The sequence below is a fragment of the Paenibacillus tianmuensis genome, assembly GCF_900100345.1.
Taxonomy (GTDB): domain Bacteria; phylum Bacillota; class Bacilli; order Paenibacillales; family NBRC-103111; genus Paenibacillus_G; species Paenibacillus_G tianmuensis.
The window spans coordinates 1-57,671 of record NZ_FMTT01000034.1 but is presented as its reverse complement, the minus strand read 5'-3'; the positions used below and the strand labels follow the sequence as shown (position 1 = coordinate 57,671).

Below are 57,671 nucleotides of genomic sequence, written 5' to 3'. Positions count from 1 at the left end.
TGATATAATGGATGCATTCCTTCTACAGATGTTTATATATAAATGAAGGAATTTTTCAATCGCTTGTCAAATATTTAAGATAGGAAGACGGATAACATTCCTTTGGCAAAGGAGGCTGGATGCATGAAGTTGGTTATCGCCGTTGTGCAGGATAAGGACAGCAACCGTTTGTCGAACGCACTGATCAAAGAGGGCTTTCGCGCAACCAAGCTGGCAAGCACGGGAGGATTCCTACGCGCCGGGAACACGACCTTTATGATCGGTACGGAAGATGAGCGTGTCAACGAAGCGCTGCAAGTCATTAAAGCGAACTGCAAAATCAGAGAGCAAATGGTCACCCCGGTATCCCCGATGGGGGGAACGACGGATTCGTATATTCCTTTCCCTGTCGAAGTTCAGGTTGGGGGGGCGGCGGTATTCGTGCTTCCGGTCGAGCGGTTCGAACATTTCTAGAAACGAGGTCGAGCCGAGTGAAAATCAACCCGGGTTGGCGCCCTTTCGGTAATGAGGTCGTCCGCAGCGAGAATACGTCATCCCAGCAGCTTCAAAAAATGTCGTTCTCCGATACGATGCAGCACCAGGAAGAAAGAGCAACCCGGGAGCAGCTTCAGCGCATTCTGCAGCAAATTGACCTGCAAGGTCAACGGCTGGCCAAGTCGATGACGGTACGCGAGCTTCGGCAGTATAAGCTGCTTGTGAAGCAGTTTCTGGAGGAGACGGCACGGCGGGGAGTTCAGCTTCGCGATACGCGAGGTTGGGACCGTAGAGGCCGCACGAAGCGGTACAAGCTGCTGGAGGAAATCGATGCCGAGCTGCTCGGCCTGGCGGACGAGCTGGTGGAAAGCGAACAGGGACGCATTGAGCTGCTGCAAAAAATCGGTGAAATTCGCGGAATGCTGATTAATTTATTTTTTTAGCGAAGCAGCCGATCTGGAAAGGAAATGCAGACCGTCATGTCTTTTCAATCGATTACAGGGCAGGAGCGAGTCAAACGAATGCTGCAAAACAGCCTTCGGACCGACAAAGTTTCGCACGCGTATATATTTACGGGGGCGCCCGGGACCGGGCGGAGAGCAATGGCCCGGGCGTTCGCCCAAGCTATCTATTGCAAGGTGCTGCCCGACGATGCTTGCGGGGAGTGCCTGGATTGCCGCAAGGTAGAGCATGGAAATCATCCTGATCTGCATTGGATCGTACCGGACGGCGCCTCCATCAAAATCGACCAGATTCGCGAGCTGCAAAAGCAGTTTGCTTATCGGGCTTCCGCCTCTAACATTAAAATGTATATCTTGGAGGATGCCGATAAGCTGACCGTTCAGGCGGCGAACAGTCTACTGAAATTTTTGGAGGAACCGACCTCGCAGGTTGTGGCCGTTCTGATTACGGATAACGGACAAGCCCTTCTGCCGACCATTCGGTCGCGATCCCAGTGGATTCCTTTTCTGCCAATGGGGCGAAGCGGTATGAAGGAGCTGCTTTTGCAGGAAGGACATCCGCTCGTACTGGTTCAAGCGGCGGTGAATTTGGCCGCAGGACCGGAGGCGGCGCGTGAGTTGATTCAAGGAAATGGGTTTGCAGAACTCCGAAATTTGGTGATACAATTAGCAAGAGAGAGTTTGTCCCGATTGCCGTCTGCAATGCTGACCGCTCAGCAGAAGCTGGCAAAGGGCGAATTTTCCGAACAATTGCCGCGCTTTATGGATATGCTGATTTTGTGGCTCAAGGATATGGTGCAGCTCAAGCTCGGCAGCCGCGAAGAATTGGTCTACACGGATCAACTGGACTGGATGTCGCAGCAAGCGTTGTCTTATTCGATGGAGCACTGGATCGCCTGCCTCGAGCAGGCGGTGGAGACGCAAAAACGTTTGCGGTCCCATGCCAATCCCCAGCTCGCGCTGGAACATATATTAATGCGGCTTAAGGGGGTGTAAGATTGTTCTCCGTAGTAGGTGTCCGCTTCAAGAAGGCGGGCAAAGTGTATTACTTCGATCCGAGCGATCTATCGATTGATCAAGATAGTGCCGTCATTGTCGAAACGGCGCGCGGAGTCGAGTACGGCCGGGTAGTTATTGGCCGAAGGACGGTAGGCGAATCGGATGTTGTGCTTCCGCTGAAAAAGGTCATCCGCATCGCGGACCAGCAGGATGCACAGCTTGTTGAGGATAACAAGCAAGCGGCCAAAAATGCGTTTGCTATTTGTCAGGATAAGATTAAGGATCACCAGCTGCGCATGAAGCTGGTCGACGTTGAGTATACATTTGACCGGAACAAAATCATTTTTTACTTTACGGCCGAAGGCCGGGTCGATTTCCGGGAATTAGTCAAGGATCTGGCCAGCATTTTCCGGACACGGATCGAGCTCCGTCAAATCGGCGTACGGGACGAAGCCAAGATGCTTGGGGGCATCGGGCCTTGCGGACGTATCCTGTGCTGCTCTTCCTTTCTGGGGGATTTCGAGCCGGTTTCGATCAAGATGGCCAAGGACCAGAACCTGTCGCTCAATCCGACGAAAATTTCCGGATTGTGCGGACGATTAATGTGCTGCCTCAAATATGAGCATGATAATTACGAAAGCGCCAAGGACGATCTTCCCCGTGCAGGTAGCGAGGTCGTTACGCCGTTTGGCAACGGGCGTGTGGTGTCGCTGAATGTTGGGGAACGTACGGCGAAGGTGCAAATTTTCGATTTGAAAAAAGTGATGGATCTTCCTTTGGATGATGTAGTGGAGCAGCATTAAAGGCCAGTCGCTGCTTCTGCAGCTTGAGGTGAGAGAGAAGCGTGGATAAAAGAGATATATTCGTACAAATCGATCAAATGGAAGAACAGATGGGCGCGCTGTATGCCGAGCTTGGCGAAATCAAACAGCAGATTATCGAGCTGCTGGAGGAGAACAAGCGGCTGGGCATCGAGAATCAGCAGCTGCGCAAGCTGCTGAAGAAAGATGCCGAACCGATGCTGCCTTTGCTTCAAGCAGCCGGGGCGAGCGTTCCTGTTTCGATGAAAGAAACGACCGGTGAAGGCTACGACAATTTGGCACGCATCTATCACGAAGGCTTTCACATTTGCAACGTATATTATGGACATTTGCGTACGGAAGGCGACTGCTTGTTCTGTATGTCATTTTTGAATAAATAACGATGCGCCGTAGAGGAGAATGACTCTTCTACGGTTTTTTTTGAAGAGCAAAGAAAGTTTTAACTTACTTTAGACGATGAAGTACATAATAACCGGCAGAAAGAGGTATACGCTTGGAACGAGTTCCGATCTATGAGCGGGAGCGAATCGACGATTTGCTTACGCACGATTTAAAAATCATTCAAAGCGACGAAGTGTTCAGCTTTTCGATGGATGCGGTGCTGATTGCGCGCTTTTGCTCGGTGCCGCCGAGAGGGCGCATTGTCGATCTGTGTTCCGGTAACGGCGTCATTCCGCTGCTGCTGACCACCCGGACAAAAGCGCACATCACGGGTGTAGAAATTCAAGCCAGATTGGCGGATATGGCCCAGCGGAACGTGCAATTGAATGGACTGGAGGAACGAATTGACATTCAGCACGGCGATTTGCGTCAATCGCCCGCCGAACTGGGGAACGGCGCCTTTGATTTGGTGACGGTCAATCCTCCGTATTTGCCTGTTCCGAATGGGGAACAGAACGTGAATGAGCACGTAGCTGCCGCCCGTCACGAGCTGTTCTGCACGTTGGAGGATGTGGTTCGGGTGAGCAGCCGGCTGGTGCGCAGCGGCGGCAAAGTCGCCATGGTGCACCGGCCGAGCCGCTTGGTCGATATTTGCTGCACGATGCGGCAGTACCGGCTGGAGCCGAAACGCATCCGGTTCGTTCATCCCCGGGCCGATGCCGAAGCGAATATGGTGCTCATCGAAGCGCTTCGCGACGGAAAACCGGAGGTTCGCATGCTTCCACCGCTGATTGTTTATAAGAATGAGACGGAATACACAGATGAGTTGATGGAGGTCTATTACGGCCGCCGCGCTGCGCTCGCCGATCCGTCCAATACTTCACTATAGAAGGAATCGATGTCCGTGAACGTTCAAAAAAGCTACGCCAACGACAGCCGCCGTCAAGGAAGCCTTTATCTGGTAGGAACTCCGATTGGCAACCTGGAGGACATGACCTACCGTGCCGTTCGGGTGCTGGGCGAAGTACAGTGGATTGCCGCCGAGGATACCCGGCAAACGCGCAAGCTGCTCACGCATTTCGACATTTCGACCCGGCTCGTCAGTTACCACGAACACAACAAGCAAGCCAGCGGCCCCGAGCTGATCCGGCTTATGCAGGAAGGCGATTCCATCGCGCTCGTCAGCGACGCCGGGCTGCCTGCAATCTGCGATCCGGGTGCGGATCTGGTCCGCCTCGCCATCGAAGCGGATATCCCTGTGATCCCCATTCCCGGGGCGAACGCCGCGCTGTCCGGGCTGATCATGTCCGGGCTACCTACCGAGCGGTTTACCTTCGTTGGCTTCCTACCGCGCGACAAAAAGCCCCTCGAACGGGAGCTTGCCACCTTGAAGCGGGAGCCCGGCACGGTAATTTGCTACGAATCCCCGCATCGCTTAGTGAAGACCCTGACGGCGATGGCCGAAACGATCGGAGAGAACCGGGAAATCTGTCTGGTCCGCGAGCTGACCAAAAAATACGAGGAAGCCGTCCGCGGCACGATCCGCGAATGCTTGGACCATCTGAACGAGCACCCGCCTCAAGGCGAGTATGTGCTCATTCTCCGCGGCGTGAGCCCAGAGGAAGCCGAGGCATCCGGCGAAGCCCTGTGGTGGGCGTCCTTATCCCCTGCGGAGCATGTCGCCCGCTACGAGGCCGACGGCCTCGAACATAAAGAGGCACTGCGTCGCGCCGCTCAAGACCGCAGCGTCCCGAAGCGGGAGCTGTATAACCTGTTGCATCAGGGAAGCTGACAGAAAATGGTTTACAACGATCGCACCTGCTATATAATAGAAAAAGACAAGATGTTAGACCCAAGGCCCAATCGGGTAATAAGGCTTATATGTGTTGCGCGAATCGAAGGTTATGGTAATGGCGTCGGTGATCCTTCAAGTATCCAGCGCCTTTGGACGATGCTGCTTTAGCAGCGAGCTCTCCGACGCACGAGCTGTCGAGTGCGTCCCGGCCCTGCTCGAACAAAAGCTGTCGAGGCTTGCCTCGATGCGGGCCATAGCGGGGCGTTCCAACACCAAACGCCGCCGTAGGCGCATGCACCGCTTCGTAAGAGCGCCGTCGTGAAGCGTGTCTTCATGCCGGACCCGAAGGGTTCGCATGGAGACAGACGCGCTCCCTGCACCCAAGCTGCGTCGAAGCGTCTGCGGGGTCCAGGGGCCGCGGCCCCTGGGGTCCCCCTTAGGAAGGGGGATTTAGGGGGATGGCCCCCCTCTGCATAAAAAAAATCCCCGATTCGGACAACAACGAATCAGGGATATAGAGGAGATATGAAAAAGGTTAGAATTACCAAAGTTAAATGTGCTATCTCTATTATAACCTATTTTTTTTATTTTGTCACAGGTATTGGCATTTCAGATAAACATTCATGGCAAACAATTTTTCCTTTGAAGTAGGAAACGTTCTCGGCGTTGCCGCAGAAGATACAGGCAGGCTCATATTTCTTCAGCATGATGCGCTCGCCATCAACATAAATCTCCAAAGCGTCTTTTTCACCAATGCCTAAAGTACGGCGCAATTCGATCGGAATAACGACACGACCTAATTCATCTACTTTCCTAACAATACCGGTGGATTTCATCATAAAAAATTCCCCTCTCTAAGAAGTTACATAATGATAAGTTAGTGTCTCAAAAGATTAATCGTCATGTTTCGACATTTCTTTACACATATGATACCAACCATTCCCAAAATAGTCAACCAAAAAATATGATTTTTCTTTGTTATTTTATGGCATACGAGGGGTGTTATGCAAAATTCAGTAAAAACAAACGTTCAAAAGCGAGAAAATCGTTGTTTTTTATAAGACCCACCTCACTAAGAAAGGGTTTGTCACCAGATCATTGAAGTATAGATAAAAAAAGAAAAAGTAATAATGGAAGTTTATATTCGACAAACTTCGACAAAATCCTTCTTGTTTTTAAGAAAGTATTGTCGAAAAAATAGCCGGAGCCGATAGGAGGATGTTCATGACCACTCCCCTTCAAGAAGAGAAAGTATTTAAGGATCCCGTGCACAAATACATCTACGTCCAAGACCAAACGATCTGGGACCTGATCAACACCAAGGAGTTTCAACGCCTCAGACGAATTCGCCAGCTCGGCACCTGCTTTTTGACGTTCCACGGCGCGGAGCACAGCCGCTTTTCGCATTCGCTCGGCGTTTACGAGGTTACCCGCAAAATCATTTCGCAGTTCGAACGCAACAAGTACGAGGACTGGCCGCGGGAGGAGCGGCTTCTGTGCCTCTGCGCCTCGCTGCTGCATGATGTTGGGCACGGGCCGTTCTCCCACTCGATTGAAAAAACGTTCGGGACGCACCACGAGGAATGGTCATGCCGCATCGTTCTCGGAGATACGGAAGTGAACCGCATCCTGCGGCGCGTATCGCCTACGTTCCCACAGCAGGTGGCCGGCGTGATCGCTAAGACGTACCATCAGGAAATTGTCGTCAGCCTCGTCTCCAGTCAGCTTGACGCCGATCGGATGGATTACCTGCTGCGGGATGCCTATTTCACTGGCGTAAATTACGGCACATTCGATTTGGAACGCATCCTGCGCGTCATGCGACCGTATCAGGGCCATATCGTTGTAAAGGAAAGCGGTATGCATGCGGTGGAGGATTACTTGATGTCCCGGTACCAAATGTATTGGCAGGTCTACTTTCATCCGGTGACCCGCAGCGCCGATGTATTGCTTCACAACATTTTTCAAAGAGCGAAGCACCTTCATGAGGAAGGCTTTGCCTTCCGCTTCTTATTACATCCGCTACCGAACCTGTTCCGGCAAAAAATGACGGTACACGACCATTTTTTAATGGACGAGGCGTTCATGCAGATGGTGCTGATGCAATGGTCCTTTGAAGAGGACCTGGTGCTTTCCGACTTATGCACCCGGTTCCTGCAGCGGCAGCTGCTCAAATATGTGACGCTCGAGAAAATCGACGCCTGGCAGATCGAGCGGCTGCGGGATCAAATGCGAAGCTTCGGCATCGATCCGGACTACTACCTTGACATCGATTTTCCTTCCGATCTATCGTATGATGTGTACAGGCCCGGCGAACAGGATGAGAAGCTGCCTATTCTGTTGCTTGACTCGCAGGATACCCTGACGGAAATATCGCGGAAATCGGAAATTGTCCGATCCATCAGCGGCATTCATATGGGGAAATACCATTTGTATTACCCGCGGGAACTGCTTTTGAATCATGCCGACAAGTTGGATAAAAACCTTCGAAAACTGCTCGACCTTTAACTGTCATGACCTGCTCTTGCAACCAGATCACTATAAAAGGAGAACACGATGATAATCGATACACATGCACACTTGAACGCGCCGCAGTTCGATGAAGATCGACAGGAGGTCATCGAGCGCGCACGCGCAAGCGGAATAAGTCGAATCGTTAATGTCGGATTTAACCGGGAGACGATTCCAAGCTCCATCGCTTTGACGGAACAGTACGATTTTATTTATTCGACCGTAGGCTGGCATCCGACCGATGCGAAGGACATGACGCCGGAGGATCTCGAATGGATCGAGTCGCTGTGCGGACACGAGAAAGTTGTCGCCATCGGGGAAATCGGCCTGGATTATTATTGGGATACGTCTCCCAAAGACGTGCAGGACCGCGTATTTCGCCAGCAAATTCGGCTTGCGAGGAAGGTTGGCCTGCCAATCGTTATCCATAACCGCGACGCGCATCATGATGTCATGCAAGCGCTTCGCGAAGAGAAAGCGGCGGAGGTCGGAGGGGTCATGCATTGCTACTCCGGCAGCTGGGAGACGGCAAAAATGTGCCTGGACATGAACTTCTATATTTCGTTCGGCGGTCCCGTCACGTTCAAGAATGCAAAACAGCCGAAGGAAGTGCTCGAGAAGGTGCCGCTCGACCGTTTATTGATCGAAACCGATGCGCCTTATCTGGCTCCTCACCCGTATCGGGGCAAGCGAAACGAGTCTTCCTATGTGCGCTTGGTCGCCGAGACAGCTGCCGAAATTAAATGGATATCGTTGGAAGAATTGAGTGAAATCACCACGGCAAACGCCGTCCGACTTTTCAAGTTAACGTGAATAAATACACGGATTCGGACAAGCTTATTTTCTTTCGAATCGAGATAATCCAAGAAAAATATATAAAAACATACGACTTACGAAGAGAAAGATGGTTCTTGTGGGAGATTTAGCTTGAATCGGCTGGAATTGATCCAAAACCATCCTTTTTTTCGAAGTTTGTATACTTTACAACTTTGGTCCTCCCATCGTAAACTCAATAATAACTTCATAACGATTACCAAAATCCAACATCGCTGAGTTTCCGAAAGGGAAACGGGGGAACCGCATCGCGGCAGTTAAGGCACAACTTTGACCGCTGTGGTGTTTTTTTAGGGGTGAATCCTCATCGTGCATGGGTAACATGCACTGGGGTAGGGCGACTCTCAAGTCCGAATCCGTCAGCTAACCTCGTAAGCGTCTAGAGAGAGGTAACGATTGTCGTGAGCTTTTATTTCATTTTGGCCAAAATGAAAAAGTCACGGGAAGGTTCCTCTTCTCCGCTGACTTTTTTTGTGTTCTCCCGTTCATTTGGGATAGTAACCGGAGCCGGTTTAACCAACACAAGTTGAAGGAGGTGGCCGCCGCAGGCAAGTAAGTTCTGATGGCAGCAGATACGATTGTTGGAATGGCAATCAAACCATTTTACCATAGTCGCGTCAGATTAAATCATGCATAACACTCGGATGGCGGGGCTTTAAGGAGGACCGAACAAGTGGGCGCTGTGAACCATGAACAACCCCATGTAAGACGATCATCCAGCATGTCCTTCGCATTGCGATGGAAGCATGAAAACTTGCGTATGATATCGATTATTGCCCTCATTTCATTCGCTATGACTTTCATGTTCTTACTGATGTATCACGGTACGGCCACCAAGCGCGTATCAGTCGTTGTAGACGGACAGGAACGTACGTTCCAGACCCGGCAAGGAGTTCTACAGCGCATACTGGATGAGCAAGGCATCGCTGTAGGAGAATACGACCGGGTGTCGCATTCCCTTCAAGCTTCGGTAAAGTCTGGAGATCGTATTATGATCGACAAGGCACAGCCGTTGCAGTTAACAGCAGATGGAGAGACGAAGACCGTTTATACGACAGGGAAGACGGTGGAGACCGCACTGGCGGATTTGAAAATCACGCTCGGCGAGCTCGATAAGGTAACCCCCGCTTTGACGACGGAAGTCGCGGACAACGCGCCGATCAAAGTGGTTCGTGTGAAGAAAGAAACGGAAGAAGTAAAAGAACCGATCCCGTTCGAGACGGTGAAGAAGAACGAGCCACAGCTGCTCAAAGGCAAGGAACAGGTTGTTCAAGAAGGGCAAGAGGGCACTCTGCTCAAGAAAAAGGAAAAGCTGTTCGAGGACGGGGCGCTCGTCGCCGAGAATGTCGTCGATCAACAGGTGCAAACGCAAAGCATTAAGAAAATCGTAGCCGTCGGAACAAAAAATCCGGTCGTCATTTTATCCTCTTCTTCTCCGAACGTCGAGGAATTGACCAAAAACGGGGTTAAGTTCGGATACAAGCAAGTGATTAACAATGTGAAGCTTACAGCGTACTCGGCCGATGCCGACTCGACAGGAAAGAGCAGCGGGCATCCGCAGTACGGGGTAACTTCTTCAGGCACGAAAGTAACGGAAGGTCGCACAATTGCCGTAGACCCCAAAGTAATCCCGATGGGCTGGTGGGTGTATATCGAAGGAATCGGCTTCCGCCGAGCGGAAGATACCGGCAGCGCGGTAAAAGGGAATGTGATCGACGTGTATTTCGACAGCAGCGACTACGCCAATCGTTTCGGTTCGAAGAAGGGCCACACGGTGTATGTCATTGGGCCGAAAAAACCGTCGGTCGATTAAGGATGCGCAATTAGGGCAGACTCATCATATATAGAACGGATGAAGAAGAGGTACGGCGATGTCCCTCTTCTTTTTCTCTTGTTTATGAAAGAAGGTACGTCGAAGAGACATGATTAAGGAAATCATCGTTGTGGAAGGAAGAGACGATACCGTCGCTATTAAGCGTGCGGTGGAAGCGGAAACGATCGAAACGGGCGGCTCCGCCATTAACAAAGAAGTATTGAAACGGATTCGGCTTGCCCAGGAGCGGCGCGGTGTCATCGTATTTACGGACCCGGACCATGCAGGCGAGCGCATCCGTAAAATCATCGCCAAAGAAGTACCGGGCTGCAAGCATGCCTTTCTGACGCAAGAAGCCGCAACGAGCCGCGGAGATATCGGCGTCGAGAACGCCTCCGTCGAAGCGATTCGTGAGGCGCTGGCGAACGTGCGGACGGATGGGATGAGGGGCGAATCCGCTATCGCTTGGGAAGACCTGATCGAAGCAGGGCTCATCGTTCATCCGGAAGCGGCTTCGAGACGGCTCGCCATGGGTAAGCAGCTTGGGATCGGGTACTGCAACGGCAAACAGTTTTACAATCGATGCCGGATGTTTCAAATTTCGCGCGAAGAGTTCGAGGCGGCCCGGCGGCATTTGGATGAAGAAGAGGGTGCAAGCTCATGACGACAGAACATCGCGGACAACGGTCCGGACAAGCTAACGAGGATATCGCTTCCCCGAAGCGAACCAAGGAGCTCATTCAGAAGTACGGCTTCATGCTCAAAAAAAGCCTGGGGCAAAACTTTTTAATCGATCAAAACATTTTAACCAAAATCGTATCGGCCGCTGAGCTTGATCCGGGCAAAGGGGCCCTGGAAATCGGCCCGGGGATCGGTGCGCTCACCCAACAGCTGGCCAAGACGTCCGGACGGGTCGTAGCGGTCGAAATCGACCAGCGTCTTCTGCCGATGCTGGAAGAAACGCTTAAACCTTATCCTCACGTTTCCGTCGTCCACGGCGATGTACTGAAAACCGATCTTCGCGCGCTGTTCGAGGCTCATTTTCGCGATGTCTCGAAGGTCAGCGTCGTGGCAAACCTGCCATATTACGTGACGACCCCCATCGTGATGAAGCTGCTGGAAGAAAAGCTTCCGCTGGAGCATATCGTCGTAATGATCCAGAAGGAAGTAGCCGACCGGATGGCGGCGAAGCCTGGGGGCAAAGCGTACGGGAGCTTGAGCATCGCCGTACAGTATTATTGCGAGCCGGAAGTGGTCACCATTGTGCCCCACACCGTATTTATCCCGCAGCCGAACGTCGACTCCGCCGTGATTAAGCTGAAGGTGCGCGAGCAGCCGCCAGTGGAAGTGGAGGACGAAAGCTTTTTCTTCGATGTCGTTCAAGCCAGCTTCATGCAGCGCCGCAAGACGATTTATAACAACCTGGCCGCCAGGTATTTTACGAAGGAGACTAAGGAACAGCTGGAGGGGATTCTCCGAAATGCCGGCATTGAGCCATCGCGCCGAGGGGAAACGCTGTCGATTGAAGAATACAGCGTGCTCAGCCGACATTTGGCCGCCGCGTTGAAAGGGAATGGCTAGCCGGCCCGGACGATAGCGGGCGGTTGTCCCTGCACCATTTGCCCATATCCGCCATACGATAGTCGAGGAGGCGATGCAGCCATGAAGCAGGGAGACCTGGTCACTCGGAAGTCGTATGGCGGTGACGTTGTATTCAAAATTCATGAATTCCGGCAGCAGCAGGCCATATTACGCGGGGTGGAACTTCGCTTGCTGGCGGATGCCCCGTTCCGGGATTTGGTGATGGCTCCGCAGATCGATCCCCTTGAAAAGATAGGGGCGATGCGTCCCAAATGGCTGGAAGCTATGAGACGATCGGGAGCCGGAGCTGCCCCGCAGGCGCAGTCGGATGGATGGCAAAGCGCGGAGCAGCCTGCGGACTCTTCCAAGCCGCGCCCAACTTACTTCGAATTGCCTGGCAAAGTCCTGCATTTGGACGGTGATCCGAACTACTTGCGCAAATGCATGCTTCTCTACAATGAGCTCCGCGTTCCGGCGGACGGCTACTATGTAGCGGAGGCGAATATGGCCGATGCACTTTACCGCCTGCTGCCCCAATTGCAGCCGGATATCGTCGTGATTACGGGTCACGACGGGCTTCTGAAGCATCGCGGGCGAACCAATGGGGATATTACTCAGCTCACCAGTTACAAAAACTCGCATAATTTCGTCAATGCCGTTCGCGTGGCCCGACAGTTCGAAAAAAACCGCGATGCCCTGACGATCGTCGCAGGAGCGTGCCAGTCGCATTTTGAAGCATTGATGCAAGCCGGGGCCAATTATGCCAGTTCGCCGGCCCGCGTGTTGATTCACGCGCTCGATCCGCTGTGCATCGCGGCAAAGGTAGCATTTACCCCCATTAAGGACACGGTGAATATCGTCGATGTCATCGGGTTGACACACAGCGGATTGGAAGGGCTGGGCGGTATCGAATCCCGCGGGAGCTATCGCCGGGGGGTTCCCCGAATGGAATACGCGATTCGTAAATAAGCGCCGAAAGGTGCTTTTTATTTTGCCTGACGTAGCAATTATTTACAATTTTGTGAACGGGGTACCCTTGATCTTTTTGGAATATCGCATCACATTAAGGAAAAAATCCGTTGACAACCGGTTTGTATGGCTGATATAATATTCGGTTTAAATTGACATACTACTGTCGTTGCGTTATAATCGTTAAGGAAAGAGGTGGTAGTAGTCAATGGCAAAAAATTCGCTGTTGGAGATCAAACGTAGTTTGGAACCTCATGTCGGACAAAAGATTATGTTAAAAGCGAATGGTGGTCGCCGTAAGACAATCGAACGATCCGGTGTATTGGAGGAAACCTACCCTTCCGTTTTTATTGTCAAGCTGGATCAGGAGCAGCATGCATTCAAGCGTGTTTCTTACAGCTACGCAGACATCCTGACAGAATCCGTCGAAGTTACTGTGCATGGCGATGACGGTGAAGTGCGGATTACGATACATCAATAAGTACATAACGGTTGGCCGTACTAGCGGTCAGCCGTTTTTTTAATGAAGGTTAGCTCTCCCTTTCCTTGGAAAAGACTGCGGGACCGTATGATATTGCTGCGTCAGGCGCATAATAGATCACGGATACCATCATCGTTATGAGGGGGGACGCAATATGGGACGTAGAAGTCGGGGCGTCATGTCGGAATCATTCAAGTACGAGCTGGCCAAAGATTTGGGCTTCTATGAGACGGTTCAACAGGAAGGTTGGAGCGGTATTCGTACGAAGGATGCGGGCAATATGGTCAAACGCGCGATCCAAATCGCCGAGCAGGCTTTGGCGAATCAGCACTCGACGGCTGCCCCGGTACGCGAACCGGTCGGCAGTCAGCCGGGGCCGGTTGGTTCTCAAGCCAACGCGACTTACGGTCAACCGCCTTACGCCGGGTTGCCGCCCGCTTATACAGTTGCCCCAAATCCGGTTCAAACGGGCCACACCTCCTTTGCGCCGTAAGGACGGACATTCATTTCCGGAGAATCCTCAAGCTAGAGCGTCCGTATGGAGCTTTAGCTTTTTTTTGTAGCGCTTTTGGTATAGTATTAGGATGAACGGCATCATGCCTTCGATTAACGGGATGACAGACAGGTGCAAAGAAGGTGTCGACATGAAAGTGTTTGAGAAAGCGCCAGCAAAAATCAATTTGTCGCTGGATGTTTTACATAAGCGTGAAGACGGTTACCATGAGGTCGAAATGGTGATGACCATGGTCGATTTGGCGGACCGTATCGAGATGCAGGAACTGCCCCGCGATACGATCATTATTTCCAGCCAAGCCGGGTATATCCCGCTCGACGAAAAGAACCTTGCCTTTCAGGCCGCCCGGCTCATTAAAGACCGGTACGACGTAAAACAGGGCGTATATATTCATTTGGACAAAAAGATTCCCGTTGCCGCGGGCCTGGCCGGAGGGAGCAGTGATGCGGCAGCGACGCTGCGCGGCTTGAACCGGCTGTGGAGGCTTGGGATCGGAACGGACGAGCTGCAGAAGCTTGGAGCTGAACTCGGCTCGGACGTACCCTTTTGCGTGACGGGAGGGACGGCCATTGCGCGCGGCCGCGGAGAGAAGCTGGAGCCGATCGAATCGCCGCCTCAGTGCTGGGTCATTTTGGCCAAGCCACCGATCAATGTGTCCACCTCGGAAATATACGGCAAGCTGAACGCTGCGGGAATCCGCAAGCATCCGTCGACGGAAGGCGTCCTTCGGGCGATTCGCGAGAAACGATTTGATCTTCTGTGCGGCGAGCTGGGCAACGTGCTGGAGGAAGTGACGTTGGACCTGTATCCCGAAGTGCGCCAGCTGAAGGAAGTTATGGTCAAGCTGGGCGCCGAAGGCGTGCTAATGTCGGGCAGCGGTCCGACAGTGTTCGGCCTCGTGTCCAAGGAAACGAAAATTCCGCGCATTTACAACGGGCTGCGGGGATTTTGCAAGGATGTGTTCGCTGTCCGCCTGCTTACATAAAGGAACCCGTGAATGTCACGTTTGTGTCATCATCTTTTGCATGGATGCTTGAATAAATACGTATAAAAATGGTATATTCACAATATATTATTCGGGTTTATAGCTATTTATCCGACGTGTAGGGGGAACGCTCATGAAGAAATTAAAAAGAAGCGCAAGATTGGTCGAGATGACCCAATACTTGCTGATCCGCCCCCATACGCTGATTCCTTTGACGACATTTGCAGACCGATATCATTCCGCCAAATCGTCCATCAGCGAAGATTTGGCCATCATTAAAGAAGTGTTTGAAGAGGAAGGCCTTGGGGAGCTTCTGACGCTTGCGGGTGCAGCCGGCGGCGTCAAGTTCATACCGAAAGTATCGAAATCGCATTCATTGCAATTTATCACCCAGTTGTGCCGCCAGTTGGAGCAGCCCGAACGCATCCTGCCGGGCGGGTATTTGTATATGTCCGATATTATGGGGCAGCCGATGATTTTGAATGAAGTCGGCAAAATGTTCGCTTCCGCCTTTTCGGGCAACGATATCGATGTGGTCATGACGGTGGAAACGAAAGGCATTCCGCTGGCCTATGCCACGGCTACTTATTTGAACCTGCCGGTCGTCATCGTGCGCCGCGACAATAAAGTGACGGAGGGTTCCGCCGTCAGCATCAACTACGTATCCGGCTCGAATAAACGCATTCAGACGATGTCTTTGTCCAGACGGGCGCTCAAGGAAGAAGCCAAGGTGCTGATCATCGACGATTTCATGCGGGTGGGTGGAACGATTCACGGCATGATGGACTTGCTGCAGGAGTTTAAAGCCACGGTCAAAGGCGTCGGCGTATTCGTCGAGTCGGGCGAAGTCGAGGAGCATTTGATCGAGGATTACGTCTCGCTCGCCAAGCTGTCCGCCGTCGATCCGAAAACGCGGGAGATTACGGCTGAGCCGGGCAATTATTTTCAAGAAGAGGTTTCTAATCTAATTGAGGAGTGACAAATGCATATGACATTAGAACGTATCTCTACGGACCGGGCGCCTGCCGCTATCGGTCCTTATTCACAAGCAATCAAATTCGGCAATCTGTTATTTACCTCCGGTCAAATTCCGCTCAATCCCGAAGGCCAAATCGTCGAAGGCGGCATTGCCGAGCAGACGCACCAAGTTTTCCGCAATTTGAAAGCGGTATTGGAGGAAGCGGGGGCAACATTCGAGAGCGTGATCAAGGCAACGGTGTTCATCAAGGACATGAATCAGTTCGCCCAGGTGAATGAAATCTATGCAGCCTACTTCGGGAACCACAAACCGGCGCGTTCGACTGTCGAAGTTGCACGATTGCCGAAGGACGTACTTGTCGAAATCGAGCTTATTGCGGCGTTAAGTGTCGAATAATTTCAAATTTATAAAGTATTTATAAAATTGCTCAAAAACTTTAGAGATATAGCAGGAATTTGCCCTAAAATGTGGAATTTATAGTTCACGTCTCCAAGATGGAAAAAGGTGGTGAATCAGAAGTGCAAATTACAGACGTCAGACTTCGCAGGGTGAACTCCGAGGGCAGAATGAAAGCCATTGCTTCCATTACCATCGATAACGAATTTGTAGTCCATGACATTCGTGTGATTGACGGTAACAACGGCATGTTCGTGGCTATGCCTAGCAAGCGGACCCCGGACGGGGAATTCAGAGATATCGCTCACCCGATTTCTTCTTCCACACGGGAGAAAATTCAAGCGGCCGTGTTAGCGGAATACGAGCGTGCCGCAACGGAAGAGGAAGTCATCGAAGAAGGAGCTTAATACGATCAATGAAGAGGGCCAAAAGGCTCTCTTTTCTTTTATAACCGGCAGGATATATTGGGACTGGCGTTTCAAAGACAGAAACCGTATCATAAAAAGAAAATAATACATTGGATTAAAGGGGATGGACGAAACTTGAACATCATGGGGATCGTACTGGCTGCAGGTCAGGGGAAACGGATGAAATCGAAACTATATAAAGTGCTGCACCCGGTATGCGGTAAACCGATGGTCGATCATGTGGTTACCGCACTGGAAAATATACATGCTTCTCGTACAGTCGTCGTCGTCGGTCACGGAGCGGAAGCCGTTCAAACGTATTTGGGCGACCGGGTTGAGTATGCGCTGCAGGAGCAGCAGCTCGGGACAGGCCACGCCGTGCTTCAGGCCGAGAATCTGCTTGCCGCGGAGGATGGCTTGACGATTGTCATCTACGGAGATACGCCACTGATTTCGGATAGCACTCTTGAAGGAATGATCAAGCTGCACCAGGAGAAGGGGGCGGCGGCCACGCTGCTGACGGCGGTTGTTGACGATCCTACCGGGTACGGGCGGATCATCCGGGACGAGCGCGGGCATGTGACGCAAATCGTGGAGCAGAAGGACTGTAACGAGGCGCAGCGTCTGGTCAAAGAGACGAACGTCGGCACCTACTGCTTCGATAATCGGAAGCTGTTTGAAGCGCTGGCGCTTGTAAAGAACGATAATGCGCAGAACGAATACTACATTACGGACGTGATCGGCATTCTGGTTGGTCAGGGGCAAATTGTCGAAGGCTACGTGCTGGAAGACGAGGCGGAGTCGTTCGGCGTCAACGACCGTCTGCAGCTGTCCGTAGCGGAGCAAACGATGCGCGATCGGATTAACCGACGCCATATGCTCGCCGGGGTGACGATGATCGATCCGGCAAGCACATATATTGAAGCGGACGTGGAGATCGGAGCGGATACGGTATTGCTGCCGGGAACGGCGCTCCGGGGAAAAACGGTAATCGGTGAAGACTGCGTCATCGGACCGCAAGCGGATATCACGGATAGTACGATTGGCAGCGGCGTCACCGTCAAGCACTCCGTGCTTCAGGAAGCGCTCGTAGGCGCCGGATCGTCCGTAGGACCATATGCTTATTTGCGGCCGGGAGCGGATCTTGGCCAGAACGTAAAAATCGGCGATTTCGTCGAAATCAAAAACGCCAAGCTTGCAGATGATGTGAAAGTGTCGCATTTAAGCTACGTCGGCGATGCGGTCATCGGCCGGAATGTCAACTTTGGCTGCGGAGCGATTACCGTCAACTACGACGGCTTCAACAAACAGCTGACCGAAGTGGAGGAGGATGCGTTTATCGGCAGCAATGTCAACCTCATCGCTCCGGTTAAAATCGGCAAAGGAGCCTATGTCGTGGCCGGTTCCACCATTACGCATGAAGTAGGGGACAGCGACGTGGCGATTGCCCGGGAGCGTCAGGTGAACAAGCGCGGTTACGCTGACAAGCTTCGCTCCAAATTTGCGGCGAAAAAGGCGAAGAAGTAAGAGCGGAGCGATTAACGAAGGAACTTGCCGCAAATCCTATGCAGCGATGTTTCGAACCTCCTTCCATTGGGTAAAGTAGTAAGAAGCTAGGGCACCCAAATTGAAGGAGGTTTTCTTATGGCTACATCGCTCAAAGCGGAAGCTCGGACGGGCCGGACGAAAGGCGACCGCAACCGGCTCCGGGCCGAGGGAAAAGTCCCCGGCGTCGTCTACGGAAAAAAAGTAACGCAGACGCCGATCGCCATTGACCAGAAGGAGCTGCTCGCGCTGCTGAAGACGAATCCGCATGCGGTTATCGATATGGACATTCCGCAATTTGGCAAGCAGCCGGTCATGATCAACGAAGTGCAGCGGGATGCGCTGAGCCGCCAGCTGCTGCATGTCGATTTTCATCAAATCAACATGGACGAGCCGGTTCAGACGACGGTTCGGCTGGAATATATCGGAGACCCGGAGGGGGTTAAGGTCGGCGGGATTCTGCAAGTTCAGCACCACGAAATCGAAATCCGCTGCCTGCCGCAGCATATCCCGGCCTCCATCGAAGTCGATGTCAGCGGGCTTGAGATCGGACAAAGCATGCTCGTATCCGAGCTCAAGCTGCCGGAGGGCGTCGAAGTGAAGACGGACGTGCATGACGTGCTCGCCACGATCTTGACGCCGCAGAAAGAAGCCGAGCCGGAAGCGGAAGCTCCGGCCGGGAATGCCGCCGAGACGGCGGAGAAGACTGAGGCATAATTTAGAGAGAGCGTATCGGCTTGGATCGATGCGCTTTTTTTCTTTATGTCCGGCGGACGCCGTATCTGCCGAGTATCGCGAAATTGGCGCGGGACGTTTTTTTCGGTTATGATAAGTTGAGGGTATCGTTTCACCCCATGGAGTTGAAAGGGGCAGGTCAGGTTGAAATGGTTTGTGGGTCTCGGCAATCCGGGACGGCAGTACGAAGCGACGCGGCATAATATTGGTTTTATGGCGCTGGACCGTTTTGCCGATAAGCACGGCATCAAAATTACGCAAAGCAAATGCAAGGGACTGCTGGGAGAAGGCCATGTCGCGGGACAGAAGGTGTATCTGCTGAAGCCGCAGACGTACATGAACTTGTCAGGGGAGTCGATCCGTGCCTTTATGGATTTTTACAAAGCGGCCATCGGGGACCTTATCGTCGTCTATGACGATCTGGATACGCCCTACGGGCAAATCCGGCTGCGCTATCAAGGAAGCGCGGGCGGGCACAACGGGATCAAGTCATCTATCGCCCACTTGGGCACGCAGTCGTTTCAGCGCATTCGAATGGGTATTTCGCGGCCTGCGCCCGGCAGAGACATCGCCGATTACGTGTTGAGCCCGTTCAGCAAAGAAGAGTTTCAGGAGATGCCCGGGCTGCTCGACAAGACCGTGGATGCCATGGAACATATCCTGGAGCATCCGTTCGAGAAGACAATGGCCAAATTCAACGGCTGAGCCGTTTCCTTCTCCCAAGAAAAAGCGTTAGCCAAGAGGCTAATCTCTTCCCATCCCGGCCATAATAAGTAAAAACGGCGCTTGGCAAGCGGGAGGAGGAAGTCCGATGGCTCTGAAATATGTTTGTCGTCATTGCCAGACCTTAATCGGAGAAATCCGGCAGGGGGAAGTGAGCGAGTTTCAACTCGGGTTCCATTTCTTGACCCCTGAGGAGCGGAGAGATATAATATCGTATAACCCGAATGGGGATGTCACCGTCAAGGTGGTTTGCGATTACTGCAAGGAAGCGCTGGATGCCAATCCGGAGCTCTCGCTCCTCGCGAATCCTCTGCAATAGGGGTTGTTCGCATTTCGGCTATCCGGCTTTGTGGTTGAGGATCGGCCTAAAGTCCGGTGAATAAGAGGCCGCTGCGCGGGTGGATCGTCCTTCCGATTCGCTGTTTCAGAAGCGATTGCGCCCGCACTGCTGCTTATTCACGGGACTTCTAGGCTTTTTTAGTGTTACGCGGTTGAGAGGGGTGTCCTGTTTTGCAGGCTTTGATTCAGGCGTTCTCCGCGGACAACGATTTTCAAAGCGTCGTGTCCGGCCTACGTTCGGGGATGAGAGAACAGTTAATAGCCGGGTTGACCGGTTCTTCACGGCAGGTGATGCTGGCTTCGCTTTACGAGGAGCTGCAGCAGCCTCTATTTGTCGTGACCCACAATATGTTTTCCGCACAAAAAATGTTCGAAGATTTGGCGGAGCTGCTGCCGGAAGGCCAAGTTCTGCTATTTCCGGCCCAGGAGCTTCTGGCGGCCGAAGCGGCCATCGCAAGTCCAGAAATGCTGGCGCAGCGGATCGACGCGCTGTCCAAGCTGGCGGACAGCTTTCGCGGGATCGTCATCGTGCCGTATGCCGGGATGCGGCGGCTGCTACCAGATCAGGCGTCGATTGCGGAAGCGCGGCTTCGCGTCGCCGTCGGGGATACAATTGAGCTGGAGTCGTTCATCGGCCGGATGGTCGAGCTTGGCTACGAAAGGGTAGAGCGTGTCGAGAACAAAGGGGAACTGAGCGTTCGCGGAGGCATTATTGATTTTTATCCGCTCACTTCGCCGAACCCGTACCGGATTGAGCTGTTCGATATTGAGGTGGACTCGATTCGGACGTTCGACCCGGCCGATCAGCGATCGATCCATAAATGCTCCGAGCTTGTCATTACGGCCTGTCGTGAAATCGTAGTCGACCGTAAACGGTTACAAACGGCAGCGCAGCATGCGTATGAGCTGCTTCAGGAACAGATCGGTAAAATGTCGGACCGCGGGGCGAAGGACCGGCTGCTCGAAGGCATCGGCCACGAGATCGAGCTGCTTCGCGAGGGGCAGAATTTTCAAGGGATGTTCAAATACGTCTCTTTGCTGTTCCCGCAGCGTCAGACACTGCTCGATTACATGCCCAAGGACTCCATTCTTATCGTGGACGAACCGGCCCGGCTGCTGGAGACGGCAAAGCAGCTGGAGAAGGATGAGGCCGAATGGATGACGATGTCGCTGCAGGACGGCAAATGTCTGCCGCAGCTCGTGCTGTCGAAGCCGTACGAGACGCTGCTGCACCGCAGACCGTATCCGACCTTGTACATGTCGCTGTTCCTGCGGCAGGTGCCGCAGACGTCGCCTCAGAACATCGTCAACTTCATGTGCCGCCTGATGCAAAATTTCCACGGGCAGATGAACCTGTTGAAAAGCGAAATGGAGCGTTGGAAAAAGCCCGGCGCGAAGGTGATGATGGTAGCGAGCGGAGCGGAGCGGGTCGACCGCATTAAGCGCGTGCTGGCCGACTATCACATCGACGAGCCGCAGATCGTAGACGGCAATCTACAGACCGGCTTCGAGCTGCCGGGTATTCATCTGGTCGTCATCACCGAAGGCGAGATGTTCACGCAGAAGCAGCGCAAAGCGCGCAAGGTGGACAAAAAGATCGAAAACGCCGAGCGGATTAAAAACTATCAGGAGCTTAAGATCGGCGATTACGTCGTTCACGTCAACCACGGAATCGGTAAATTTGTCGGCATTGGCACGCTTGAGGTTGGCGGGATTCATAAAGATTATCTACACATCATGTACGCCGGCGGCGACAAGCTGTCGGTGCCGATCGACCAGATCGATCATGTGCAGAAATACGTCGGCTCGGAAGAAGGCAAAGAACCGAAGGTCTATAAGCTCGGAGGCGCTGACTGGAACCGCGTGAAAAGCAAGGCTCGCGCGTCCGTACAGGATATTGCCGACGATCTGATCAAGCTGTATGCGGAACGTCAAGCGACGGCGGGGTACGCCTTCAATCAAGATTCGAACTACCAGCAGGAATTCGAGGGCATGTTCCCGTACGAAGAAACGTCGGACCAGCTTCGGGCCATTGAAGAAATCAAGATAGACATGGAGAAGTCGAGACCGATGGATCGCTTGCTATGTGGCGACGTCGGATACGGGAAAACCGAGGTGGCGATCCGCGCGGCATTTAAGGCGGCGATTGACGGCAAGCAGGTAGCGGTGCTCGTGCCGACGACGATTTTGGCGCAGCAGCATTACGAGACGTTCCGGGAGCGGTTTTCGGGCTATCCGTTTAACATTCAAGTGCTCAGCCGGTTCCGCTCCAAGAAGGAGCAGACCGAAACGATGAAAGGCATCAAGAACGGCACCGTGGACGTGGTGATCGGGACGCACCGGCTGTTGTCGAAGGATGTGCAGTTCAAGGATTTGGGATTGCTGATCGTCGACGAAGAGCAGCGCTTCGGTGTGTCGCACAAGGAAAAGCTGAAGCGACTGAAGACGAACGTGGACGTGCTGACGCTGACCGCGACGCCGATTCCCCGTACCCTGCATATGTCCATGCTCGGCGTGCGGGACTTGTCGGTCATCGAGACGCCGCCGGAAAACCGTTTTCCGGTACAGACATATGTCGTCGAATACAGCGCCTCGCTGGTCCGGGAGGCCATCGAACGGGAACTGGCGCGTGAAGGTCAGGTCTATTACCTGTTCAACCGAGTGCAGGGAATTACCCAGATAGCCGATCAAATCTCAATGCTCGTTCCTGACGCCCGGGTGACGGTCGCGCATGGCCAAATGTCCGATCAGGAGCTGGAGAAAACCATTCTCGACTTCCTCGACGGCGAATACGACGTGCTGGTCAGCACCAGCATCATCGAGACCGGAGTCGATATCCCGAACGTCAATACGCTGATTGTCCACGATGCCGACAAGATGGGCTTGTCCCAGCTGTATCAGCTTCGCGGCCGGGTCGGGCGCTCCAACCGGATCGCTTACGCTTACTTTACGTACCAGCGCGATAAGGTGCTGACGGAGGTGGCCGAGAAGCGGCTGCAGGCGATAAAAGAGTTTACAGAACTTGGTTCCGGGTTTAAAATTGCGATGAGAGACTTGTCCATCCGCGGTGCGGGCAACCTACTCGGCGCGGAGCAGCACGGATTTATCGCGTCGGTAGGCTTTGATCTGTATTCGCAAATGCTGGCCGAGGAAATTCAGAAGCGCAAGAAGGAATTGGGCGGCGAAGCCGTGCAGGAGACGAAGGTATGGTCAACGCAGCTCGATATCCAGCTGGATGCTTACATTCCCGGCGATTACATCTACGATAGCGTGCAAAAAATCGAGATTTACAAAAAAGTCGCGGCCATCCAAACCTTGGATGAAGCGATGGAGCTTGAGGACGAATTGGTCGACCGTTTCGGCGATCTGCCGGAGGCGGTGCAAAATCTGTTGACCGCCGCGCGACTGAAAGTGTACGGTGCCTTGTACGGTATCGAGATCATTTCGCAGAAGGGGCTCGATTATGAGTTGAAAATTCACCCCGATCAGAACGGCAATCTGGACGGACAGAAGCTGTTTCAGCTGTCGGGCGAATTCGAGAATCGGGTCAAGCTGATCAGCGGACCGCAAATTCACATCGAGCTCAAGGGAAAAGGGTTGAAGCCAGAAGAAACCATCGCTTTGCTGGAAAGATTTCTGGTACAATACAAGCGTGTGTTGAAATCGAAGGGAGAGCTGCAGAATGTGGCAAAATAAACGGAAACCGTTACGAAGAGGGCTTATGGCTCTTTGTGCGCTCGTGTTGGTCGTGGGCGTCGCTGCAGGTTGCGGCAAGAAAACAGACGAGGCGGCAACGGCTGCTGCTGATAAAGGCAAACCGAGCGAGGTGCTTGTGACGTACAAGGACGGACAAGTCACGCGCGGCGAATTCGATACCTTTTTGAATGTAAGTATGTTCTTTAATAAGCAATTTGCGCAATTCAAAGACGACCCTGCCTTTCAACAAAATATGATGAAGCAGCTCGTCACCTTCAAAATTTTGTCCTCCCGTGCGGACGACAAAGCCAAGGCGGAAGCCGAGAAGCAGTTTAACGAACAGTTCGAGAAGATCAAGGGCATCCTGAACGCTCAGGAAGGCGGCATGGAGAAACAGCTCAAGGATGCGAAGCTGGAGCAGAAAGACGTCGAAGAGTTCATGAAGCGCAGCATCACGGGAATTGTCTCCGAAGAGAGCAAAGTGACCGACCAAGAGATTCAAACCGCTTATAACACCAAACTGGAACAGGACAAATCCGCTTATGTGACGGCGACGGTCAGGCATATTCTGATCGGAATTAAAGATCCGGCGACAGGCAAGGAATCCCTTTCCAAGGAAGATGCGCTCAAGCGGGCAAAGGAAGTACAGGACAAATTGAACAAGGGCGGCGACTTTGACGCGCTGGCGAAAGAATATTCGGACGATCCGGGCTCGAAAGATAAGGGCGGCAAGTACGAGAACGCGGAAATCTCCCAATTTGTGCCTGAATTTAAGAAAGCGGCGGCGGAGCTGCCGATCGGGAAGATCAGCGATCCGGTGGAAACGTCGTTCGGCTACCATGTGATGAAAGTCGAATCCCGCAAAACGAAAACGCTCGACGAAGTCAAGCCGGAGCTGCGTTCCGAGGCGGCTGAGCCGAAGGTGTACGAGTTTGTGGAGAAAGAACTGCCAGGTTTGATTAAGACGAACAATCTGCCGAAGCCGGAGGAGAAAAAGCCGGCCGAAGCTCCGAAAACCGATGCGCCTAAAACCGAAGCTCCGAAAACAGAAGCTCCAAAAACGGACGCGCCTAAGACGGAAGGCGGCAAGTAACAATCACCAGGGTACCCTATGGGGTGCCCTGTTTTGTTTTCATTTTTTTGGACATAATGTAAACAGCGATGGCTTAAGCGTCCGACCAAGCGTCTGCAACTGTGTCGGAGTTGGACATGCATAGGCCGCCGGGAATTGAAGAATACTAGGGTCAGTCGAATTCCCTCCATTTTGCATACAGGGTCACATCCAGTCTGTATCCCATTCTTCTTGGAAAGCGAGGCATCTAGAAACATGAAAGCAACTGGAATCGTTCGTCGTATCGACGATCTTGGCAGGGTCGTAATCCCGAAGGAGATACGCCGCACCCTGCGTATTCGGGAAGGGGATCCGCTTGAAATTTTTGTGGACCGGGATGGGGAAGTCATATTAAAGAAATATTCTCCTATCGGCGAGCTTGGAGATTTTGCCAAGGAATACGCCGAATCGCTCTATGAGAGCACAAACCATATCACGATGATATCTGACCGCGATACGGTCATCGCCATAGCTGGCGGCTCGAAAAAAGATTTTTTGGAGAAGCAGATCGGTTCGCTGGTCGAACAATGCATGGAAAACCGTAAAGCAACGCTGGAAACCGGCGGCGGCTCTTTTGAAATCTGCAAGGACATTACCGAGACGTACAGCTCGTATGTGATTGCGCCGATCGTGGCGGGGGGCGATCCGATCGGTTCGGTGATCTTGCTGAACAAGGACGAGAATGTGAAGATGGGTCAAATGGAACTGAAGATGGCGGAAACGGCCGCCGGCTTTCTGGCAAAGCAGATGGAGCAGTAGCTCCGCCGATGGACAGCGATGCGCAGCTTCCTGATAGGAATCCCTTGGAGGGAGATCGGGAAGCTTTTTGCGTTTTTGGAAAAGGATTGCGAATTGCGGTATAATGGGGCTGCAAAATCTATCTGAATGGTCTCTCGCCAGACGGATGAGGGACCGGTCGCGGGAACGAAGGGGAAGCGTCATGAAAGAGCGATCGGAGCGGATGGAGGCAGGCGGGCCTGAGATTGCGGACAGCAAAGACCGGGACGGCGGAAAAGGCTCGGCGCTGTTGCAAGGGGCGGCCCTGCTCGGTCTGGCGGCCATCATTTCGAAGCTGATCGGCACGCTGCAAAAAATTCCGCTGCAAAATCTGGCGGGCGATGCGGTCTTCGGCATATACAATGCCGTGTATCCGTTGTACATATTGATTTTGGTTTTGGCCACGGCCGGATTTCCTCTGGTCGTATCGAAGTTTGTGTCGGAGTATGCTGCCGAACGGAAGTATCACGAGGCCCGGCGCGTGCTCCGGGTGGCTTCCTTTTCGCTGATGGGCACCGGCATTGTCTTTTTTTCGCTGCTGTATTTCGGGGCGGAGATGCTTGCGCGGTGGATGGCTGCGCCGCAAACGGCTCCGGCGATACGAAGCGTGTCTTATGCCCTGCTTATCGTGCCCCTTATGTCTGCGCTGCGCGGCTACTATCAAGGCTATCAGGACATGCGGCCGACCGCTTGGTCTCAGGTGGTGGAGCAGACGGTGCGGGTGGCGACGATGGTCGTTTTGCTGCTCGTGCTGATGCGGCTCGGCCTCGGGCCGGAACAAATCGCCGCAGGCGCAACGTTCGGCTCGGTGACGGGCGCGCTGGCGGGACTGGCGGTCATGCTGTGGTATTGGCGTAAGGAGCGGGGAGGCGAGCCTTTCCAGGCGCAAGCCCCGGTTGGAGGGGACGGCGGCGGCTGGCGGCGCGACTGGGCGCTGGCGAAACGGTTGTCCGCCTATGCATTGCCCCTCTGTCTCGGCTCCGTGGCGATGCCGATCCTCACGCTCGTCGATTCGTTTACGATGCCTCGGCTGCTTCGTTCGGCCGGTTTCGACGAGAACGAAGCGTTGTATCAGTTCGGGCTGTACAATCACGGCTTGCCACTCGTGCAGCTGGTCGCGATGATCGCATCCTCAATGTCCGCGGCGCTCGTTCCGGCCATCGCCGAAGCGCTCCGGCGCGGCGATGCGGCTGCGGTGCGTGCACGTGCGGGCTTGTCCCTGCGGCTGACCTGGCTGATCGGGCTTGCTGCTTCGTTCGGGCTCGCTCTGCTGGCGGAGCCGCTGAACGTGATGTTTTTCAAGAGCGCCGAAGGTACGACGGCGATGGCGGTCTTGGCGTTCACCGCCCTGTTCTCGGCGGTGAACATCGTGGCGGCAAGCGTGCTGCAGGGCCTCGGCGCCGTGCGCGCGCCGGTGCTGTACCTGCTGCTCGCCGCCGCCGTGAAAATCGCCGCCAGCGTGGCGCTCGTGCCGCGCTACGGCATCGACGGCGCCGCCTGGGCGTCTGTCGCCGCCTACGCGCTCGCCGGCGGCCTCGCGCTCGCGCACGCGCTGCGCGCCGCCGGGGTCCCGGCCGCGGGCGGCCTTGCCGCCATGAAACCGATGCTGGGCATCGGTTTCATGGCGCTCGGCCTGCTGGCCGTGACCCACGGCGTTCCGCCGCTGCTCGCGCGGCTGCCCGCAGCCCTGCCCCCACGGGGCACGGCCGCGGTCATCGCGCTCGGCGGCGTCGCCGTAGGGGCGCTCGCTTACGCGGCGGCCCTGCTGCGCCTGGGCGTCGTCACCGCCGCCGATCTGGCGCTCGTACCGCAGCTGGCGGGGAAGCCCCTCGTCTGGCTGCGCCGATTCCGGCTGCTCCGCTGACGGAGCGCCCCACCTCAAAACCAAAAGGAGGCGGTTCTGGGCTATGTCCACTCAACCGCAAATTACGGTCGTCGGTCTCGGAACCGGCGACGAAAACCAACTAACCCTCGGCGTCTGGCGCAAGCTCGAAGCCGCCGGCGCACGAGGCGGGGCGATATTTCTCCGCACCCGGGAGCACCCGATGGTCGCGATGCTCGACCATCACAGCCTTCGCTACGAGACGTTCGATGCGGTCTATGAAGCGAACGAGGGCTTCGACGCCGTCTATGAGCAGATCGCTTCGCAATTGATCGAGCGGGCCAAAGCCGCGAGCACCGGGGAGGTGCTCTACGCCGTACCTGGCCATCCGATGGTGGCCGAGCGGACCGTACAGCTGCTGCGCGAGCGTTGTCCGGCCGAGGGCGTGCTGCTCACCCTGATGGGCGGCGAGAGCTTCCTGGATCAAGCGTTCCTTCAGCTCGGCTTCGATCCGATCGAAGGCTTTCAACTGCTCGACGGCACCTCGCTGATGGCGAGCGGGCTCAATCCGCAGCTGCATACGCTGATCGGGCAGGTATACGATGTTTACACGGCGTCCGACGTGAAGCTGACGCTGATGGAGCTGTATCCGGACGATTATCCCGTCGTCGTCGGCCATGCGCTTGGTGTGGCCGGAGAAGAGCGTGTGCGCGAGGTGCCGCTCTATGAGCTGGACCGGGTGGAGGGCTACGGCAATTTGTCCTTGGTCTGGGTGCCGCGCACCGACCGCGAGGACGTGCGGAGCCGCACCTTTACCCGGCTGCATGAGATTGTGGCTATTCTCCGCAGCCCCGAGGGCTGTCCGTGGGACCGCGAGCAGACGCATCAATCGCTGCGCAAAAACCTGATCGAAGAAGCGTACGAAGTGCTGGAAACGATCGACGAGGACGATCCCGACCATATGCGCGAGGAGCTCGGCGATCTGCTGCTGCAGATCATGCTGCATTCGCAGATCGAAGCGGAGGACGGGATGTTTACCGTCTTCGACGTCATCCGCGAGCTCAACGAGAAGCTCGTCCGTCGTCATCCGCACGTCTTCGGGACGGCGCAGGCGGAAGATGCCGACGAGGCGCTGGGCAACTGGCAGCAGATCAAGGAGGAGGAGAAGCGGAAGAAGGGGATTAACCCCGACGAACAGCCGCTTCTCTCCGGCGTTCCCCGTGAGCTGCCGGGACTGATGAAGGCGTACAAGCTGCAGAAGAAAGCCGCTTCGGTCGGCTTCGATTGGGGCACCAAGGAAGAAGTGCTGCCGGTCGTCGAGTCCGAGCTGGCCGAAGTGAAAGAAGCGATCGACCGTTTCGGCAAAGCGGAGCAGCAGGAAGAGTTGGGCGATCTGCTCTTTGCCGTCGTCAATCTGGCGCGGTTTCTCAAGGTGGACCCCGAAGAAGCGATGGCGGACGCCAACCGCAAATTTTTTGAACGTTTCGGGTATATCGAGGCGCAATTGCGTTTAAAGGGCAAATCATTTGACCAAACTGATTTGCAAGAGATGGAATCTTTGTGGCAGGAAGCAAAAAAAGTTCTGAAAAAGTAAGAGGCTTTGCAGGATTTTCCTAACGAACAAAGAATACTTTAGTTCAGCGTCACTTTTAAGAGGAGGATATTAAATTCATGAACAAAACCGATCTTATCAACAACATCGCAGAAAAAAGCGGCTTGACTAAAAAAGACGTGGAATCCGTATTGAACAGCTTCCTTGGCGAAGTAACGGAAGCATTGTCCAACGGTGACAAAGTACAATTGATCGGCTTCGGTACGTTCGAAACCCGCAAACGCTCGGGCCGTACGGGTCGCAACCCGCAAACGGGCAAAGAGATCACCATTCCCGAGTCCAAGGTTCCCGCATTCAAAGCAGGCAACAAGCTCAAAGAAGCGGTGAAGTAATGCGGCTTGATAAGTTTCTTAAGCTTTCCCGCCTGATCAAGCGGCGTACTGTTGCGAAGGACGTGTCCGAGCAGGGCCGCGTCTGGATCAACGGACGGGAGGCGAAACCGAGCAGCGCGGTAAAAGTGGGCGACGAGCTGACCATTCAGTTCGGGCAAAAGCTGGTGACCGTGCGCGTGGAGCTGCTGTCCGAGTCAACCCGCAAGGAAGACGCGGCCAAGCTGTACACGCTGCTCAAAGAAGAAATGAATAAACCCGAGCCTTTCTTGTAAAGGCTCGCCGAAGAGACCGGCATGGGGCCGGTCTCTTTTTTAATTGTACTAACTTATCCTTATCCGGACTTCGCTTTTACATTTCCCTTTCCCAGTCGTGGTTCTAAACCTTGGACGACCTCCATATTTTTAAGTAAACAAGCTTTGTGCGTAAAAAATTTTTTGATCATGCGTTAGCGAAGAACGGTGTGATGGCCGGAGAGTTTACGTGCCGCCTTTGAAAACGGGTTATTTCCCTCTGAAATTCAATATAAAGATAACCCGTTTTCAAGAGCGGCCGCAGGCCATCAGCACCGTTCGTAGTGACAATGAGATTCAAATGATTTTTTCGCCAAAGCGTCCAAGGAGGATGAACCAAGCCATGGTAGAACAGCCGGGGAAGGTGAAACGGCAGGAGATCAAGATGCTCAACCGCAAGCTGCTTGAGGTATCCGGCGTGTTGAATGTGGAGAGCTTCGACAGCGAAGAATTTTTGCTTGAAACCGAATGCGGATATTTGATGATCAAGGGGCAAAATTTACATATTAAAAACTTGAGCCTGGAGCAAGGTCTCGTTGCCATCGAAGGGTACGTGAACGAGCTGGCCTATGTTGATACAAACTCCCAAGGCAAAACCAAGGGATTCCTGAGTAAGCTGTTCAAGTGACGCTGCATATCCAGTTCGTCACCTTGGGGATGATGTATGCGGGAGGTCTGGCGCTCGGGGGATTGTACGACGTGTACCGGGTGCTTTCCGGCCAGCTGAAAGTACGGGCATGGCTCCGGGCGGTTCTGGATCTTCTCTATTGGCTCATGGGCACGCTCCTCGTATTCGTTATGCTGTATGAGAGCAATTGGGGCGAAGTGCGCCCGTTTATATTTTTGGGACTTGGCATCGGGATAACCTTTTACTTTTTGGTGTTTAGTCGGACGATGATTCGGGTAATACGGTTTATGATCCGTGCCGTGCTGGCTACGATCCGGGTCGGCAAGCGTACGGTTCAGCTGTTGATCATAAAGCCGGCCTTGGTGATGTACCGCATCGTTGTGATCTTTTTGGGATTTTTGGTGGCGACGGCTATATTCCTGTACAAAATTGTGTTACAATTACTTTATCCTGTGTGGAAATTGCTGTTATGGCTTCTTAAGCCTTTCGGTCGGTGGATCCGTTTTCGTGTTTCCGTCCCCGCATGGGTTCTGAAAACCGGTCAAAGCATCGCGGCATGGCTCCGTCGACTCTTTTGATCGTACGTAGGAGGATTTCAGGTACATGCAGGCTATCTCGAAAACCAATCCGATGCAATCGCATAACAAAGGCTCCTTTCGCCGACGCCGTTTGGTCATGCTGATGCTGGCTTGTTTTTTGAGTTGGGCTGGTGTCACACTTTGGAATCAGGTCGATAAAATCAGCGAGCGCAGCCAGAAGCTTAGCGCAGTCCAGCAGAAAGAAGCGGAAGCGCAGCAGCAGAATGAAACTTTGCAGCATGAGATCGCGCGTCTGAACGACCCCGAGTACGTAGAGCAAAAAATTCGCAAAGAGCTGCATTATGTCAAGCAAGGGGAAACGTTGTTCTATGCCCCGAAACCAGCGCAATAGTAACGCGGCAAAAGATGGGCACAGCCTTGTGTTGACCGTATTTTCTCCATAAGTTATAATCGGCATAGCTTCAGTTTCTTATTGTTTCTTAACTATTTAAGGGAGGATTAGTTTACTTTATGGCAATTGAAGTGGGCAGCAAGCTGCAAGGAAAAGTGACAGGCATTACTCACTTTGGGGCGTTCGTTGAGCTATCTGAGGGGGTTACCGGCCTTGTGCACATCTCGGAGATTGCGGACAACTATGTCAAGGATGTCAATGATCATCTGAAGCTTAACGATATCGTGACCGTAAAAGTGATTAATGTCGACAAAGACGGCAAAATCGGATTATCGATCAAGCAAGCGGTCGATCGCCCGGTGGATGCCCCTCCGACAAGGCCCGCTCGTTTTGACAGACAAGGCGACCGCGGCGGCTTCGGCCGAGGGGACCGTGGAGGCCGTGGTGGTGGTAGACCTCCCGCCAACAAGCACGTTACCTTCGAAGATAAAATGGCGCGTTTTCTGAAAGACAGCGAGGATCGCATCTCTTCCTTGAAGAAAAATACCGAGGGCAAAAGAGGCGGACGCGGCGCGCGTCGTGACTAATAAATAGACGGAACCGGATGGGCCGAGGTCCATTCGGTTTTTTTGCGGGTGCTTGACAAGCCCTTCCCCGCTGTTATATACTCATGCTTGTTGCGGCGGCATAGCTCAGCTGGCTAGAGCGTACGGTTCATACCCGTAAGGTCGGGGGTTCGATCCCCTCTGCCGCTATAATGTAAGAGGCAAAGCGAATAAACCTGAGGTCGGACGGTGAAAATCGTCAGACGATCAGGTTTTTTGTTTGCCCGTTTTCCGCTGGTTTGGCGGGAAAGCCATGTCTTTGTCACAAGTCAGGGCGGGCCGGATTTTTTTGTCGTATCTTTCGGGTGGCCCCGGCGAATCGACAGGTTGTAACGTAAAGAACAAAGGTCCGCTGCGAACAAGTTCCGAACATAAAGTGACGTGTACGAAACCGTAATTTATGATAGCGCTTTCAATTTCTGTTCATTCGCTGGTTCAGGGCGATTCGCGGCGGCAACTCATTTTGTCGGAAAAAACTTTGGACCAGCCCCCGCATTCTGACAAACTTTCCGATGGGCAGCTTATATACTAAGACCACTAATAGTTTATGGGTGGTGTGATGAAAATATGCAAAAACGTCAAAGTATGAATGCAATGGGAACGACAGCGTCGGGATGGGTGCTTCGGATTAAACAAGGCACGATTGCGTTGGTCGTGAAAAACCGGTTGGTGCAGTGGTTCGTCGCCAAGAAATGGTCGATATTGCTGCTGCTGATGGCGTTTTTGCTGGGCCGGGCGATGATTCTCGATCAGCTCGCGCCGTTCGCGGTCGCCTTTTTCGCGGTCATGTATTTTTTGCGGCGGGAGCTGCTCTATTGGACCGGTGTATTTCTGGCTGCGGGCGGTCTGTTCTCCATCGATCCGAAGCATACGGGATACCTGGTCGGGCAGATGCTGGTCTTCCTGCTGATCCAAAAAGGCGTAGAGCGGTTCGAGCGGTCCGACATCTCGTTTGCCCCGGGAATCGTGTTCGCCGCCACGTTTTTCGTTCAGCTTTTCTCCCATTTGGCCTCTGCGGAACTGAGCTGGTATACGCTGATGATGACGGGCATTGAGTCGACGCTTAGTCTCATTCTGACGCATATCTTCCTGCAAGCGATTCCCGTGTTTACGTTAACCCGCAAAAATTACAATTTAAAAAACGAAGAAGTCATCTGTCTGATCATTCTGCTTGCTTCAGTGATGACGGGGACCGTGGGCTGGTTCATCGGGCCGGTTACGCTGGAGCACGTGATGTCGCGGTACTTGATCCTGCTGTTTGCGCTCGTAGGCGGGGCGCCGCTCGGGGCTTCCGTGGGGGTCATCTCCGGGCTCATTCTAAGCCTCGCGAATGCAAGCGCCATCTATCAGATGAGCTTGCTGGCGTTTGCGGGGATGCTTGCCGGGCTGCTGCGCGAAGGCAACAAAATGGCTGTAGCGCTCGGCATGCTGATCGGTTCTTCCATTCTTTCCTTTTATCTGGGCAATTCGTCGGAGGTGATTTATTCCACATGGGAATCGGTGGCCGCGGTCTCGCTGTTCCTGATGACGCCGAAGGGAGTCATTCAGATGCTGGCCAAATACGTGCCGGGAACACAGGAAAATCTGAAGTCACAGCACGATTACGCCAAGCGGGTGCGGGATGTGACCGCCAGCCGCGTCGAGCAATTTTCCGAGGTGTTCAAGCAGCTTTCCCGCAGCTTTAAGCAGGTGACCGTCGATGCGCAGTCGGCGCGCAAGGAGGAGGAAGTCGGCCACTTCATGAATTCGGTGGCGGAGAAGTCGTGCACGAACTGTTGGAAGAAGAAGCAGTGCTGGGACGGCAAGTTTTATCAGACTTATAAATTTATGACCGATATGATGACGGAGGTGGAGCTTCGGGACAATATGTCGCGCAAGGATATCCGGCCGCAGTGGAAGAAGCAGTGCATTAAGCCGGATCAAGTGCTGGAGGTGATGAAGCAGCAGTATCAATTGTACAAGCACGATCAGCATTGGAAGAAGCAGATCGTCGACAGCCGCCAGATCGTAGCGGATCAATTGTCCGGCGTATCGCAGGTGATGGAGGACCTGGCGAAAGAGATTAAACGGGAAGGGCATGAGCTCTTCATGCAGGAAGAGCAGATCCGCAGCGCGCTGGAGGAGCTGGGGCTCTCCATACATAGCATCGACGTCATCAGCTTGGACGAAGGTAATGTCGAGATCGAAATCGTTCATCAATATACGAGAGGCTTTGACGAATGCCGCAAAATCATCGCGCCGCTGCTTTCCGAGATTGTCGGGGAGAACATTGCCGTCAAGAACGAGCAGGCGATGGAGCGAAAGGAAGGCTACAGCACGGTGCTGTTTGGCTCGGCGAAGGAATACGAGGTGGAAACCGGGGTGGCCGGGGCGGCCAAAGGAGGGGATTTGCTGTCGGGCGACAGCTTCAGCACCGTAGAGCTTGGCAACGGCAAGTTTGCAGTAGCGCTGAGTGACGGCATGGGCAATGGCGAGCGGGCCCGGGCGGAGAGCAGCACGGCGCTGTCGATTTTGCAGCAGCTGCTGCAATCCGGCATGGATGAGAAGCTGGCGATCAAATCCGTCAATTCGGTGCTGATGCTTCGCTCGTCGGACGAGATGTTTGCGACGGTCGATGTGGCGCTGATCGACTTGTATAACGCGCAGACCACCTTTTTGAAAATCGGCTCGACGCCAAGCTTTATCAAGAGAGGGGATGAGGTATTCCCGGTTACGGCCAACAATTTGCCCGTAGGGATCGTGCACGACATCGACGTCGATCTGGTCAGCGTGCCTCTGCGGCATGACGATATTTTGATTATGATGACGGATGGCATTTACGACGCGCCAGGCCATGCGGCGAATAAGGAGCTGTGGATGAAACGGATGATCAGCGAGATTGAGGCGGATAGCCCGCAGGATTTTGCCGACATTTTATTGGAAAGGGTGGTGCGGTATCACCATGGGGATATTTATGACGACATGACGGTGGTCGTCGCGCGGATCTCGAAGTTCCAGCCGGAGTGGGCAACGTTCCGCTGGCCCGGCATGCAACGCGTCGACCGTCCGAAGACGGTCAGCTAATGTGGGGTGAGAGCGGGTGCGAAATCAGCCGCAGTTACAGGGGGAGCTGCGGCTGATCCATAATCACCCTTCTGGTGACCCAACGCCAAGCGAGGAGGATATCGAAATCACACAGAGGATTGTCGAAGTCCGCAATCTGATGATGATCGAAGTGCTCGATCATATCATAACAGGCGATGGGAAGTATTGCCGCATGGCTGAGCAAGGATTGCTGAACAAGTGCCAGTCTGAACCCGAAAAATGAATCCGATCCGCTTATTGCTTAAGCGGGGTCGGATTTTTTGTTTTCGCATTGTTCAAAATGTCACACTGGAGGGCAAGTTTAGAATTCTCCCAACTGGAAAAACTGGGTAATAGATAGATGGGAGGATGAACAGATGAAGCAGATCATACTTATGACCGACGGCTGCTCCAATGTCGGAATCAGCCCAGTCGTCGCGGCGGCGGAAGCGAAAGCGAAAGGGATTATCGTTCACGTCATCGGGGTGCTGGACGCCGGAGAGATCGGCGAGCTGGGCGCTTCCGAGATCGACGAAATTGCCGCTGCGGGCGGCGGCATGAGCCGGACCGTACAGCCGTCGCAACTCTCGCAAACGATGCAGATGATGACGCGCAAAACGGTCGTTCAGACGATTCAGCAGGTGGTTGGACAAGAGCTGCGGAGCATTCTGGGCCAGACGACGAAGCTGGGGGCTCTACCGCCGGAGCAACGGTCCGAAGTGGTCCGGGTCATTGACGATTTGACGGAAACGGCGGATTTGAAGGTCGCTTTGCTGATCGACGCCAGCGCCAGCATGAAGCCGAAGCTGCCGGTCGCCAAGGAAGCGATCTACGATCTTCAGCTCAGTCTGCAATCGCGAATGGGCGAGAGCCTGCTGTCCGTCTTTCATTTTCCGGGCAACGTATCGGGCGATCAGGAGGTCGAGATGGACTTCGGTTGGACCCGCGACCTTGCAAATTTGAACCGGTTGTTTTATAAATTAAACATGAAGGGTACGACGCCAACAGGACCGGCACTACTCAAAGTCGTTGAATTTATGAACGGCCCGGCCGATGATACATATAGAGGCAAGCATAATGCAGCGGGGGATCGGCGGATGGCCGACAGCCGCATGAGATCAAGCGAGGATGGGATATTCGGTGACTACGTCGTTTAGGCCCGCTTTACCGGCGGGAACCCTCGTAAACGGCAAATGGAATCATAACGCATACCGTGTGGAGCGGCTGCTTGGCGAAGGAGCGAACGGCAAAGTATATCTGGTCTCCCAAGGGAAGCGGTATTACGCGCTCAAGGTCGGCTTCGACGCCGTGGATCATCAGTCTGAGGTCAATGTGCTGAAAGCGTTGTCCCAGTCGTTCACATCGTTTCAACAGACGCTCATCGATGTCGACGATTTTTCATGGGAGGGTACGGATTATCCTTTTTGCGTCACAAAGTATATCAAGGGAAAGTCCTTGACGGAATACATGAAGCAGTACGGCAGCGATTGGATTCATCTGATCGGCCTGAACCTGCTGCGGAAGCTGTCCGAGCTGCATGCGAGCGGCTTCGTCTTCGGCGACCTGAAAGCCGAGAATATGATCATATCGGGCTACGGCGACGTGGCCTTGATCGATTTCGGCGGCGTAACGGCCAAAGGGCGCGCGGTGAAGCAGTTTACCGAGGTGTACGACCGCGGCTTTTGGAATGCAGGCACACGGATGGCGGACGATGCGTACGATTTGTTCTCCTTCGCCGTGCTGGTGCTCAGCGTGACGGACCGGGACCGCCGGTTTCATTCCGTGAATTCGCTGCTGCCGCAGAACCGGAGCGTCGAGTGGCTGCTCGATATGCTGAAGGGCAATGCGCTGCTCGCGCCGTCGGCTCCGGTGCTGCGCAAAGCGCTGACGGGTCGCTACACGAGCTCCAAGCAAGCGCTGGCTGACTGGCGCGCACGCGGCTCGGCTTACCGTCCGGTGCGCAAGAAGCCTGTCAAAGGGGGCTGGATTAAGCTGTGCTTCGCCGCTTCCCTGGTGTTGTTCGGCGCGGCCATTTATTTCGTATTCCAATAAAATGTGGACAAAGGCAATTTAAGACGGGCCGGCTCAGGTAATAGTCAAACGAGAAGGTTCGTCAGACGAGAGGTTGTTCTTTCATGGAGATGGCAGGAACATTATCCGCGCAAGTGGAGCGGTTCATACAAGACGAAGCGTTGATCGAACCGGGGGACGGCGTAGTCGTGGCGGTATCGGGCGGACCCGATTCCGTCGGGCTGCTGCACCTCCTTTTTGCGTTATCTGGCCGTTGTCGTCTTCGGCTCACCGTCGCTCACGTGAATCACGGCTTCCGGGGCGCCGAAGCGGACCGGGAGGCGGAGCTGGTGAAGTCGCTCGCCGAGCGATGGGGCCTCCCTGTAGAGACGACCTTCATCGACATGCCCCGTATTATAGAAGAAACGGGTTGGAACCCCCAAGCCGCCGCCCGGGACAAGCGGTACGAGTTTTTGTTCGACGTAGCGAGGCGAACGGGTTCCCGCCGAATCGCGCTCGCCCACCATGCGGACGATCAAGCGGAGACCGTGCTGATGCGGCTGCTGCGTGGAACGGGGCCTTCGGGATTGTCAGGCATTCCGGTGCGCAGAGTGGCAGAAAATAATTTGGAACTCATACGCCCCTTGCTGCGTATATACAAAGCGGATATTATCCGGTACTGCGAAGCGGAAGGACTGCCGTATTGTACGGATAGCAGCAATTTGGAGAGAAAGTACGCTCGCAATCAGGTTCGAATGGACGTGCTTCCCTTTTTGTCCCGCTACAACGAACAGCTGCCTGCGGCGTTGAATCGGCTGGCGGAGACGACGGCCGGAGAAGACGATTTTATGGACCGGGAGGTCCGACGGATATGCGAGCGGCATGTAACCCGAAAAAACGACTGTTACAGCTTTTCCGCAAAATGGTTTACGGGGGTACATGTTGCTTTACAAAGGCGGTTGATTAAACTAATATTAAATTATCTTGCTTCTGACCCGGATTCCATGGATTTCCTGAAAGTCGAACAATTTCGGACGGCTGTTCTGCGTGAACGACCGTCCAATTTTCGATTGGAAATCGGGCAGAACATCGCGCTCAGCAGGGAATATGATCGTATCGCGGTTCATACTATGGTGTTACGACCTCTCCCTTACGCGTACATGCTGCGCGAAGGCCAGACGGAGCTTGCGATTCCCGAGACGGGAGTCCGCCTCACGCTCCGCTCTTTGGACAGCGAAGAGGGGTACCCCGAATGTACCGATGCCTGGACAGCCTGTTTCGATGCGGAGGAACTTGCCATGCCTCTCACGGTCCGAAGCCGCCTTCCGGGAGACCGGATGAAGCCGCTCGGACTAAACGGGACGAAAAAGGTAAAAGATATGTTCATCGATGCGAAAGTGCCTCCTACCTTGCGCGAGACGATTCCGATTCTTGCGGACGCCAGCGGCAGCGTGCTTTGGGTACCGGGCGTTCGGCGGTCTTCGGCCGCTGCGATTACCGGTCGGACGAAGCGAATGCTACATATTGAAGTGGATATTCATGGCAAAGATTTTTATTAAGTGGGAGGACCTCTCTTGCAAAACGACATTCAAGAAGTACTGTACAGCGAGCAGCAAATTCAAGACAAAATCAAAGAAATGGGCGAGCAGATCAGCCGCGATTTCGAAGGACGCAACCCATTAGTCATCTGCGTACTGAAGGGCGCGTTCATCTTTATGGCCGATTTGGTCAAGCAGATCACGATTCCGCTTGAGCTCGATTTCATGGCCGTGTCCAGCTATGGCGCATCGACGAAATCGTCGGGTGTGGTCAAAATTATTAAGGACCTTGATATTTCCGTGGAGGGCCGCCACATTCTGATCGTCGAGGATATTATCGACAGCGGCTTGACGCTAAGCTATTTGATCGACGTGCTTGAACGCCGCAACGCCCTTTCCATTACAGTCGCCGCATTGTTCGACAAACCGGCGCGTAGATCGGCAGAGTTGGACGCAGACTATAAAGGCTTCGTGATCCCGGACGCGTTCGTGGTGGGATACGGTTTGGACTATGCGGAGAAATACCGGAACCTGCCGTATGTCGGCGTACTGAAGCCCGAAGTTTACTCCCAATAGCATTTCTTGAGATGCCAAGACTTGCTGTGGTACAATATACAAAGTTGCCGTTGTTGAGAGGAGGTAGGGGATGAATCGCATTATTCGCAATACGGGCTTTTATCTGCTCATTTTTTTGGTCACCGTCGGAATCGTTCATTTTATCAGTACGCAGAATGAACAGAAAGACACGATCAGCTACGATAAGCTCCGCGTGGCCTTAATCGAAAAGAATGTCGAATCCATCATCGTAAAATACGATGCTCAAACGTATTTGGTTCGGGGGAAATATAAGAACGCCGCTACGGATAAGAAAAGTTTCGAATCTCGTGCGCCTAATGACCCGCAAATCTTCCGTTTGATTGAAAACAGCGACATTCCCCAAGGGAACGTTTACATCGAGAAAATGGAAGGGGACAATGTTTGGATCAGTTTCCTCACCTCCATTATCCCGTTTGTGATCATCTTCATCCTGTTTTTCTTCCTGTTGAATCAGGCGCAGGGTGGCGGCGGAAAAGTCATGAATTTCGGCAAAAGCCGGGCAAGGCTCTATAACGAAGAGAAGAAGCGTGTAACGTTCGAGGACGTTGCCGGAGCCGATGAGGAGAAGCAAGAGCTGGTTGAAGTTGTTGAGTTTTTGAAAGACCCGCGCAAATTCGCAGCCGTAGGCGCCCGCATCCCGAAAGGGGTTCTGTTGGTCGGTCCTCCGGGTACCGGTAAAACGCTGCTTGCCAGAGCCGTAGCTGGTGAAGCTGGCGTACCGTTCTTTAGTATCAGCGGTTCCGATTTCGTGGAAATGTTCGTCGGTGTCGGTGCTTCCCGCGTACGCGATTTGTTCGAGAATGCCAAGAAAAACGCCCCTTGTATCATATTTATAGATGAAATCGATGCAGTCGGCCGTCAGCGCGGCGCCGGACTAGGCGGCGGGCACGACGAGCGCGAGCAGACGCTCAATCAGCTTCTGGTTGAGATGGACGGTTTTGGCGCCAACGAAGGGATCATTATCGTGGCGGCAACGAACCGCCCAGACATATTGGACCCTGCCTTGCTGCGTCCTGGACGTTTCGACCGTCAAATTACCGTCGATCGCCCGGATGTGAAAGGACGCGAAGCGGTACTCAAAGTACATGCGCGCAACAAGCCGTTGGCTAAAGATGTGAAGCTGGATCAGCTTTCCCGTTACACAACCGGATTTACCGGTGCGGACCTTGAGAACCTGTTGAACGAAGCGGCGCTCATCGCGGCACGTCGCAATCGCAAAGACATTTCGATGGGTGAGATCGACGAAGCGTTCGACCGTGTTATCGTCGGTACGCAGAAGAAAAGCCGCGTCATCAGCGATCGCGAGAAAAGGATGGTCGCTTTCCACGAAGCCGGCCATACGATTGTCGGTGTCCATGTCGAGGACGCTGACGTTGTGCACAAGGTAACGATCATTCCGCGCGGCCGCGCTGGCGGCTACGTCATGATGCTGCCGAAGGAAGGCGAAGACCGGATGATGCAGACAAAGAACGAGCTGCTTGACAAAGTCACCGGACTTCTTGCAGGACGCGTCTCCGAGGAACTGTTCATCGGTCAAATCGGAACGGGTGCTTACAGCGACTTCCAACGAGCCACAGGCATCGTACGCCGCATGATCATGGAGTACGGGATGAGCGACAAGCTCGGACCAATGCAGTTCGGTACGACTCAGGGCCAAGTTTTCTTGGGCCGGGATATCGGACATGAACAGAACTACAGCGATGCCATCGCTTACGAGATCGACCAAGAGATGCAATCAATTATGCGCACCTGCTATGACCGGGCCAAAGAAATTTTGACCAAGTACAGCGACCAAGTGCACTTGATTGCCGAAACGTTGATCGAGAAAGAAACGCTGGAGAAAGACCAAATTCGCGAGCTGATCGAGACCGGCAAGCTTGGGCCCGTGAAAGAAGACGGGGAAGCGAAGCCGGAAGATGTGAAAGTGAACATCCAGGGGCAGCATCAAGAATCCGAAGCCAACAAGCTTGATTTCGTGAAAAACGAGCCGGATGGCGATAAAGAGGAAAATAAATAATTTTGCAAATAAAACCGGTGCTGCATGGCGCCGGTTTTTCCTTTTAGATATAGAATTTATAAGTTATCAGCGGAGCTGATTGAATTCTATATCGCAAGAAAAGCTTCCACTAAAACACGAATGTATCTTCCTCGAAATGGCTTCGATAAGAAGCTTTTCTTATCTATAAAGACTAAAAAAGGACGCTGATTGAGAAACTAGCCTTAGGAAAGGGAGCGGATCGTTCCACAATACGAAACCGGTATATTCCGGCCTTTTTGTGCCTATTTCAGCATTGACACCGCCCGGTCTGTTGTGTAAATTAAGTGTAAATCTTTAAACACTTTGTGAACATTTTCACCAGCAAATTGCAGCACGTTCCAGAGAGATATGAGTCAGAATCATCAGGGTGGTCATACGAAAAAAAGGATGGTGCGTCATGGAAGCATTGGCGTTGGAGCGTAAAGCGGAGCAGCAAAAAGAGCTGAAAGAGCGGATCGCCCAGCTGAAGAAAGAACGGAATGCCATTATACTTGCTCATTATTATCAGCGCGACGAGATTCAAGAGGTAGCCGATTTCCGCGGGGATTCGTTCCTGCTGGCTCAAAAAGCCGCTTCTACCGACGCCGATGTGATCGTGTTCTGCGGCGTGCATTTTATGGGCGAAAGCGCAAAGATATTGGCCCCGAACAAAACGGTGCTCATCCCGGACGAGCGGGCCGGCTGTCCGATGGCCGACATGGTCAATGTCGACGGTCTGCGGGCGTTAAAGCAAAAGCATCCGAACGCTAAAGTCGTGGCTTACATTAATACGTCGGCGGAAGTCAAATCCGAAACCGATATTTGCTGTACGTCGGCCAATGCGATCAATGTTATCAATTCGGTCGATTCCGATGAAATCATCTGGGTACCGGATAAAAACCTCGGTGATTACGTTTCCAAATTTACCGATAAGAAAATGATTATTTGGGAAGGGTACTGCAACACTCATGACATGCTGACCGTCAAAGATGTTGAAGAGATGAAAGCCCAATATCCGAATGCCCAATTCGTCGTTCATCCCGAATGCCGCCCGGAGGTCGTCAAACTCGGTGATTTTGTCGGCAGTACAACGGCCATCATCAAATATTGCAGGGAATCCGATTGCCAGGAGTTTATTGTCGGTACGGAAGACGGTACGGGGTATCAGCTCCGGCTCGACAGCCCGAACAAAGCGTTCCATTTTGCCACCAAATATTTGGTTTGCCCAAATATGAAGGTAAACAACCTGAAAAAAGTGGTCAAATGTCTGGAGACAAACCAACCCCAAATTTATGTACCACCGCAAGTGGCCGACAAAGCCAGAGCATCCTTGGAGCGCATGCTGCAGGTCAAGTAGCATGCGCTACTTCCTTGTTGAACGGGTGAGAGCTGATGATACCTCGTTTTTTGGTTAATTTCGATGTGCGGCAGCTGCCGCAGGTACATACCGATGTCATTGTGATCGGCGCAGGAATCGCCGGTCTTTTCACGGCACTGCGTTCCGCTGAGAACCATAAAGTGCTGATGGTCACCAAAAAGTCGCTGCTTGACAGCAATACCCGGTATGCCCAAGGGGGAATTGCGGCTGTCATTTCGGACGAAGACTCGCCGGCCTATCACCGGCAGGATACGCTGATCGCGGGAGCCGGACTTTGCTCTTCTGCGGCCGTGGATGTTCTGGCGCATGAAGGGCCCGCCGGGGTTACGGATTTGATCCGGATGGGGACCGAATTCGATATGGAGGACGGACGCTATGCGCTGACGAAAGAAGGGGCGCACAGCCAGAGGCGCATCCTTCATGCGCAAGGGGACGCTACCGGTGCGGAAATCGTGCGTGCGTTGTCCGAGAAAACGAAACAGGACCCGAATATCGAGATTTGGGATGACCATTTTGTAATCGATTTAATTACGAAGAACGGCGAATGCTACGGTGCACTGGTTCAAAGGCCGGACGGCAGCCGGATGATCGTTCATGCGAAGGCGACCATCCTATGTACCGGCGGAGCGGGGCAATTGTTCCGCTATACGACCAATCCCGATATCGCCACCGGAGACGGCATTGCGATTGCTTACCGGGCAGGAGCGAGCATCCGGGACGTGGAGTTTATTCAGTTCCATCCGACGGCTTTGTGCTATCCGGGAGCTCCGAGGTTTCTGATCTCCGAAGCGGTACGCGGGGAAGGGGCCGTACTGCGTAATATTAACGGCGAGCGGTTCATGGAACGGTATCATCCGCAGCTGGAGCTTGCTCCGAGGGATATTGTCGCCCGGGCGATCGTCAGCGAAATGGAAAATACCAAGTCGACCTTCGTCTACATTGATTTTACGCACGAATCGGAAGAAACGGTGAAGCACCGGTTTCCGACCATTTATGAATATTGCCTGACCTACGGACTCGATTTGTCGTCCGATTGGATCCCGGTAGCTCCGGCGGCTCATTACATGATGGGCGGTGTAGAGACCGACCTGCACGGAGAAACGGCTGTCAAGCGTCTATTTGCGTGCGGGGAAGTATCCTCAACGGGTGTACATGGGGCCAACCGGCTGGCCAGCAACTCGCTTTCCGAAGCGATTGTGTTCGGGCGGCGGATTGTCGAGCGGATCGACCGCTTGTCGCCGATCGCAGAGCTTCCCCACATCCGGGAGGAGCAGCGGTCCAAGGATAACGCGATTCAGCCCGTTGTCGAAAAGAAGCTGAAGCTGCAAAAGGTAATGCTCCGATACGCAGGACTCAAGCGGCACGCTCAAGGAATGGAGAAAGGCTACGACGAGCTGAAGCGTCACCTTTCGATTTTTGACAGCCGTTTGGCCAAGCGGGAAGAATATGAATTTGCCAATCTGCTCATCTGCGCGCTTCTGACGACGCAGGCCGCTTTGATTAGGCAGGAAAGCCGCGGGGGACACTACCGGGAGGACTTCCCGGACAAGGATGACGCGGTTTGGCGCAAGCATACCGTGTTTAATCGTACCAACGGCATTACGGAAGGACGGATTGATGATGTTTGAGTTGAACCGGTCGAATCTGGACCGAAGCTTGCGGGCTTGGCTTGAGGAAGACATCGGGATGGGCGACGTCACGACGATGACGACGATTCCGGCGGAATCGCAAGCCAAAGGCATTATTCACGTCAAAGACGAGGGTATTATCGCTGGGCTCCCGGTGGCCGAAGCGGTCTTCGCATTGGTTGATCCGCAGCTTCGGTTCGAAGCGAAGGTGAAAGACGGCGCGGCGGCCCGATACGGTACCGTGATCGCGGAAGTATCCGGCAGCACCCGCAGCATTTTGCTCGGGGAGCGTCTCGCGCTGAATCTGCTGCAGCGCATGTCCGGCATTGCTACGCGTACGCGCCAGTTTGTGGACCGGCTGGAAGGACTGTCGGTTCGTCTTGTGGATACGCGCAAAACGACGCCAGGCCACCGGATGCTGGAGAAGTATGCGGTTCGTGTCGGGGGAGGACATAACCACCGGTTCGGATTATATGATGCCGTCATGATCAAGGACAACCATATCAAGGGAGCGGGAGGAATCCGTCAAGCCATTACAGCGGCCCGCGCTCAAATTCCGCATATGATGAAGATTGAAGTCGAAGTGGAAAACTTCGAGCAGTTGGAAGAAGCGTTAGCAGCCGGTCCCGACGTTGTTATGCTCGATAACATGTCGCCGGAGCAAATGTCGCAAGCCGTACAGCGCATGAAAAGCCAGGCTCCGCATATCATGGTAGAAGCGTCGGGTAACGTTACGCTGGACACAGTCCGCAGTATTGCCCAGAGCGGGGTGGACGTCATTTCCGTCGGCCGGCTGACCTATTCCGTTCAGGCGCTTGATATCAGTTTGGATTTGAACGAACAGAAAGGTTCCGCAGGAGTAACGGTGGACCGGTCATGATCTTAGTGGTGGACGTGGGAAATACTAACATCGTGCTCGGGATCTACGAAGGGAAGCAGCTGCTTCACCACTGGCGGCTGAGTACCAACCGGTCCGCCACTTCGGACGAGTACGGAATGACCATGTACAACCTGTTCCGGCATGCGGGAATCGGCCTGGATCAAGTCGACGACGTCATTCTTTCTTCCGTCGTGCCGCCGCTGATGTTTGTACTGGAACAATTATGTTTAAATTATTTAAAGAAAGCGCCATTGATTGTAGGACCTGGTATCAAGACCGGACTGAATATCCGTTACGAGAACCCGAAGGAAGTCGGCGCAGACCGGATCGTGAACGCAGTCGCTGCTATCGAGCTGTACGGCTCGCCTTGTATCGTGGTCGATTTTGGAACAGCTACGACGTTCGACTATATTGACGAGAAGGGCCAATTCATCGGCGGTGCCGTCGCGCCCGGGATCAGTATCTCCACCGAAGCTCTGTATCAACGGGCGGCAAAGCTGCCCCGCATTGAGCTGGTGAAACCGAAAAGCGTCGTCGGCCGCAATACGATCGCATCGATGCAGGCCGGAATTATTTACGGCTTCGCCGGTCAAGTGGACGGAATCGTGGAACGGATTAAGCAGGAGTTTCGGGTTGAGCCGAAAGTCATCGCAACAGGCGGGCTGGCAGAGCTCATTGCAGGAGAATCCCGTACAATCGATTTGATCGATCCGCTTCTTACGCTGCAGGGATTGCAAATTATATATGAACGCAACATCGGCTAGAGGTCTGCATATTCGCAGCAAGCAGGACCCCTTAATTAGGCTTCTTGGACCCTAGCTTGTAGCGTCATTAGAACAGAAGGAGCTTTGTCATGCAAGATTATTTAATCAGGGCCACGGCCTATGAAGGAAAAGTACGCGCCTTTGCCGTCTGCACCACCGGAATTGTTGAAGAGCTGCGCCGCCGTCATCAGACTACGCCTACCGCGACCGCTGCTTTAGGACGTACGGCAACGGCTGCGCTGATGATGGGTATTATGCTTAAAGGCGAAGAGAAGCTGACTGTTCAAGTCAAAGGCGGCGGGCCGATCGGCCAGCTTGTCGCGGATTCCAACGCTCACGGAGAAGTACGCGGGTATGTGGACAATCCAGCCGTCGATTTGCCTTTGAACCAGGTCGGAAAACTGGACGTGGCCGGTGCTGTCGGTACTGACGGTTTTTTGTATGTCATTAAAGACCTCGGACTCAAGGAACCTTACCGCGGCAGCATCCCGATCGTTTCCGGTGAGCTCGGCGAAGATTTTACGTATTATTTTGCCAAATCAGAACAAACGCCTTCGGCTGTCGCTTTGGGCGTGCTGGTCGACGTGGATTATACCGTGAAGACCGCCGGCGGATTCATCATTCAATTGCTGCCGGGGTTAACGGATGACGAGATTACGCAGATTGAAAAGGAGCTTGCGGCTCTTCCGCCGATTACGTCCTTGCTTGACCGCGGAGACCGTCTGGAGGACATCCTCGCTACGATGCTTCCCGGAGCCGAAGTACTGGAGAGACGCGACGACATACGTTTTCAGTGCAAATGCTCGCGTGAGCGCGTCGAGCAGACCTTAATAAGTCTGGGGCGCGATGAATTACAGCAAATCCTGGAAGAAGACGGCAACGCGGAAATCGTGTGCCATTTTTGCAACGAAGCCTATCGTTACAGCGGGGAAGACCTTGAAGCGATTCTCAAGTCCATATAAAACGACGGGATGGCGAGCAGCCGCCCGGTCGATATAGAGAGTGATTATACGAGGAGATAGGGTATGCGAAACATTAAAGTATTATGGGGCATGGTCGCTGTGTTGCTGGTCGCGGTAGTCATCCTATCCTCCGTATTAATGGCCCACTCCTTATACCTATCCCCTACCGATAAATATCCGGACCCCCAGAAGCAGGACGGAGAGGCGCAAATTTTGGCCACGATCGGAGAGAAAAAGATAACGTTAGCCGAATTGGAAACACAGCTGCTGGCGGCGCACGGGCGCGAGCTCTTGGACCGAATGATTGACCGGGAAGTGGTGCGCTTGGAGGCGAAGGCCTTGAGCATCGAAATTGGCGACAGCGAAGTGCAGCAGGAACTGAAGCGGATGAAGCAGGGGTACGAAAGCGAGCAACAATTTTTGGAAACGATGAAAAATCAGCTGGCTTTAACTCCCGAGACGCTCAAAGAAGACGTTTACCACAAGCTGTTGGCCGATAAAGTTGCCATTCGTAACGTTCGGATCACCGATGAAGAAGTGCAGGCATATATTGCGGCGCATCCGGATGAATTCCAGACACGCATAGAGTTCCGCCTTCAGCAGATCGTGACGGCCAGCAAGGAGCAGGCCCAGCGGGCGTTGAACGACTTGTCCAAAGGAACCGATTTTGCCCAAGTAGCCAAGGAGCGTTCCCTTGATGATGCGACGCGCGATAGCGGAGGAGACTTGGGCTGGCTGGAAGAGGGCGATCCGTTCGTTCCCGCCCCGATCATGAAGACTGCCAAGCAGCTGAAGCAAGGAGAAGTCGGAAAACCCGTGGAAGTCGACGGCAAATATGTCGTCGTAAAGCTGAGAGAGCGTAAAGAAACTTCGAAGGAAGAGCCTGCGATGGTTCGGGAGCGGGTCCGCAAAGATCTGGCCCTTCGGGAAGCTCCTCCGATGAAGGAGATGCTGCGTACGCTCCGAGACAAGTGGAAAGTATCGGTCCGGGCAAATTTCTAGAAAACGGCAGGGAATTGTATTGACAACCATCGTAGGGGTTGATAAGATTACAATATAATACCCACTAAATTACTCGGATATTTTGATGTAAACTTGAGGAGGAGAACGGAATGGCCAGATTAGTGCAAAGCGTTACGCAATTGATTGGGGACACGCCATTGGTCAAATTAAACCGTGTCGTGCCGGAGGGCAGTGCGGAAATCTACGTGAAACTGGAATTCCAAAACCCGGGCGCTAGCGTAAAAGACCGGATTGCCATCAGCATGATTGAAGTGGCCGAGCAAGAAGGCCGTATCAAACCGGGCGATACGATCGTCGAGCCAACGAGCGGAAATACGGGAATCGGTCTGGCGATGGTCGCCGCGGCTAAAGGCTATAAGGCAATTTTGGTCATGCCGGAGACGATGTCCATGGAACGCCGCAATCTGCTTCGCGCTTACGGTGCGCAGCTGGAGCTGACGCCGGGCGCGGAAGGGATGAAGGGCGCCATCAAGCGTGCGGAAGAAATCTTGGCCGAAAATCCGGGTTACTTCATGCCTCAGCAGTTCAAGAACCAAGCGAACGTCAAAATTCACCGCGAAACGACCGGTCCGGAAATCGTCGAAGCGATCAACGCGCATGACGGCAAGCTGGACGCTTTCATTGCCGGAATCGGAACGGGCGGAACGATTACAGGCGCCGGTTCGGTGCTCAAGGAGAACTTCCCGAACATTAAAATTTACGCTATCGAGCCTGCGGCTTCTCCGGTATTGTCCGGGGGTAAGCCGGGTCCGCACCGCATTCAAGGGATCGGCGCAGGCTTTGTGCCGGATATTCTGGATACCACCATTTATGACGGCATCATTGCGGTAGAGAACGAGGAAGCGTTCGAAACGTCCCGCCGCGTAGCGAAAGAAGAAGGCATTCTGGGCGGCATTTCGTCCGGAGCGGCCATCTTTGCCGCACTGAAGATCGCCAAGGAACTTGGCCCCGGCAAGCGCGTGATCGCCGTCGTTCCAAGTAACGGCGAGCGCTACCTGTCCACACCGCTGTATCAATTCGAGGACTAATAAGCCAACCAAGCCTGCTCATCCTGCAAAGGTTGAGCAGGCTTTTATCTTTCTACCCATGAAATTGTGAAGGGAGTTGTTGCTCGTAGTTAGTCGAAGGAGAAATCGCGTTTCGCGGCGAGTTTTTTGCACCATCCCCTTCCGCTTCCATGAACTTATAGGGGATGGTGCAAAACGTGTTTGAGCTGAAGCGAAACGCGATTTCTCCGCAGACTGCTCAAGGGGCCCGGGTTCTCTCGATTCATCACCGCCCTTTTATTCGCCCGCAATTTCAAGTATACTAATCCCAACATTAAACGACGAACGCAAAAGGAGGACGGAACATGCTCCTGACATCCTATCATCAATGGCAGCAGTGGGCTCAGGACTACACCGTGCTTCCATATGTTATCCGGTTTTCATTAGAGCAAAGCCGCCCGCTTTCTTGGGCGCCGATTTGGGAGGAAGCGGCTCCGGGCTCCTTTGTGCTGGAGAGCGGGAAGGGCGGCCGCTACAGTTTTTTTGGCATTCGGCCCGTTTCGGCTATTCAAGGTACAGGCTACGAGGCGACGGTCACGGAACGGGATGGCAGCGAAGAGAAGCGGCACGGAGCGCCGCTGGAGCTGGTCAAAAGCTGGCTTGCCCCTTTTCGCTCGCCGGTTGTCGAGGGGGCCCCGAAATGGATAGGCGGATGCGTCGGGTTCTGGGGCTACGATGTGATCCGTACCATTGAACGGCTGCCGGTTCGGGCGAAAGCCGATTTGCCCGTGCCCGACTATGCTTTTGTTCGGGTGAACGAGCTTTGGATTATCGATCATGAAACCAATCAGCTGTTTTGCGCGGTCCACACGGAGCTTTCGCAGCAACAACTGGACGAGCCCGGTTGGCTTGAAGCCCGCTATAAGGAAGCGGAGCAGTCCGCAGCCCGGATGAAAGGCTTGTGGGATCGATTGGCGGAGGCTGCCGCCAATCCGCTCTTGCAGGAAGAAGCGGACCGGAAGCGGACGCTTATGGAAGAAGACCGCCTTCGGGTGGACGTGGATGCCATTGAAGGGATGGCTTCCGATTTTCCGAGAGAAGCTTACATGGATGCGGTACGCAAAGTTCGCGATTACATCAGTGCCGGAGACGTGTTTCAGGTGAATCTGTCGGTGCGCCAGAACAAGCGGCTTGAGGCCTCGCCTGAAGAAATCTATGAATGGCTGCGGCTGGTGAACCCTTCCCCTTATATGGGACTGCTGCGATTTCGTGATTTTCAGCTTGTATCGGGTTCCCCGGAGCTGCTGGTCCAGCTTGAACGAGGAACCGTCCGCACTCGTCCGATCGCAGGCACCCGTCCGCGCGGCATGAGCCCGGAAGAAGACCGGCAGCTAGCGGATGAACTGATCCATCATGAAAAAGAACGGGCCGAGCATATCATGCTTGTCGATTTGGAGCGTAACGATCTCGGACGAATTTCGACATACGGGACGGTAAAGGTCAAAGACTTTATGGTCATTGAGTACTATTCCCATGTGATGCATATCGTGTCGGAAGTTGAAGGAAAGCTGGCTGAGGGCCGCGATGCCTTCGATGTCATTGCCGCGACGTTCCCGGGCGGCACCATAACCGGTGCTCCGAAAATCCGCACCATGGAGATTATCGAGGAACTGGAGCCGGTGAGAAGAGGACCATATACCGGGTCTATCGGCTGGATTGACTATAATGGCGATATGGAATTTAATATAATCATACGTACGCTCATCGCAGCAGGCGGTACAGGATATGTTCAGGCCGGGGCGGGAATTGTCATCGACTCGATTCCGGAGAAGGAATACACGGAATCGATTAACAAAGCAAAAGCCATGTGGAAAGCAATCCAATATAGCGAACGAAATCCATGCCCTGCGGGAGGTAGAAAATCATGATTTTGGTCATCGACAACTACGATTCGTTTACGTACAATTTGGTGCAGTATTTGGGGGAATTGGGCGAAAAGATCGAGGTTCGCCGCAACGACGAGATCGATCTGGAGGGGATCGAAGCGTTAAAGCCGGACCATATTTTGATCTCTCCGGGGCCTTGCACGCCCAACGAAGCGGGAATCAGCCTGTCGCTGATCGAACGCTTCAAAGGCCGGATTCCCATTCTCGGCGTCTGCCTCGGCCATCAATCGATCGGACAGGCGTTTGGCGGCGAAGTGATCCGCGCAGAACGGCTGATGCACGGGAAGACCTCGGAAATATTCCACGACGGTCAAGGGGTCTTTAAGGATATGCCGTCTCCGTTTACGGCAACGAGGTACCATTCCTTGATTGTAAAAAGAGAAACGCTGCCCGATTGCTTCGTGATCACCGCCGAAACGGCCGAGGGCGAAATTATGGGACTGCGCCATAAAGAATACCCGATCGAAGGCGTTCAATTCCATCCCGAGTCGATCATTACCGATCACGGGCATCAAATGCTGCGCAATTTTTTGAACGAAACCGCAGTGAGCCAAGGGTGAAAATCGATTTGAACGGAAACGTCATAGAGGAACAAAAGGCCGTGGTCTCCGTATACGACCACGGTTTTCTTTACGGTATGGGGTTATTCGAGACGTTCCGCACCTACGGCGGGCGTCCCTTTTTGTTGGAATGGCATCTCGAGCGGTTGGCCGCAGGCTGCCGGGAGCTGGACATCCGCTACGTTCCCGATCCGGACGGCTTGCAGGCCCGGGTTCGTAGATTGCTTGAAGCGAACGCATTGACGGATGCCTACTTCCGCTTTACGGTTACGGCGGGCACGGACATTCTCGGTCTTCCGGTCGAACCGTACAAGCACCCTACGGAAATCCTTTATATAAAATCGTTGCCGCCCATCGATTCGTCGGTTTATAGCAGCGGCAAGCCGCTGCAGCTCCTCGAATCCCGTCGAAACTCGCCGGAAGGCACGATTCGACACAAATCGCTGCATTATATGAACAATATTTTGGCAAAACAAGAACTCCGGCGCTACCCTTGGGCGGCTCAGGCAGAAGGTCTCCTGCTGGATGCCCAAGGCTTCTTGTCGGAAGGGATCGTCAGCAATGTGTTTTTTGTGCGCGGCGGAGAGCTGCACACGCCTTCGGTGGAAACGGGGCTTCTGCCCGGCATCACGAGACGCTATGTGATGAAGGTGGCGCGCGAGACCGGATTATCCGTATCGGAGGGCTTGTACAGGTGGGAAGATCTTACCGGAGCGGACGAAGTATTTTTGACGAATTCCATTCAAGAAATCATTCCTGTGACAAGGCTGTTGGACCGGGAAGGGAAAGGGCACACCGTCGGCGACGGCACGGCAGGTCCTGTTACGGCAAGATTGCTGTCCCGGTATAGGAACGTTTGTTCCTGGTATGGTATAATAGCTGAAGCTAAGGAGGAAAATGATGAACGCTAGCATGACGGATTCTAACAAGCTCGAGCGGCTGTTGAGCGGGTCGAGGTCAGTCGTGATGGGGATTCTTAATGCGACCCCGGACTCCTTCTCGGACGGGGGGCGGTACATTGATCCGATCGCTGCCGTGGCCCGGGCTTTGGAGATGATCGCGCAGGGAGCCGATATCATTGACGTAGGCGGCGAATCGACGCGTCCCGGGGCTCCCGCCATATCGCTGGAAGAAGAGCTGGAACGAGTCATCCCTGTCATTCGCGCGCTGCGGCAGGCAGGCATCGATACGCCGATTTCCATCGACACGTACAAAGCCGAAACGGCAAGACAAGCGATGGCCGCGGGCGCAAGCCTGCTCAACGATATATGGGGATTGCAGAAGGAGCCGGACATGGCCCGCGTAGCTGTAGAATACGGCTGCCCGATCGTTCTGATGCATAATCGCACCGAAGCGGTGTATGCTAACTTTATCCAAGACGTGATCGAGGATTTGCGGGAAACGGTTCGCCGGGCGCATCAAGCGGGGATTCGCGACGAACAGATTATTTTGGACCCCGGCATCGGATTTGCCAAAACGTACGAGCACAATTTGCAGTTGATGAACCATCTGGACCGGATTGTCTCCTTAGGATACCCTGTGCTGCTCGGCACGTCGCGCAAGAGCATGATCTGCCGTGCGCTGAATTTGCCGACGGACGACGTGGTGGAAGGAACCGCGGCTACCGTTGCCCTCGGCATGGCCCAAGGCTGCCGGATCGTCAGAGTGCATGATGTACAAGCCATGCGGCGTGTTGCCGATATGACCGACGCCATAACGCAGCGCCGATGAAGCGGCTGCTTGCAAGACGCGACCGCGACTTGAAGGAGGAAGATGAAGTTGGATAAAATGATGCTGAAAGGGATGGCCTTTTACGGATACCACGGCGTTATTCCAGAGGAAAACAAGCTGGGGCAGCGCTACTGTGTGGATGTGGAGCTGTACCTTCCGCTGGATCGGGCGGGGCGCTCCGACCGGGTAGAAGACACCGTCAATTATGCCGAGGTACATGATTTGATCAAAACGATCGTCGAGCGAAAAACGTTCAAGCTGGTCGAGGCGCTGGCTGAGCATATTGCATCCGAGGTATTGCGAACTTATACTAGTATAAATGAATTGACCGTTCGCGTCGTCAAGCCGCACCCGCCGGTAGCCGTTCATTTCGACGGCTTCACGGTCGAAATTCACAGGAAGCGGGAAGCCCGCTAATGAACGATGGAGATATGCAGTCGAACGAAGCTTGGGAGAGGGCTTACATCGGGCTGGGCTCCAACATCGGAGACAGGGAGCGCTTCCTGACGGAAGCCGTTCACTTGCTACAGGAGCATCCGCAGATTCGCGTTACAGGACAATCGGCTTTGTATGAGACCGATCCGGTTGGCTATACGGATCAGGCCCCCTTTTTGAATATGGCGATCGAGGTGACTACGACGCTCTCCCCGGAACAACTGCTGGAGCAGTTGATGGAAACGGAAAGGCTGCTTGGCCGCGTCCGTGATATTCGCTGGGGCCCTCGTACCATTGACCTTGATATGCTGATGTACGGCAACGTCAGGCAGCAGCAGCCTGAATTGACGCTGCCGCACCCGCGCATGCATGAGCGGGCATTCGTTCTGATTCCTCTTATCGAGGTATTGGAGCTTCATCACCAGCCGCAGGCCGAGCCTTTACGAGCGTTTTTGGAGCGTGCGGAAGGAAAGGAAGGCGTTACACTTTGGAAAAAAATGCAATAGCCCAGCGCATCCGCGCTTTTCGCAAATTAAAAGGATTTACTCAAAACGAGCTGGCGGAACGGCTGGAAGTTTCCATTGCCGTACTCGGTTCCATCGAGCGGGGAACGCGCAAGGCGGATCCGAAAATCGTCCGTAAAATATGCGAAACGCTGGGGATCGAGCCGGAGGAGCTTTATTTCCAAGCAAGCGGCAAATAAATCACCCTTCCCAGAAAGGAGAGATACGATGTTAACGATAGGCAATGTCACCGCCCCAAACAAAGTGGTCCTGGCCCCGATGGCAGGCGTCTGCAATCCGGCCTTTCGCTTGATCGCGAAAGAGTTCGGCTGCGGCCTCGTCTGTGCCGAGATGGTCAGCGATAAAGCCATCCTGCACGGAAATCATCGCACACTGGAGATGCTGTACGTCGACGAGCGGGAGAAGCCGCTCAGCCTGCAAATTTTCGGCGGCGACACCGAAACGCTTGTTGAAGCGGCTAAATATGTGGATCAGCATACGAATGCGGACATCATCGATATCAATATGGGCTGTCCTGTGCCCAAAATTACAAAATGCGACGCGGGGGCGCGTTGGCTGCTGGACCCCGACAAAATCGAGCAGATGGTCTCGACCGTCAGCCGGTCCGTCAGCAAACCGCTAACCGTGAAAATGCGGATCGGCTGGGACGACGATCATATTTATGCGGTACGGAACGCGAAGGCCGTAGAGAACGGCGGCGGCGCAGCCGTATCCGTTCATGGGCGCACGAGAGTGCAGATGTATACCGGTCACGCGAACTGGGACATCATTAAAGAGGTCAAAGAAGCCGTTTCGATTCCGGTGATCGGCAATGGGGACGTCTTTACTCCCGAGGATGCGAAACGGATGCTCGACCAGACCGGCGTCGACGGAGTCATGATCGGCCGCGCGGCATTGGGCAATCCGTGGATGCTTTACCGGACCATCCAATATTTGACCAAAGGGGAGCTCCCTCCGGAACCGATCCCGCAAGAGAAAATCCGCATCGCGGTGCTGCATTTGGACCGGTTGACGGCGCTGAAAGGCGAAGCGGTGGCGGTCAAGGAAATGCGCAAGCATTTGGCCTGGTACTTGAAGGGGTTGCATGGGGCGGCGCGGATCAAAGACGCCATTATGGAGCAGACGAAACGGGACGCCATGGTGCAACTTCTCACCGACTTTATCGAATCGTTCGACCAACGCGAGGCAACCGTTCACTAGCCCGGTTCGGTGGGCGAAATCGGGGCGGTTGGCTTCAATTGACATTTGAATGGGGTTGCAATATAATCAGTCAATAGTCATTTGCGGCCGACGGTTGGTGGCATCAAGCAGCGTCGCGTTCATATAGTAATTATCAGTGAATTCATACTCGATTGGGCTCGAAATATGAAAATCTTTCACACGACGGGAGATAGGTAGTAATGGCGGAAAAAGAAGTCATTCTCACGCAGGAAGGTTTGAAAAAGCTCGAGGAAGAGCTGGAGCATTTAAAGTCGGTGAAGCGCCGCGAGGTGGCGGAGCGGATTAAAGTGGCCATCGGTTACGGCGATATCAGCGAGAACTCGGAATATGAAGACGCCAAAAACGAACAAGCGTTCGTTGAGGGCCGTGTTCTTACTTTGGAGAAGTTGCTGCGCAATGCGCGGATTATCAACAACGACGAAGTCGATACGAATGCGGTGAACGTCGGTTCCATCGTTATCTTGAAGGACCTCGAATTCGGGGACATCGTCGAATACTCCATCGTTGGTACGGCGGAATCCGACCCGTTCCAAAATAAAATTTCCAACGAGAGCCCAGTCGGCAAAGCCATTCTCGGCAAACGCAAAGGGGCAATCGTTGACGTTAGCGTACCGGCAGGCGTTATTCAGTACGAAATTATCGATATCAAGAAGTAAAACGGTGACAACAAAAGGAGCTTCCTCAGGAAGCTTTTTTAACTATAGAGCCGGGAAGCTTTACTTACGACCAAGGAGCTGGAAACATGACTGTGGAATTGGAATTGAATGAATTGCTGCAAATTCGGCGCAATAAATTGGATGAACTGCGCGGCCTTGGGATCGATCCGTTCGGGCAAAAGTTCGACAGAACGCACCATGCCGGCGATATCTTCAAAGCCTACGAAAACAAGTCCAAGGAAGAGCTTGAAGCGCTTTCCCCCGAAGTAAGCATTGCCGGGCGGATTATGCAGAAGCGGGAAATGGGCAAAGCGGGCTTTGCCCATATTCAGGACATAACCGGCAAGATTCAAATTTATGTGCGCGCCGATGCGTTGGAAGAATCCAAGTACAAGGCGTACGAACTGCTGGATATCGGCGATTTAATCGGCGTTCGCGGCACCGTCTTCAAGACAAAAACCGGTGAGCTTTCTGTTAAAGCGACATCGGTAGAAGTGCTGTCCAAATCGCTGCTGCCTTTGCCGGAGAAATATCACGGACTCAAAGATGTCGAGCTACGGTACCGACAACGTTACGTGGACTTGATCATGAACCAAGACGTGCAGCAGACCTTCATTTTGCGTTCCAAGATCATTCAGTCGATGCGCCGCTATCTGGATTCCCGCGGCTATTTGGAAGTCGAAACGCCAACCCTGCATGCCATTGCGGGCGGTGCGGCCGCTCGTCCTTTCATTACGCATCATAATGCGCTGGACATGCAGCTGTATATGCGGATTGCGATTGAGCTGCATTTGAAGCGTTTGATTGTCGGCGGGATGGAAAAAGTGTATGAAATCGGACGGGTCTACCGTAACGAAGGTATTTCGACGCGCCATAACCCGGAATTTACGATGATCGAGCTGTACGAAGCGTATGCCGACTATAAAGACATCATGAAGCTCACAGAAGAGATGATCGCGCATATTGCTCAGGAAGTGCTGGGTACGACCAAGATTACGTATCAAGATCAAGAAGTTGATCTCACGCCATCATGGCGTCGCGTCTCGATGGTCGATGCTATTAAAGAAGTGACGGGCGTTGACTTCAGCGTTCAGATGACGGATGAGGAAGCGCATCGCTTGGCCAAAGAACACAATGTGCCGGTTGAGCCGATGATGACCTTCGGTCATATCGTGAACCAGTTCTTTGAGACGTTCGTTGAGGAGACGCTTATTCAGCCTACATTCATCACGGGGCATCCGGTGGCGATTTCCCCGCTGGCGAAAAAGAACGAGCAGGACCCGCGGTTTACGGACCGTTTCGAGTTGTTTATCGTGGCGCGCGAGCACGCCAACGCGTTCACCGAGCTGAACGATCCGATCGATCAGCGGGAGCGGTTTGAAGCGCAGCTGGTGGAGCGGGAGCAGGGGAACGACGAGGCGCATGAAATGGACGAAGACTTCGTACGCGCTCTTGAATACGGCATGCCGCCAACCGGAGGTCTCGGGATCGGAGTCGACCGTCTGGTGATGCTGCTTACGAATGCGCCGTCGATTCGTGACGTGCTGCTTTTCCCGCTGATGCGTGAGCGTCAAGGCGAATAATTTCGGACAAGCAAAACATGCTTCGCCCTTTGTGGGAAAAGCATGTTTTTTGTTTACTTTAGAGTTAATGCGAAAGGAAAAAAATAACAGTTGCAAAGTGCATGAACGTTTGGTATATTAGTCATTGTCGCTTCTGCGGTTGAGTTCGAAAGAACCAAGCATGAAAAAAGAAATTAAAAATAATGCTTGCAATCAGCTAGGCAGATGTGATATATTAAAGAGGTCGCTTTTGACGGGTTGTAAAACGAAGTCGAAAGATGACGAACATCATTGCCCTTTGAAAACTGAACATCGAGTGAGTGTCATAAAGAGAATGAAAATTCTCGTCAGTAGTAACTTTTGAGCTTTATCAGCTTTTCTTTAATGGAGAGTTTGATCCTGGCTCAGGACGAACGCTGGCGGCGTGCCTAATACATGCAAGTCGAGCGGGTTTTACCTTCGGGTAAAGCGAGCGGCGGACGGGTGAGTAACACGTAGGCAACCTGCCTGTAAGACTGGGATAACTACCGGAAACGGTAGCTAAGACCGGATAAGTGGTCTTCTCGCATGAGAAGATCAAGAAACACGGGGCAACCTGTGGCTTACAGATGGGCCTGCGGCGCATTAGCTAGTTGGTGGGGTAA

At 53.6% G+C, this 57,671-nt stretch carries 59 protein-coding genes, 1 tRNA gene, 1 rRNA gene, 1 pseudogene and 1 riboswitch (1 of these 63 running past the window's edge); of the genes and pseudogenes, 61 read left to right on the top strand and 1 reads right to left on the bottom strand.

Annotated features, from left to right (window positions below; all coding sequences use genetic code 11):
- From tmk to rsmI, 8 genes are all read left to right on the top strand, one after another.
- Positions 1-3 carry the final stretch of a dTMP kinase gene (tmk, locus tag BLO51_RS19760; protein ID WP_281180398.1) on the top strand. The gene continues 636 nt to the left of window position 1, outside the view, so the window shows 3 of its 639 coding nt (coding positions 637-639); its start codon lies off the left edge, out of view; the stop codon is at positions 1-3.
- 120 nt (positions 4-123) lie between these two features.
- Entirely contained in the window at positions 124-453 is a 330-nt protein-coding gene (locus tag BLO51_RS19755; protein ID WP_010501661.1) for a cyclic-di-AMP receptor, read from the top strand.
- 17 nt (positions 454-470) lie between these two features.
- On the top strand, positions 471-917 hold the full coding sequence (locus BLO51_RS19750; RefSeq protein ID WP_054973620.1) for a YaaR family protein: 447 nt from the start codon (positions 471-473) through the stop codon (positions 915-917).
- 36 nt (positions 918-953) lie between these two features.
- Positions 954-1,931, top strand: a complete 978-nt coding sequence (gene holB / locus BLO51_RS19745; protein ID WP_090674603.1) for a DNA polymerase III subunit delta' — start codon at positions 954-956, stop codon at positions 1,929-1,931.
- A gap of 2 nt (positions 1,932-1,933) precedes the next feature.
- Positions 1,934-2,737 carry a PSP1 domain-containing protein gene (locus tag BLO51_RS19740; RefSeq protein ID WP_090674601.1) on the top strand — a complete coding sequence of 268 codons (804 nt, stop codon included), beginning with the start codon at positions 1,934-1,936 and terminating at the stop codon, positions 2,735-2,737.
- Between the two features lie 41 nt (positions 2,738-2,778).
- Positions 2,779-3,135 carry a DNA replication initiation control protein YabA gene (yabA, locus tag BLO51_RS19735; RefSeq protein ID WP_090674600.1) on the top strand — a complete coding sequence of 119 codons (357 nt, stop codon included), beginning with the start codon at positions 2,779-2,781 and terminating at the stop codon, positions 3,133-3,135.
- Positions 3,136-3,248: 113 nt separating this feature from the next.
- The gene (locus BLO51_RS19730) at positions 3,249-4,025 is read left to right on the top strand and encodes a tRNA1(Val) (adenine(37)-N6)-methyltransferase (RefSeq protein ID WP_090674598.1); all 777 of its coding nucleotides are present in this window, start codon (positions 3,249-3,251) and stop codon (positions 4,023-4,025) included.
- A 9-nt stretch (positions 4,026-4,034) separates the two neighbouring features.
- Positions 4,035-4,928 (top strand): 16S rRNA (cytidine(1402)-2'-O)-methyltransferase, encoded by an 894-nt coding sequence (gene rsmI, locus BLO51_RS19725; RefSeq protein ID WP_174551282.1) that lies wholly within the window; start codon positions 4,035-4,037, stop codon positions 4,926-4,928.
- Between the two features lie 587 nt (positions 4,929-5,515).
- Here the strand turns inward: rsmI and BLO51_RS19720 are convergent.
- Positions 5,516-5,770, bottom strand: a complete 255-nt coding sequence (locus tag BLO51_RS19720) for an AbrB/MazE/SpoVT family DNA-binding domain-containing protein (RefSeq protein ID WP_010501678.1) — start codon at positions 5,768-5,770, stop codon at positions 5,516-5,518.
- A gap of 385 nt (positions 5,771-6,155) precedes the next feature.
- On the opposite strand from BLO51_RS19720, the gene BLO51_RS19715 reads away from it, so the two are divergent.
- From BLO51_RS19715 to BLO51_RS19455, 53 genes and pseudogenes are all read left to right on the top strand, one after another.
- Complete coding sequence (locus BLO51_RS19715) at positions 6,156-7,439, top strand: HD domain-containing protein (protein WP_090674596.1); 1,284 nt, start codon at positions 6,156-6,158, stop codon at positions 7,437-7,439.
- Between the two features lie 48 nt (positions 7,440-7,487).
- The gene (locus BLO51_RS19710) at positions 7,488-8,255 is read left to right on the top strand and encodes a TatD family hydrolase (RefSeq protein ID WP_090674595.1); all 768 of its coding nucleotides are present in this window, start codon (positions 7,488-7,490) and stop codon (positions 8,253-8,255) included.
- Between the two features lie 224 nt (positions 8,256-8,479).
- Positions 8,480-8,670, top strand: a riboswitch (cyclic di-AMP (ydaO/yuaA leader).
- A gap of 327 nt (positions 8,671-8,997) precedes the next feature.
- Complete coding sequence (locus tag BLO51_RS19705; protein ID WP_174551281.1) at positions 8,998-10,089, top strand: resuscitation-promoting factor; 1,092 nt, start codon at positions 8,998-9,000, stop codon at positions 10,087-10,089.
- Between the two features lie 109 nt (positions 10,090-10,198).
- Positions 10,199-10,753 carry a ribonuclease M5 gene (gene rnmV, locus BLO51_RS19700; protein ID WP_090674591.1) on the top strand — a complete coding sequence of 185 codons (555 nt, stop codon included), beginning with the start codon at positions 10,199-10,201 and terminating at the stop codon, positions 10,751-10,753.
- Positions 10,750-11,670, top strand: coding sequence for a 16S rRNA (adenine(1518)-N(6)/adenine(1519)-N(6))-dimethyltransferase RsmA (gene rsmA / locus BLO51_RS19695; RefSeq protein WP_090674589.1), 921 nt, complete (start codon positions 10,750-10,752; stop codon positions 11,668-11,670). Before rnmV ends, rsmA begins: the two co-directional genes overlap by 4 nt.
- 81 nt (positions 11,671-11,751) lie before the next feature.
- On the top strand, positions 11,752-12,639 hold the full coding sequence (gene yabG, locus BLO51_RS19690) for a sporulation peptidase YabG (RefSeq protein WP_090674587.1): 888 nt from the start codon (positions 11,752-11,754) through the stop codon (positions 12,637-12,639).
- Between the two features lie 208 nt (positions 12,640-12,847).
- On the top strand, positions 12,848-13,120 hold the full coding sequence (gene veg, locus BLO51_RS19685; protein ID WP_090674585.1) for a biofilm formation stimulator Veg: 273 nt from the start codon (positions 12,848-12,850) through the stop codon (positions 13,118-13,120).
- Positions 13,121-13,274: 154 nt separating this feature from the next.
- Positions 13,275-13,448 (top strand): annotated as a pseudogene (locus tag BLO51_RS19680) (small, acid-soluble spore protein, alpha/beta type); the annotation flags it as partial.
- Positions 13,449-13,764: 316 nt separating this feature from the next.
- Positions 13,765-14,619, top strand: a complete 855-nt coding sequence (gene ispE / locus BLO51_RS19675) for a 4-(cytidine 5'-diphospho)-2-C-methyl-D-erythritol kinase (RefSeq protein WP_090674614.1) — start codon at positions 13,765-13,767, stop codon at positions 14,617-14,619.
- Positions 14,620-14,752: 133 nt separating this feature from the next.
- A complete protein-coding gene (gene purR, locus BLO51_RS19670) occupies positions 14,753-15,598 on the top strand; it encodes a pur operon repressor (RefSeq protein WP_090674583.1) in 846 nt (281 codons plus the stop codon).
- 9 nt (positions 15,599-15,607) lie between these two features.
- On the top strand, positions 15,608-15,994 hold the full coding sequence (locus BLO51_RS19665; RefSeq protein ID WP_090674612.1) for a RidA family protein: 387 nt from the start codon (positions 15,608-15,610) through the stop codon (positions 15,992-15,994).
- A 122-nt stretch (positions 15,995-16,116) separates the two neighbouring features.
- Positions 16,117-16,401: a septation regulator SpoVG gene (gene spoVG / locus BLO51_RS19660; protein WP_010501706.1), complete on the top strand. Its 285-nt coding sequence runs from the start codon at positions 16,117-16,119 to the stop codon at positions 16,399-16,401.
- A 144-nt stretch (positions 16,402-16,545) separates the two neighbouring features.
- Positions 16,546-17,928 (top strand): bifunctional UDP-N-acetylglucosamine diphosphorylase/glucosamine-1-phosphate N-acetyltransferase GlmU, encoded by a 1,383-nt coding sequence (glmU, locus tag BLO51_RS19655; RefSeq protein ID WP_174551283.1) that lies wholly within the window; start codon positions 16,546-16,548, stop codon positions 17,926-17,928.
- A gap of 117 nt (positions 17,929-18,045) precedes the next feature.
- A complete protein-coding gene (locus BLO51_RS19650) occupies positions 18,046-18,663 on the top strand; it encodes a 50S ribosomal protein L25 (protein WP_090674580.1) in 618 nt (205 codons plus the stop codon).
- A gap of 162 nt (positions 18,664-18,825) precedes the next feature.
- Positions 18,826-19,386: an aminoacyl-tRNA hydrolase gene (pth, locus tag BLO51_RS19645; RefSeq protein WP_090674579.1), complete on the top strand. Its 561-nt coding sequence runs from the start codon at positions 18,826-18,828 to the stop codon at positions 19,384-19,386.
- Between the two features lie 106 nt (positions 19,387-19,492).
- A complete protein-coding gene (gene fin, locus BLO51_RS19640) occupies positions 19,493-19,723 on the top strand; it encodes an anti-sigma-F factor Fin (protein ID WP_025846833.1) in 231 nt (76 codons plus the stop codon).
- Positions 19,724-19,914: 191 nt separating this feature from the next.
- Positions 19,915-23,439, top strand: coding sequence for a transcription-repair coupling factor (mfd, locus tag BLO51_RS19635; protein ID WP_090674578.1), 3,525 nt, complete (start codon positions 19,915-19,917; stop codon positions 23,437-23,439).
- 25 nt (positions 23,440-23,464) lie between these two features.
- On the top strand, positions 23,465-24,532 hold the full coding sequence (locus BLO51_RS19630) for a peptidylprolyl isomerase (RefSeq protein ID WP_245719746.1): 1,068 nt from the start codon (positions 23,465-23,467) through the stop codon (positions 24,530-24,532).
- A gap of 234 nt (positions 24,533-24,766) precedes the next feature.
- Complete coding sequence (gene spoVT, locus BLO51_RS19625) at positions 24,767-25,309, top strand: stage V sporulation protein T (RefSeq protein ID WP_090674576.1); 543 nt, start codon at positions 24,767-24,769, stop codon at positions 25,307-25,309.
- 103 nt (positions 25,310-25,412) lie between these two features.
- Complete coding sequence (locus BLO51_RS19620) at positions 25,413-27,191, top strand: polysaccharide biosynthesis protein (protein WP_245719745.1); 1,779 nt, start codon at positions 25,413-25,415, stop codon at positions 27,189-27,191.
- A gap of 43 nt (positions 27,192-27,234) precedes the next feature.
- A complete protein-coding gene (gene yabN / locus BLO51_RS19615) occupies positions 27,235-28,743 on the top strand; it encodes a bifunctional methyltransferase/pyrophosphohydrolase YabN (protein ID WP_090674572.1) in 1,509 nt (502 codons plus the stop codon).
- A gap of 77 nt (positions 28,744-28,820) precedes the next feature.
- Positions 28,821-29,093 carry an HU family DNA-binding protein gene (locus tag BLO51_RS19610; RefSeq protein WP_010501443.1) on the top strand — a complete coding sequence of 91 codons (273 nt, stop codon included), beginning with the start codon at positions 28,821-28,823 and terminating at the stop codon, positions 29,091-29,093.
- Positions 29,093-29,365, top strand: coding sequence for an RNA-binding S4 domain-containing protein (locus tag BLO51_RS19605; RefSeq protein WP_090674569.1), 273 nt, complete (start codon positions 29,093-29,095; stop codon positions 29,363-29,365). The genes BLO51_RS19610 and BLO51_RS19605 overlap by 1 nt, the downstream gene beginning before the upstream one ends.
- Positions 29,366-29,726: 361 nt before the next feature.
- Complete coding sequence (yabP, locus tag BLO51_RS19600; RefSeq protein WP_090674568.1) at positions 29,727-30,011, top strand: sporulation protein YabP; 285 nt, start codon at positions 29,727-29,729, stop codon at positions 30,009-30,011.
- Positions 30,008-30,589: a spore cortex biosynthesis protein YabQ gene (gene yabQ, locus BLO51_RS19595; RefSeq protein ID WP_090674566.1), complete on the top strand. Its 582-nt coding sequence runs from the start codon at positions 30,008-30,010 to the stop codon at positions 30,587-30,589. Before yabP ends, yabQ begins: the two co-directional genes overlap by 4 nt.
- A gap of 25 nt (positions 30,590-30,614) precedes the next feature.
- On the top strand, positions 30,615-30,941 hold the full coding sequence (locus tag BLO51_RS19590) for an FtsB family cell division protein (RefSeq protein ID WP_090674564.1): 327 nt from the start codon (positions 30,615-30,617) through the stop codon (positions 30,939-30,941).
- 119 nt (positions 30,942-31,060) lie between these two features.
- Positions 31,061-31,528: a S1 domain-containing RNA-binding protein gene (locus BLO51_RS19585; RefSeq protein WP_090674563.1), complete on the top strand. Its 468-nt coding sequence runs from the start codon at positions 31,061-31,063 to the stop codon at positions 31,526-31,528.
- Between the two features lie 94 nt (positions 31,529-31,622).
- Positions 31,623-31,696 (top strand) — tRNA-Met (locus BLO51_RS19580).
- Between the two features lie 417 nt (positions 31,697-32,113).
- Complete coding sequence (gene spoIIE / locus BLO51_RS19575; protein WP_090674561.1) at positions 32,114-34,609, top strand: stage II sporulation protein E; 2,496 nt, start codon at positions 32,114-32,116, stop codon at positions 34,607-34,609.
- Positions 34,610-34,625: 16 nt separating this feature from the next.
- Entirely contained in the window at positions 34,626-34,853 is a 228-nt protein-coding gene (locus tag BLO51_RS19570) for a JAB domain-containing protein (protein WP_245719744.1), read from the top strand.
- Positions 34,854-34,986: 133 nt separating this feature from the next.
- Positions 34,987-35,766 (top strand): vWA domain-containing protein, encoded by a 780-nt coding sequence (locus BLO51_RS19565; protein WP_090674559.1) that lies wholly within the window; start codon positions 34,987-34,989, stop codon positions 35,764-35,766.
- Complete coding sequence (locus BLO51_RS19560) at positions 35,750-36,661, top strand: protein kinase domain-containing protein (RefSeq protein WP_174551280.1); 912 nt, start codon at positions 35,750-35,752, stop codon at positions 36,659-36,661. The genes BLO51_RS19565 and BLO51_RS19560 overlap by 17 nt, the downstream gene beginning before the upstream one ends.
- A gap of 83 nt (positions 36,662-36,744) precedes the next feature.
- The gene (gene tilS, locus BLO51_RS19555) at positions 36,745-38,178 is read left to right on the top strand and encodes a tRNA lysidine(34) synthetase TilS (RefSeq protein ID WP_090674555.1); all 1,434 of its coding nucleotides are present in this window, start codon (positions 36,745-36,747) and stop codon (positions 38,176-38,178) included.
- Between the two features lie 15 nt (positions 38,179-38,193).
- A complete protein-coding gene (gene hpt / locus BLO51_RS19550; RefSeq protein WP_010501468.1) occupies positions 38,194-38,733 on the top strand; it encodes a hypoxanthine phosphoribosyltransferase in 540 nt (179 codons plus the stop codon).
- 70 nt (positions 38,734-38,803) lie between these two features.
- Positions 38,804-40,771: an ATP-dependent zinc metalloprotease FtsH gene (gene ftsH, locus BLO51_RS19545; RefSeq protein WP_090674553.1), complete on the top strand. Its 1,968-nt coding sequence runs from the start codon at positions 38,804-38,806 to the stop codon at positions 40,769-40,771.
- A 418-nt stretch (positions 40,772-41,189) separates the two neighbouring features.
- On the top strand, positions 41,190-42,128 hold the full coding sequence (gene nadA, locus BLO51_RS19540) for a quinolinate synthase NadA (RefSeq protein WP_090674551.1): 939 nt from the start codon (positions 41,190-41,192) through the stop codon (positions 42,126-42,128).
- A 35-nt stretch (positions 42,129-42,163) separates the two neighbouring features.
- Positions 42,164-43,777, top strand: coding sequence for an L-aspartate oxidase (gene nadB, locus BLO51_RS19535; RefSeq protein ID WP_090674549.1), 1,614 nt, complete (start codon positions 42,164-42,166; stop codon positions 43,775-43,777).
- Positions 43,770-44,657, top strand: a complete 888-nt coding sequence (gene nadC, locus BLO51_RS19530) for a carboxylating nicotinate-nucleotide diphosphorylase (RefSeq protein WP_090674610.1) — start codon at positions 43,770-43,772, stop codon at positions 44,655-44,657. Before nadB ends, nadC begins: the two co-directional genes overlap by 8 nt.
- Positions 44,654-45,421 (top strand): type III pantothenate kinase, encoded by a 768-nt coding sequence (locus tag BLO51_RS19525; RefSeq protein WP_090674548.1) that lies wholly within the window; start codon positions 44,654-44,656, stop codon positions 45,419-45,421. Before nadC ends, BLO51_RS19525 begins: the two co-directional genes overlap by 4 nt.
- An 89-nt stretch (positions 45,422-45,510) precedes the next feature.
- A complete protein-coding gene (hslO, locus tag BLO51_RS19520) occupies positions 45,511-46,383 on the top strand; it encodes an Hsp33 family molecular chaperone HslO (protein ID WP_090674546.1) in 873 nt (290 codons plus the stop codon).
- Between the two features lie 63 nt (positions 46,384-46,446).
- Positions 46,447-47,385: a peptidyl-prolyl cis-trans isomerase gene (locus BLO51_RS19515; RefSeq protein ID WP_090674545.1), complete on the top strand. Its 939-nt coding sequence runs from the start codon at positions 46,447-46,449 to the stop codon at positions 47,383-47,385.
- Positions 47,386-47,495: 110 nt separating this feature from the next.
- A complete protein-coding gene (gene cysK, locus BLO51_RS19510) occupies positions 47,496-48,434 on the top strand; it encodes a cysteine synthase A (protein WP_090674543.1) in 939 nt (312 codons plus the stop codon).
- A 323-nt stretch (positions 48,435-48,757) separates the two neighbouring features.
- Positions 48,758-50,320 (top strand): anthranilate synthase component I family protein, encoded by a 1,563-nt coding sequence (locus BLO51_RS19505; RefSeq protein ID WP_090674541.1) that lies wholly within the window; start codon positions 48,758-48,760, stop codon positions 50,318-50,320.
- Positions 50,317-50,898, top strand: coding sequence for an aminodeoxychorismate/anthranilate synthase component II (gene pabA, locus BLO51_RS19500; RefSeq protein ID WP_090674540.1), 582 nt, complete (start codon positions 50,317-50,319; stop codon positions 50,896-50,898). Before BLO51_RS19505 ends, pabA begins: the two co-directional genes overlap by 4 nt.
- Entirely contained in the window at positions 50,895-51,809 is a 915-nt protein-coding gene (gene pabC, locus BLO51_RS19495; RefSeq protein WP_090674538.1) for an aminodeoxychorismate lyase, read from the top strand. The genes pabA and pabC overlap by 4 nt, the downstream gene beginning before the upstream one ends.
- The gene (gene folP / locus BLO51_RS19490; RefSeq protein ID WP_090674536.1) at positions 51,799-52,629 is read left to right on the top strand and encodes a dihydropteroate synthase; all 831 of its coding nucleotides are present in this window, start codon (positions 51,799-51,801) and stop codon (positions 52,627-52,629) included. Before pabC ends, folP begins: the two co-directional genes overlap by 11 nt.
- Before the next feature lie 48 nt (positions 52,630-52,677).
- A complete protein-coding gene (folB, locus tag BLO51_RS19485; RefSeq protein WP_090674609.1) occupies positions 52,678-53,046 on the top strand; it encodes a dihydroneopterin aldolase in 369 nt (122 codons plus the stop codon).
- The gene (gene folK, locus BLO51_RS19480) at positions 53,046-53,570 is read left to right on the top strand and encodes a 2-amino-4-hydroxy-6-hydroxymethyldihydropteridine diphosphokinase (RefSeq protein ID WP_090674535.1); all 525 of its coding nucleotides are present in this window, start codon (positions 53,046-53,048) and stop codon (positions 53,568-53,570) included. Before folB ends, folK begins: the two co-directional genes overlap by 1 nt.
- Positions 53,552-53,767, top strand: a complete 216-nt coding sequence (locus BLO51_RS19475; RefSeq protein WP_090674533.1) for a helix-turn-helix domain-containing protein — start codon at positions 53,552-53,554, stop codon at positions 53,765-53,767. Before folK ends, BLO51_RS19475 begins: the two co-directional genes overlap by 19 nt.
- A 28-nt stretch (positions 53,768-53,795) precedes the next feature.
- Positions 53,796-54,788: a tRNA dihydrouridine synthase DusB gene (dusB, locus tag BLO51_RS19470; protein ID WP_090674531.1), complete on the top strand. Its 993-nt coding sequence runs from the start codon at positions 53,796-53,798 to the stop codon at positions 54,786-54,788.
- Positions 54,789-54,988: 200 nt separating this feature from the next.
- A complete protein-coding gene (gene greA, locus BLO51_RS19465) occupies positions 54,989-55,465 on the top strand; it encodes a transcription elongation factor GreA (protein WP_090674529.1) in 477 nt (158 codons plus the stop codon).
- A gap of 86 nt (positions 55,466-55,551) precedes the next feature.
- Positions 55,552-57,048 (top strand): lysine--tRNA ligase, encoded by a 1,497-nt coding sequence (lysS, locus tag BLO51_RS19460; protein WP_090674527.1) that lies wholly within the window; start codon positions 55,552-55,554, stop codon positions 57,046-57,048.
- Between the two features lie 360 nt (positions 57,049-57,408).
- Positions 57,409-57,671, top strand: a 16S ribosomal RNA gene (locus BLO51_RS19455); the annotation flags it as partial.

What these genes read in the sequence shown, in the direction of transcription:
- fin (WP_025846833.1), top strand. Translation starts at nt 19,493, where the DNA reads ATGGCTCTGAAATATGTTTGTCGTCATTGCCAGACCTTAATCGGAGAA.
- BLO51_RS19605 (WP_090674569.1), top strand. Translation starts at nt 29,093, where the DNA reads ATGCGGCTTGATAAGTTTCTTAAGCTTTCCCGCCTGATCAAGCGGCGT.
- nadC (WP_090674610.1), top strand. Translation starts at nt 43,770, where the DNA reads ATGTTTGAGTTGAACCGGTCGAATCTGGACCGAAGCTTGCGGGCTTGG.
- cysK (WP_090674543.1), top strand. Translation starts at nt 47,496, where the DNA reads ATGGCCAGATTAGTGCAAAGCGTTACGCAATTGATTGGGGACACGCCA.
- BLO51_RS19705 (WP_174551281.1), top strand. Translation starts at nt 8,998, where the DNA reads ATGTCCTTCGCATTGCGATGGAAGCATGAAAACTTGCGTATGATATCG.
- purR (WP_090674583.1), top strand. Translation starts at nt 14,753, where the DNA reads ATGAAGAAATTAAAAAGAAGCGCAAGATTGGTCGAGATGACCCAATAC.
- BLO51_RS19505 (WP_090674541.1), top strand. Translation starts at nt 48,758, where the DNA reads ATGCTCCTGACATCCTATCATCAATGGCAGCAGTGGGCTCAGGACTAC.
- nadB (WP_090674549.1), top strand. Translation starts at nt 42,164, where the DNA reads ATGATACCTCGTTTTTTGGTTAATTTCGATGTGCGGCAGCTGCCGCAG.
- BLO51_RS19585 (WP_090674563.1), top strand. Translation starts at nt 31,061, where the DNA reads ATGGCAATTGAAGTGGGCAGCAAGCTGCAAGGAAAAGTGACAGGCATT.
- glmU (WP_174551283.1), top strand. Translation starts at nt 16,546, where the DNA reads ATGGGGATCGTACTGGCTGCAGGTCAGGGGAAACGGATGAAATCGAAA.
- BLO51_RS19590 (WP_090674564.1), top strand. Translation starts at nt 30,615, where the DNA reads ATGCAGGCTATCTCGAAAACCAATCCGATGCAATCGCATAACAAAGGC.
- spoVT (WP_090674576.1), top strand. Translation starts at nt 24,767, where the DNA reads ATGAAAGCAACTGGAATCGTTCGTCGTATCGACGATCTTGGCAGGGTC.
- BLO51_RS19630 (WP_245719746.1), top strand. Translation starts at nt 23,465, where the DNA reads ATGGCTCTTTGTGCGCTCGTGTTGGTCGTGGGCGTCGCTGCAGGTTGC.
- BLO51_RS19565 (WP_090674559.1), top strand. Translation starts at nt 34,987, where the DNA reads ATGAAGCAGATCATACTTATGACCGACGGCTGCTCCAATGTCGGAATC.
- yabG (WP_090674587.1), top strand. Translation starts at nt 11,752, where the DNA reads ATGAAGCAGGGAGACCTGGTCACTCGGAAGTCGTATGGCGGTGACGTT.
- rsmA (WP_090674589.1), top strand. Translation starts at nt 10,750, where the DNA reads ATGACGACAGAACATCGCGGACAACGGTCCGGACAAGCTAACGAGGAT.
- greA (WP_090674529.1), top strand. Translation starts at nt 54,989, where the DNA reads ATGGCGGAAAAAGAAGTCATTCTCACGCAGGAAGGTTTGAAAAAGCTC.
- BLO51_RS19525 (WP_090674548.1), top strand. Translation starts at nt 44,654, where the DNA reads ATGATCTTAGTGGTGGACGTGGGAAATACTAACATCGTGCTCGGGATC.
- tilS (WP_090674555.1), top strand. Translation starts at nt 36,745, where the DNA reads ATGGAGATGGCAGGAACATTATCCGCGCAAGTGGAGCGGTTCATACAA.
- ftsH (WP_090674553.1), top strand. Translation starts at nt 38,804, where the DNA reads ATGAATCGCATTATTCGCAATACGGGCTTTTATCTGCTCATTTTTTTG.
- BLO51_RS19515 (WP_090674545.1), top strand. Translation starts at nt 46,447, where the DNA reads ATGCGAAACATTAAAGTATTATGGGGCATGGTCGCTGTGTTGCTGGTC.
- BLO51_RS19650 (WP_090674580.1), top strand. Translation starts at nt 18,046, where the DNA reads ATGGCTACATCGCTCAAAGCGGAAGCTCGGACGGGCCGGACGAAAGGC.
- folK (WP_090674535.1), top strand. Translation starts at nt 53,046, where the DNA reads ATGAACGATGGAGATATGCAGTCGAACGAAGCTTGGGAGAGGGCTTAC.
- BLO51_RS19620 (WP_245719745.1), top strand. Translation starts at nt 25,413, where the DNA reads ATGGGGCTGCAAAATCTATCTGAATGGTCTCTCGCCAGACGGATGAGG.
- yabP (WP_090674568.1), top strand. Translation starts at nt 29,727, where the DNA reads ATGGTAGAACAGCCGGGGAAGGTGAAACGGCAGGAGATCAAGATGCTC.
- rsmI (WP_174551282.1), top strand. Translation starts at nt 4,035, where the DNA reads ATGTCCGTGAACGTTCAAAAAAGCTACGCCAACGACAGCCGCCGTCAA.
- lysS (WP_090674527.1), top strand. Translation starts at nt 55,552, where the DNA reads ATGACTGTGGAATTGGAATTGAATGAATTGCTGCAAATTCGGCGCAAT.
- rnmV (WP_090674591.1), top strand. Translation starts at nt 10,199, where the DNA reads ATGATTAAGGAAATCATCGTTGTGGAAGGAAGAGACGATACCGTCGCT.
- BLO51_RS19610 (WP_010501443.1), top strand. Translation starts at nt 28,821, where the DNA reads ATGAACAAAACCGATCTTATCAACAACATCGCAGAAAAAAGCGGCTTG.
- veg (WP_090674585.1), top strand. Translation starts at nt 12,848, where the DNA reads ATGGCAAAAAATTCGCTGTTGGAGATCAAACGTAGTTTGGAACCTCAT.
- BLO51_RS19665 (WP_090674612.1), top strand. Translation starts at nt 15,608, where the DNA reads ATGACATTAGAACGTATCTCTACGGACCGGGCGCCTGCCGCTATCGGT.
- pabA (WP_090674540.1), top strand. Translation starts at nt 50,317, where the DNA reads ATGATTTTGGTCATCGACAACTACGATTCGTTTACGTACAATTTGGTG.
- hslO (WP_090674546.1), top strand. Translation starts at nt 45,511, where the DNA reads ATGCAAGATTATTTAATCAGGGCCACGGCCTATGAAGGAAAAGTACGC.
- dusB (WP_090674531.1), top strand. Translation starts at nt 53,796, where the DNA reads ATGTTAACGATAGGCAATGTCACCGCCCCAAACAAAGTGGTCCTGGCC.
- BLO51_RS19710 (WP_090674595.1), top strand. Translation starts at nt 7,488, where the DNA reads ATGATAATCGATACACATGCACACTTGAACGCGCCGCAGTTCGATGAA.
- nadA (WP_090674551.1), top strand. Translation starts at nt 41,190, where the DNA reads ATGGAAGCATTGGCGTTGGAGCGTAAAGCGGAGCAGCAAAAAGAGCTG.
- ispE (WP_090674614.1), top strand. Translation starts at nt 13,765, where the DNA reads ATGAAAGTGTTTGAGAAAGCGCCAGCAAAAATCAATTTGTCGCTGGAT.
- spoIIE (WP_090674561.1), top strand. Translation starts at nt 32,114, where the DNA reads ATGCAAAAACGTCAAAGTATGAATGCAATGGGAACGACAGCGTCGGGA.
- yabN (WP_090674572.1), top strand. Translation starts at nt 27,235, where the DNA reads ATGTCCACTCAACCGCAAATTACGGTCGTCGGTCTCGGAACCGGCGAC.
- holB (WP_090674603.1), top strand. Translation starts at nt 954, where the DNA reads ATGTCTTTTCAATCGATTACAGGGCAGGAGCGAGTCAAACGAATGCTG.
- BLO51_RS19720 (WP_010501678.1), bottom strand. Translation starts at nt 5,770, where the DNA reads ATGATGAAATCCACCGGTATTGTTAGGAAAGTAGATGAATTAGGTCGT.
- folP (WP_090674536.1), top strand. Translation starts at nt 51,799, where the DNA reads ATGAACGCTAGCATGACGGATTCTAACAAGCTCGAGCGGCTGTTGAGC.
- BLO51_RS19715 (WP_090674596.1), top strand. Translation starts at nt 6,156, where the DNA reads ATGACCACTCCCCTTCAAGAAGAGAAAGTATTTAAGGATCCCGTGCAC.
- BLO51_RS19755 (WP_010501661.1), top strand. Translation starts at nt 124, where the DNA reads ATGAAGTTGGTTATCGCCGTTGTGCAGGATAAGGACAGCAACCGTTTG.